Here is a 41,956-nt window from a genome sequence, read left to right as displayed (position 1 = left end):
CGACGACGTGGCCCACCGCCGGTTCAGCCGGGAGGTGACGCGGCTGGCCAGCCGCGGGTACCGGGTGCTCGCCGTTGCCGAACACGCCGCATCGGGCAGCGACGGACTCGACGACGACCGGGTGCGCGGCCTGTGCCTGGTCGGTCTGCTCGCACTGGCGGATCCGGTCCGGCCGACCGCCGTGCACGCGGTCGGGCAGCTGCGGCAGGCGGGCGTGCGGGTGGTCATGATCACCGGCGACCACCCCGGCACCGCGGAGGCCATCGGGACGGAACTCAACGTGGTCAACGGCGATCGGATCATGACCGGCGTGGAACTGGACGCCGTTGCCGACGAGGAACTCGCCCACCAGCTGCCGAACATCGCCGTGTTCGCCAGGGTGAGCCCGGCCCAGAAGGCCCGCATCGTCCGGGTGCTGCGCACCGCGGGCCGGGTCGTCGCCGTCACCGGTGACGGGGCGAACGACGCACCGGCCATCCGGTTGGCCGATGTCGGCATGGCACTGGGCCGCAACGCCACGCCGGCGGCGCGGCACGCCGCGGACGTCGTGATCACCGACGACCGGATCGAGACGATCACGGCCGCCGTCGTCGAGGGCCGCGCGATGTGGGCGTCGGTCCGTGACGCGGTGGCCATTCCGCTCGGGGGCAACCTCAGCGAGATCGCCTTCACCGTCGGCACGGGCCTGATCAGCGCGGCGGAGACGCTCAACGCCCGCCAGCTACTGTTGATCAACGTGCTGACGGACGTGTTGCCCGCCATGGCGATCGCCGTCCGGCCTCCGCCCGGCGCCACCGCTGAGGTGCTGCTCGCGGAGGGGCCGGACGCCTCGCTGGGACCGTCGCTCAACCGCGACATCCGCCGCCGCGCCACCATCACCACGGCGGCCACCAGTGCGGCGTGGCTGCTCGGCCGCTTCACCGGCACCCGCAACCAGGCCAACACGGTGGCGCTGGTCGCGCTGGTGGGCGCGCAACTCGGCCAGACACTCGCGGCCGGCCGCCGGGACCGGCTCGTGCTCGGGGCCACCGTCCTGTCGTTCGCCGGGTTGGCGGCGATCGTGCAGACACCGGGGGTCAGCCACTTCTTCGGCTCTCGCCCCCTGTGGCCGCACGGCTGGGCCATCGCCGTCGGCACGTCGGTGACGGCCACTCTGGTCAGCCGGGCCCGGCGGTCGCCGCGCCCGGCGGACAGGCGCGAGATCGAGGCCGCCGGATAACCTTCTCTTAACCTGCTGGCAAGGTGCGACGCCACGCCAGTACAGCAGGGCATCCTATTCTTCAGACATTTGACCTGACGGATCGGATGTATGAGAGGAAAATTCGATGGCCGACTTCCTTGCTGTTGTCGTCGCGAAGGCGGCAGTGCTTCTCCTTGAGATCATTGCTGTCCGCGTGGCGCAGGTGATCTTCGCGAGGGCCTTCTCGTCGAAGGTTGCGATGGCCGGCTAGCCTTCGCGCCGGCTGGCCATTACATGCCACTGGCCACAATATGCCCGACTGTGTGTTCCGAGCATTCGTGAGCTATGCTGAGTGGATCCCGTCTATTCGGAATTCGGTGTCGTGGTCGCTATGGTGGGATGGCTTCTCGGAATAGTCGTCACCGTGGTCGTGCTCGGTGCGTCGTGGCTGGCGCTGGCCCTGGTGGCCCGGTTTCTGCCACCAGGGCTGGCGAAGGAGATCGCGCGTTTCGTGCCGTGCTGCGTGCTGGCCGCGCTGAGACTGCGGCGGGATCCGCGGGTGCCGCGCAGGGCCAAATACGTGCTGACGTTCGCCGGCCTGTACACGCTCTCAGGGATCAACGTGATCCCGGATTTCGTCCCCGTGATCGGGCTGCTGGACAATGTCATCGTGCTTGTCGTCGCGCTGCGTTATGTCAGCCGCCGGGTTGCGCGCGACGTTCTCTTCGCGGCATGGTCCGGCCACCCGGCGGTGCTCAGCCGGCTCATCGGTGGTCCCCGCGTACAGCGCGACCCGAGTGGTCCCCGCTGGCGTCGGCGCCGCATTCGCGATCGCTGACCGGAATCGACAACGGTCATCTTCTGTTCACGCCAGAACTCGATGTCGTGCCGACCACCTGACGTCGACGAGCCGCCGCCGGGGTCATGACGGTTCGGCCGGGGGGACGCCATCCGGCGTCGCGCCGCGGCGGCGGATCGAGTGCTTCTCGTCCGCGGCCGTCGCCGCGATGTCCCGCGGAATGCGGATCGTGGTGCCGGGCACGGTTATCGCCGCGGACGGTGCGCCGCCGGCGGGGTCCTCCATGAACGGCATGAACTGGTCGGGGAAGCCGGGCATGGTGCAGCCGATGCAGATGCCGCCCACGTTGGGGCAGCCGCCGATGCCGTTGAGCCAGCCGCGCTTGGCCACGTTGCACTTGACCACCTGGCCCCAGCAGCCCAGTTTGACCAGACACTTGGGTGGATCCGTGTTCGTGGGCGTAGTCGTCCTGGTCGTAGTAGCCGGCGCGGTCACAACCCTCGTGCACCGTCGCCTCGAACAACCACCTGGGGCGAAGTGCGTCGTCGAGTGCGATCGCGGGCGCGCGGCCGACGGCGTGGTAGAGCATGTACAGGATGGTCTCGGGACAGGTTGTCGGGCTGAACGGGGCAGCCGGGCACGCATACGATCGGGATGCCCGCCTTGGACTTCCAGCCCCAGCCCAGGTAGTCGGGCACCCCCATGGCGCCGGTCGGGTTGCCGGCCATCGCGTGGATCCCGCCGTATGCCGCGCACGTCCCGACAGCCAGCACGGCCCAGGCCTTGGGCGCCAGCCGGTCCAGCCACTTGTTGGCGGTCATCGGCTGGCCGGTGTCCGGGTTGTTGCCGAAGCCGGTCCAGTAGCCGTCGGACTTGATCGACTCGTCCGGCACGGAACCCTCGACCGCCAGGATGAAGGGTTCCAGCTCGCCGCGGTCGGCACGGTGCCACCACTCGATGACGTTGTCCGGACCCTGGTCCGGACCGCACTGGAAGTCGAGCAGCGGCCAGTGCATGGCAACCTCCGGCAGCCCGGGAAGACCGCCGAGGAGGATCTCCTCGATGCTGGGCTGGGTCGCCGCGGTCAGCGCGACCGAGTCGCCGTCACAGCTCAATCCGCCATTCATCCATAGGAGTGTGTCGTCGCACCAGATTCGGCCGAGTCGTTGCCCGGTTCGCCCATGATCATCAATACGCACCTCCCCGCGGCCGTGTCGTTCACAATTGACAACGTGATATCCTTGGCGGGAGGAAATCTCGACCGAAACTCATCTCCGCCGATCGCGGACTGATGCCGCGTTAGACCCGGCTCGCGACGGCTACAAGCGTACGCCAGAATTAGCGACGGATGGACGGTACTGTCCACGGCATCCGCCAACGGTGACCAGCTGGTGGGACAGAAATGACCAAGGTGATGGGGAAGGTGGTCCGATTGAGTGATCCGACGGGTCGGTCCCGAGAAGAGTGGTGACCACGAAGGTTTTTCGGGCGCGGCCCTCTTCCGTGCCGGAAGTCCGGGACTTCCTCCGTCGGTGTCTCGTGGACGTGGCGCTCGCCGAGGCCGACAGCAGCACGGTGACCAAGACGGTGTTCCAGGCCTGCTCGCGGCGGCCGGCACGACCGGCGCGGTGCAGATCTGCTGCAGGAAGTACTCCAGCCACATCGAGATCGACATGGTCGACGTGGTCGGCGGTCGCCTGTGCGCGCCCGTTGTCCAGGAGCTCGCGGCGCTGCGACCGCCGGCGCAAGCCCTCACGGATTTCGCCGTTTGGCTGGCCGACGCGCTGCGCAGGGAGGGGATTTCCCGGGATGTCGCCGCAGGCCAGTTGGATGTCTCGGTGAAGACGGTGAGTCGCTGGATCGGTGGAGAAACCGAGCCTCGGTTGCGTGAGCTGCGCCGCATTCGTGAGCGGTTCGGAGAGGTTCCGTTCGGTTGAACGAGGCTCAGCCGCTTGCCGCGGCGTGTCCATTGTGCGTCATTGTCGTCGAATGGCCGGCCATATTCGGGCTACGGGATCGCGCGTCGCCGACAATGTGATCCACAAAACGTCGTTGGACAAGCTCAGCAGACGTGGTTCGCCTCCTCGGCGCGCGGGCCCGGCACGGCCAGCTCGATGGTGAACCCGGAGTCGTCGGAGCTGATGTCGAGCCATTCGCAGATCTGGTTGGTCAGCCACAGACCGTCGCCGGTCTGCTCACGCAGCGCCGGCGTGCGGAAACCGACGAACGGGTGGAGGTCGGCGAGGGGCTGGTCGCTGCGCACCGTGCACACCACCCGCCCGGCCGCCAGCCGCACCCACGCCGTCACCCGGGCGATGTCCCGCCTGTGCAGGTACGTCATCGCCTCTCCGACCGCGATGGAGAACATCGTCACGCTGTCCTCCGACGGCAGCAGCTGCGTGGCCTCGTCGAGCACGTGCCGGCGGGTCGCGGTCAGGTCACCGTCGAACCGGGCGCCGTCGGCGTCGCCCCACCAGGACTTCGGCTGCGCCTGCCGCCTCGCGAACTCCTCGGGGGCGACGAACTGTGAGCAGGGCTCGGCCCGGCGGCCGGCAACGACCTCGGGATGAGTGCGGCGGGCATCCTCGATGATCGCGGCATCGACGACCCTGGTGTCGTAGGGACAGATCATTCTGATCGTGGTGTCGGCGAGCACCACGTTCAGGCCCGCCTCCATTCGCTTCCACGCGGCCACCTCGCGCCGGGACCTGCCGACCCAGACCGGCTCGGCGAGAATGCGCACGGCGCCGCCCGGCGCGGTCGGCCGGTGGCGTGCCCAATAGCGCTGGAACGCCGTGGCTCGTTGCGGTGGTCGGCGGCCGAAGTACGCAGATTCGGCGTAGTCGACGTCACTCGCCTGCGTGCCCAGCACGTCCTGTAACAGGTCCAGGTTCGCCGCCGTCGTGGTGACCAGCACCGGTTCGCCCCGGCACAGGCCGTCTCGCACGAACGGGACCGCCATCGACAGGAATTCCGCATCGCTTCCGTAGATGCAGCCCTGGTGCAGAAAGCCTGACTCCATCACACCTCTCCCGTGCGGCGCGCCGCCCACGACCAACCGGTGCCGGGCGCGGTTCGCCGCCGGCACCAGCCGACCATGCGGACCAGCCGAGTGACGGGCTCCCGACGTGGCGGATAACGGTCCCGCGTCTGACGGGAACGCTGTACGACGCGCACTGCAGATTCGACGCGGGGAGGGAGACTATCGCCGGCGACGACGACTCGGCACCACCGCGGAACCGATGGTACTCGATCCGCGATCTGTTGGCAGAATGGGACAAGAGCACTGGCTCCGGCACTGAAAGAGTATGTCCGGTCCGGTTGGACAATGTTGCCGGGGATTGCTCGATTTCTTCCGCAGGCAGGACATTACTGTCCGATGGGCCGGTACGAGGGAACAGTTGTGTCCGTCCATCCGATCGGGTCGTCCGGCGCCGGGGCGTGTCCCGGGGATGATGGCGGTGATCCACGAGACACACCCTGGCTCCTATCCCTCCTCCCGCGCCGCACGGCGCGGAGGAGAACCCGTGACAGCACACCGGCGACGAGCAGGTCGCCTCCCGCGTCCGGGCGACGATGTCACCGAACGGCGCGATCTGATCCGGGATCGCGCGGGACGAGGAACGTGGCCAGGTAGTCGCGCAGCGCGTCGAGGCGGTCCAGTGGTGCGACCAGTCCGACGTGCCCGTCCGGTCGGACGAGCGTGACGTGGTGGACGCTGGTCAGGTGGCGCGCGGAAGACCGGTCCATGGCGGCGATCGGCACGATGTCGATCGCCGCCGCGTAGCCGGCGCACGCCTGCTGGAGCCGTCGGACAATGGCGGGCTCCGCTCGGGCGACAGTCAGCAGCAACGTCCATCGGTCGTATCCCAGCAGCTGGTGCAGTCGTATGGGCTGCTCGCCAGCGCCGCGCGCGACGAAGATGTCGGGGATTCGATCGCCCGCACGGCACAGGCACCCAATGCGTCGGGATTCCTGTCGCGACAGAGGGCTGTCGCGATGGCCCCTGCCGAAGTCGCTCATCAACCACTCCACCCGTCGCTGGAAGCCGGACCACGGCAGGGCGGCGCGGAGGAAGACGTTTCGCAGTCGGTGCAGGGGCTCCGGCAGCAGGATCTCCGTGATGTTGAACTTCATGTCGCGGATCACCGCACGGGCGATGGCTCGTTGCTCGACGTCGTAGGAGTCGAGCAGGGTGTCGCTCGCCTGCCGGTGGTGCACGGCGGCGAGCTTCCAGGCCAGATTGTGCGCGCCGAGCATGCCGATGTTCATCCCGTGCCCGCCGACGGGCGCCCACGCGTGAGCCGCGTCGCCGGCGAGAAACACCCTGCCGCGGCGGAACTCGGTGGCGATTCGGTCGGAGAAGCGAGCCCGGCTCAGCCAGCCGGACTCCGTCGGGCCGAGTCGCAGGTGCGGGATGCCGGCGGCGGTCCCGACCAGGTCGCGCAGTTCATCCAGTGTCGGCGGCTCCGTGCGGTCCGGTTCGGGGTCGTCCCGGATGCAGAAGATCCGATACCCCTGGCCGGGGGTGGGAAAGGCGAGCACCGTGCATCGGGAACCGAGGAAGATGTAGCCGTGGCCCGGCCGGTCGCGCAGCGCCCATGCCGGCACCGCGTTGCCCTGGACCACCTGCATGTTCGTGCGGCGCTTCCCGTCGAAGCCGATGCCCAGCCGGGTCCGGACCGTGCTGCGGCGACCGTCGCAGGCGACCACCCACGCCGCCGGCGCCAGCTGGATGACGCCGTTGGACAGTCGCAGCGTCGTGAGGACGTGGTCGTCTCGCTGGCGCACATCGATTGCCTCGGTCCGCCATTCGACGTCGACGCCGAGTCCGCTCAACTCCTCGGTGAGCAGCAGCTCGATGTCGTGCTGCTCGATCGTCATCGCGTACGGGTAGTCCGAGTCGAACCGCCCGGCCGTGAAGCAGCCAAGCTGTCGCCCGTTGCCGTAGAAGTTCACGCTCCGCATCTCGTAGGCATGTCGCCGGATCGTCTCGCCCACGCCGAGGGCGCCGAGCGCCTCGCCGGCTCGGGGAAAGATAACGTCGGCCCTGGCCTCGTGATTCGGGCCCGCCGCCTGGTCCACGATCCGCACGCGCAGCAGCAGGCGCCGCAAGGCTATCGCCATGGTCAGTCCGACCGGTCCCGCGCCGATCACCAGCACGTCCACGACGTCGTCCATGCCAGACCTCCCCACCACCGGCCGTTCCGGTCAGACCGGAACGACTTCGAGCACGTTCAACATCGAGGGCGGGCCGACGACACGGGCCAGCCTCAGTCCGGCCTCGGCGAGCAGCCAGGCGTGTTCGGCCTCGGTGCGTTCGCGCCCGCCGTAGACGAACAGCATCGCCAGGTCGAGGAACTTGCTGGGATGCGGCGCGTTGCCGGTGGGCACCACCCAGTCGACGAGCAGCAGCCGGCCGTGTGCGTCCATCGCCCGGCGGCAGTTGGCGAGGATGGCGCGGGCGTGCTCATCGGACCAGTTGTGCAGGATTCCCTTCATCAGATACAGATCGGCGCCGGCCGGAACCGTCTCGAGGAAGTCGCCCGCCATGAAGGCACAGCGGTCGGCGAGCCCGGCGGCGGTCACCTGCCTCTCGGCATCGTCGGCGAGGTACGGCTGGTCGTAGATCACGGCGGTCAGTTCGGGATTGGCGCGCAGGACCGCGCTGAGGAAGGTGCCGGCCCCGCCGCCGACGTCGACGATCTGGCGAGCCCTGGAGAAGTCGTAGTAGCCGGCGAGCGCCTCACCGGTCACGCGGCTCTGCTCGGCCATCGCGGCATTGAAGAGCGCGCGGTGCTCGGGATGGTTGCGCAGGTGCTGGAACAGCGGCTCGCCGAAGACGTTCGCGGTGGTGGCGTCGCCCGTCCGGATGCTGTCCGCGGCGTTGGCGTAGATGGTGTTGAGCAACCCCTGGAAGATCACCCAGGAACGCAGCGACTGCGGATGGTCAGCGCGCAACCGCTCGCCCATCGGGGCCAGTCCGAACCAGCCCGGCTCGACCTCGACGAACACCTCGATGCTGGCGAGCGTGCGAAGCAGTCGGTACAGGGCGTCGGAGTTGGCCGGGACCGCGGCGGCGAGATCCGCCACCCCTCGCGGCCCGCCGGCGAGCAGGTCCGCCACCCCGAGCTCGGCGGTGAGCTGCACGGCCCGAGCCGGACCGAACCCCTCGGCCAGCTGGATGAGCCGGTAGGCGTGGTCCTCGCGTTCGTGCGTGTCATGCATCATTACTCCCTCCACAGGTGCCGAGGACTAGGTGCCGTGGGCCGTGGAAGACCATGTCCTCGGCGAATTGAACCGGCTTGTCGGTCAGGCGAAGCCCCGGCAGGCACTCGAAGAGCACGGCGATCGCGATCTCGGCCTCCGCACGCGCCAGCGCGGACCCCAGGCAGTGGTGGACACCGCCGCCGAATCCACAGTGGCGAATCGAACGCCCGCGCGGCCGGACCTCGTCGGGCTCCGAGAAGACCAGCGGATCACGGTTGGCCGAACCGAGCACCAGCACGACGGTGTCGCCCTCCCGGATGTCACGCCCGCGAAGCACGTCGTCCCGGCATGCCGAGCGCGTCACCATCTGGACGGGGCAGTCGTACCGGATCAGTTCGTCCACAGTGGACTTCAGGACTTTCGGATCGGCGCGCAACTCGTCGAGCACACCCGGATTCCTGAGCAGTGCCAGCACCGATTTGCCGATGAGGTTCGTTGTCGTCTCGTGTCCGGCGGTGAGCAGATGCACGCACGTCGCGGTGATCTCGTCCTCCGTCAGCGACCCGCACTCCCCGGCCTTGACCAGCGCCGTGATCACGTCGTCATCGGGATCGTACCGCCTGCGCCGTGCCTCCCACCGGAAGAAGTCGGTGAGCTCGGCCGCCGCGTTCTCCGCTCGCCGGTAGTCGCGGGCCCGCCCGGAACTGGCCTCCTGCAACGACACGGCACGCTCGCGAAGCCAGTTTAGGCTGCCCTGGTGGACACCCAGCAGCTCCGAGATCACCAGTACTGGAAGCGGAGCGGCGAAATCGTCCATCAGGTCGAGAGTGGGCCGCTGCCCGATGTCCGCGATCAGATCGCGCGCGATCTCCGCCATACGGGAACGCATTCCGGCCACGACGCGCGCCGAGAAACTGCCGGCGATCAGGGACCGCAGTTGGCCGTGTCGCGGCGGATCCATGAAAACCAGCCAGTTGCCGATCAGCCGCCACAGGGATTCGCACTCTGGCGGGATGCTGGCCAGCAAGCGGGTGGCGTGGTGTCCGTAGCGCGGGTGCGACAGCACACGTGTGACGTCGTCGTGGCGGAAGACGAACCACCTCGCCCGCCCGTCGGGGCTCGTGCCAGCCCGATGGACCGGGTCGTTCTCCCGGTAGTGGCGGTAGATCGGGTACGGGTTGGCGACGTCCTCGGCCGGCCAACGCAGGGGATCGAAGGGGGGTGGATTTCGCTGTGTCATGGCGCTCACTCGTCATTCATGGTGTGCGGACCGAAGAAGTCGGCCAGGAAGCCCAGCGTTTCGGTCACGTCGGCGGGGACGGCGGAACACGTGCGGGCAGCCGCCGCGAGGTGGCGGAAGCGCAGCGAGAAACCGCGCCGCGCCGCGTCCGGCCGGGACACGTACCCGGGCACGGACTCCAGTTCGAACGACGGCCCCGCGGTTCGTCCCCGTCGCCCGGACGGCATGGTGGTCAGCAGTTCACCCAGCGGCCGCATGATGCAGGTCATGACGTCGATCGCCCGGTTCATCAACCCGGAACGGCGCAGGCTTGCGTCCGGGGACTCGCCGAAGTGCTGGACCATCAACTGGAGCGCCATGAAATAGGCCCGATCGAACAGCCGCATGACCTCCGCGGCGGCGGGGTCGGTGACCAACTCCTTCGCCGCGTCCCCCGCGAGCAGGGTCGGGTTGCGCAGTGCGGGGTACGCCGGGGTCCACGGCGCCGACCGCCCGGGTGGTCCGGCCAGTTGCTCGGCCGTGAGGCACTCGTACATCCGCAGGAAGGTTTCGAAGTGCGACTTCTCCCCGGTGGCGGGGCCGATCCTGGCAAGCACGTTTCCCTCGCCCTGCTCGGTGACGACGTCGACCGCGAACAGGGCGCTTGCGAGGTCGTCGACTTCGAGCTGGTAGTCGGGATGGACGTCGTTGACCGCCCTGCGCAGGAAGAGGTGGTGTTCCCCGCCGCCCCGGCCCTTGTCCGCGAGGAACAGGTCCGGGACGCGGCACAGACCTTTCCGGATGTCGGCGTAGAGCTCGCTCACCGAGCCGTAGCGTTCGTCCACATCGGACTCGGGCGAGGCGGATCCGCGCCGGCCGACCTCGTCGACGAGTCGAGCCGGCTGCTCGATGGCGATGAACCTCGCGACACTGCCGACGCCCAGGGGCTCCAGCGACAGGTCCAGCGGAATCGGCAGCTGGTGGTTGAGCGCGCCGAAGTCGATCAGCGGCACGTGGAACGGCTCCCCGATCGCCATGATGATGTTGTTGACGGCGAGGAAGTGGATCATCTCCTCGCGGGCCACGGTGAGCAGGCTGCCCCGCATGCCGCCGTCGCCCGTCTGGCCACCGTCGCCGCAGGCGAGCCTCAACTGCCCGCGCGACCACTGGCCGCGACGCACGTGCTCCGCGCCGGCCGCGTGCGTCGGTATCGAGAATGCCGCGTAGAGGTACTGCGCCATCACGGCGAGCTCGAGCGTCGCGGCGTCCCGCAGGGCGTGGACGAGCTCACCGCGGGTGGTGATCGCCTTCCTTGCCGGCCCGGCCGTCGCGACGAACGTGGGCACGCTCTCGACCGCGCGGCAGGCACGGAGGAAGCGCAGCAGCAGCCGCGCCTTGGGCGCGGAGATGTCCCGTGTCGGCGGCATGTGGTAGGTCTTCATCCTGGTGCGCGGATCGCACATCTGCCAGATCAGGTCGGCATACGTGCGCGCCATGAACCGGTCCGCGAGGCTGAACACCTCGGAGCTCATGAAGGAGCTCGTCAACTCATAGAACGCGAACACCTCGCGATACACCAGGTCGTACGTCACGTCTTCCTGGGCTATGTCGTCGAGACGCCGGTCATCGGGGAGCACCCGCACGGCCAGTGACCCCGCACCGGCCCAGTAGCCGAGCAGGTCGTCGTTGTCGTAGCAGGCCTTGGCGGATCCTGGCCGGGTCGCGTCGCACGGTGATTCCTCGGCATGGGCCGAGAGCAGCACCCGGGCGGCTCCGGCGCGAGCACCTCGGACCGTCAGCCAGCCGCGGCCCTCGTCGTCGGTGCTGACGACGCAGCTGCCGGAGAAGTCTCCTGGCTCGTCCGCCCGACCGGGACGCAGGCGCATGATCTCGATGTCCCCGGGCAGCGCCTCCGGCGACGTGGCGAAGGGATCCCGGGGAAGTGCCCTGGGGTTGAAGAACTGCCGCACGTGGATCGCCTCGACGGCATGCGGGCGGCCGCGCACGACGGACAGGATCTGCACCTCGACATCGCCTCCGCCGTCCCCGGGGTGGTCGAGGATGAGGCTGGCGTCGTCGGCTTGCACGTTGGTCTCCCGCTCCAGCAGCAGCACCGCACGGGCACCGGACGGGTCCGTGCCCACCACGCACAGCGCGTGCTCGTCGGCCGAGGACGGCGCCTGAGCGGGAACCGTCAGCACGCCGCTGGTGAGCGCGGCGTCGGCGAGGTAAGCCGCGGCCGGCACGCGGGCGAGGAGCTGATGGCCGCTGACGGTGCGCAACTCCCAGTCGCCCATGTCGAGCAGTGGACCGAGCCGGTGGGTGGGACCGGCACCGCTGTCGTCGGCCCGGCCGGTCGCCGGCACCGAATTGATCATGTTCAGCGTGACGTGGTCCGGCGTCACGTCGACGGTCATGTTGCCCAGTCCCGCCCGTCGCGGGATGAGCAGGCGTCCCGCCGGATACGTGCGCGGCTCCGACTTCCGCCACGGCGCGATCGTCCCGCGCAGCGCCCAGTGGCCGGGCGAGTCCGGCTCCTGAGGCGCTGACATGTCGCTGAGAGCGAACTGAACCACCAGGCCGTCGGCCGCGCCGGACGCCACAATGGTGCGCAGGACGGTGACCACCGGCGAGACCGACGCCTCGTCCAGCCATCTCAGCCCGTCGCCGGACTCGACCACGAACTGGTAGAGAGTGGACTGCTTGAGTTGTGACGCCAGGCAGTGGCCGCCGACGTCGAGGACGTGGTCGAAGTTGTGCCATCGCGGCGGATGGATCCCGCGCACCTCGCCGGTGAGCATGTAGCCGACCTCGTGGGAGCGCCCCGCGCGACCGAAGCAGAACTGGCCGACCATCAGGCTGGTGGTCCAGTTCGAGGACGGGTCGACATCGAAGATCCGGGCTCGGTTGACCGTGGTGGCCAGATAGGGGTTGTAGTGACCCCACATGTCGACGCTGCGTCCCACCACCGGGTCCGTGACGTCGACGTCGGCCGGCGCGACCTCGCAGCTGGCGATCCGAGCGTCGATCGAGAAGTGGCCGTTTCCACCGAAGTTCCACCCCTTCGCCGCGCTGAACACGCCGTCGTCGCGGATGTGGCCGGACGCGTCGAAACGCGGTCCGAGGCGGTGCAGGTAGTCGTGGTACTCCCGGGCCGGTCGGTGCACGGGAAACGGTCCGTACTCCGTGAGCGCCTCGTTGGTGGCCATGTCGATCAGGCCGTTGCGTGTCCCGGTGGGCAGCCCCGTCTTCGCCGTGCCCGAGAAGTGCAGGCGCGGTGTGTCGAACACGCTCATCCGGTCATCACCTCCAGACGCGGAACGCCGACGGGCACGAGCCTTCGGGGCTGGTCGAAGTGGATCTCGTGCACTGCCCTGACCGCCGATTCGATCGCTCCCTCGATCCACGCCGTGGTCGACGAGCAGTGCTCCCCGGCGAAGAACAGGCGGCGTTCGGGACTTGTGGCCCGTCGCCGTTCCCGCTCACAGGCGCGGGTGTCCTTTCCCCAGCGGACGCAGGCGGCTCCCTCGCTCCACCAGTGCTGTCCCCAGGTCAGGCTCACGGCGTCCAGGACCATGCCCGGGTGCAGCAGTTCGGGATGCATCTTGCTCAGTTCCTGGAGGACGAGCGCGTGCCGGACGTTGGCGGGCAGGCAGCCGAGCGCGTCGGCGTCGGCGCCGATCGTGTAGCTGGCCAGCAGCGCCGCGCCGCCCGCCGGATCCCCTTCGACGGGGCAGTAGTAGGTCTGTCTCAGGCTGCCGCCGCAGAACGACGCGCCACCGGAGATCCCGTCGCTCTCCCAGAACGGCTCCCGGCAGTGAAAGGCGACCTTCGTGGCCGACCAGTACTTCGCGTCGTGGATCACGGCCATCTTGTCTTCGCTGAGCCCGGTCAACCGCAGCCGGCCCAACACGGAGAACGGGATGGTGCACAGGACGTAGTCGCAGCGCCGGGCGAGGATGTGGTCGCCGTCCCGGACGGCGACCGTGACATGGTCGTCGCACGAGTCGATGCCCACCACCTCCTGGCCGCAGCTGATGGGGCCGCGGATCCGCCCGGCCAGCCGTCGGACGATCTGGTCCATCCCTCCGCCGAGGCGGACGAGATCGGGGCCCGTCTCGCTGAGGATGTCGTCCAGGAACCGGTTGAGACGCCCGTTGTTGCTCATCCGGACCTCCGGGTGGACCGCGAAGAAGGCGTGAATGTCGACCCGATCCCTGTTGTCGCCGCGCAGGAACGGGCTCAGGTCGAACTGATTGATCAGCTCCAGCAGTTCGAGCCTGAAGTCGTCGCGCAGACTGTCGCGGAAGTCGGACGGGGCGATGGCGTCGCCGATCGCCGTCAGCCACGCGCCGAATAGGATGGTGTCGTCGCTGTACCTCCCGTCGGGCAGACTTCGCAAGAAGTCCGTCGTCAGCATTTTCGCGGCATCGCGGACGCGCGTGTGACCGGCGCTGGTCGTGCAGTAGGAATCGGTGTCCGAGAACAGCGTGTTGAAGGTGCGCACCTTGTCGGCCAAGCCGAGCTTGGTGACATACTGCATCGTGCGTCTGTGTTTGACGGGAATGCGCATGGCACCGAGTTCGATGAGTGGCGCGTCCGGCCCCGAATGAAATCGGTGTGTGTAGATCCTGCCGCCGATACGGTTGCTTCCCTCCATGATCTCGACAAGGTGCCCGCGTTTCTCCAGCTCGTACGCCGCCACCAGGCCTGCCACCCCTGCCCCGATGATGGTTACCTTCTTTGTTGTCCCGTCGGCGACACCTGTCACCCCGTGCTGCACGTTCGACACCGCGACCCCCTCGAGGAAACCGGGTTGACAACCGATCAGGTGGATACTCCTCCGCCCGCACGCGAAATGGGGACGCGTCGACTGTTGGAGTGTCTGCGACTCGTGACCTTCGGCAATTAGCGTTCGCGGTAAACTTCGCTCGCTCACGCACACTCTTGTCTGTGGCCACCCCCGTTCAAGCGTCACGTCGCTGAACTCTGTCAGTGTAAAACTCGACCAGCTTCGCCACAATCTCCGCGCGCGAATTGATACTTTTTGGCCACAGTTCGCCACTGTCGCGAATTGGTCGTGATAATGAATTCCGTGTTTGGTGAATCTGAGTGCCTGTTTCCGATCTATAGGGTCTGCGTCAGCCGGCGACTGGTGATGCGGATCATGGCCCAACGGACCATCGCCTCGTGATGGTGAGGAAGTCGTTCGTAGTCACGGACACAGCGGCGGTGGCCGACGATCCACGACAGCGTCCGCTCCACCACCCAACGGCGCGGCAGCACCGTGAAACGGGGCAGGTCCGGACGTTTGACAATCGCCACCACCACTCCGAGGGTGCGACGCGCCCAGTCCACCAACGTGCCGGTGTAGCCACCGTCGGCCCACACCAACCGCAGGCGGTCGCCGACCGTGGTGCGCAGACGCAACAGCAGCGCGCGGGCGGCGACTCGGTCCTGGATCGAGGCCGGGGTCACCAGCACCGCCAGTAGAAAGCCGACGGTGTCGACCACGATGGGCCGCTTGCGGCCGTTGACTTTCTTGCCCGCATCCCACCCCCGCGTGGCCCGTCCGACTGTGGCGGCCGCGCGGACCGACTGCGAGTCGATCACCGCCGCCGACGGCGCCGCCGCCCGGCCCCCGGCCAGCCGGGCGCGGTCCCGCAGTCCGTCAAGGATCCGTTGCGTGGCACCGGCCTTCTCCCAGATCGCGAACCGCTTGTAGACCGTCGGCCAGGGCGGGAAGTCCGCGGGCAGCGCCCGCCATTTGATGCCGTTGTCCACCAGGTACACGATCGCGTCCACGATGACCCGGCGGCAGTGTTTCTCCTGGCGCCCGCCTCGACCCGCAAGCCATGCCGGGTCCGGCAGGAGCGGGTCCAGCAGTGCCCACTGCGCGTCGGTGACATCTGACGGGTAGCGACGCTGACGTCGTGTGGGCTGGTGGGTCTCGGCCAGCTGTTGGCCGGCAGCACGGGGCACCCGCGGTGGCATCGCCCGCGGGCATCGGGCACGATAGCAACGGAACTCCTGGTGGAACGGCGCTTCGACAATGTCCGATCTACCAGGAGTTCCCTTGTCTCGTTACCCAGGCCCGTACCCACGTCAAGCTCGGAAACAGGCACTGAGTGCGCCGTCGGCCGACTGTCGTGTCTACGCGGACTGGCGGTGGGGTCGTTCGTGCCGCAACAACGACGACGTCGGGGCCGTCTCGCCGTCGGGTGACGGGCGGTCCGCGGCGGACCGTCGCGGACACGGACCGGGTGGGGTGCGCCACGCGTGCCGGCGCGCGGGCGGCGAAACCGTCAGCAGGAAAAACAGCAATGCGGGGTCACTTAGAAGGGTGAATTCCCTTCAATGTGCCGGACGGTGTCGCTAACCTCCATGGAGGGTGATCATTGATCCACTCCGGCGCAAGGCTCGTTTGTTCCACTGTGCTCGATCTCGCTCCATCCAGGCTCGATCGTCTAACGGTGCGCACCAGGAAGGCCAATGCCCGAAAATCGAATATTCGCCAACGGATTAAGTCGGCGCGCATTACTGCGTACTGCGGTGTCAATGCCGCTGACCTCGCGCGTTCTCACCACTCAAGGCAGCTTCACCACGGTTGTCGACAGCACCCTGGATCCCGGGACAATCCCGAAGTACGTGACGCGACTAGAGGCGTTGCCCGCGATGCCGATGTGGTCGTCGTACGGCGGCGTCGACTACTACATGATCGGTGTTCGGCAGTTCTCCCAACAGGTTCTGCCCTCCACCATGCCCAAGACCGTTGTCTGGGGCTACGGATCGCCTCGGAATCCCGCGACGTTCCACAGTCCGGCGTTCACCATCGAGGCGCAGGTGGGTCGTCCTGTCCGTGTGATGTGGGCGAACCAGCTCGTCGACGCGAGCGGCCGATTCCTGCCGCACCTGTTCCCGGTCGACCCGACTCTGCACTGGGCGAATCCATCCGGTGGCCGGCAGGGACGGGACTCACGGCCGGTGTTCCCCTCGACCCCCGGTCCCTACACCGGGCCGGTGCCCATCGTGACCCACCTGCACGGTGCGCACGTCACCGAGGAGAGCGACGGCTATCCCGAAGCCTGGTACCTCCCGGTCGCCTGGGACATTCCCGTCGGTTACGCGACGACAGGGTCCTACCACGACCGGTACCGCGCCGTGGCCGCGGACAGGTTCGGCGCCGAGTGGTCGCCGGGCACCGCCGTGTACCAGTACGCCAACGACCAGTCCGCGGGAACGCTGTGGTTCCATGACCACACGCTCGGCATGTCACGGCTGAACGTCCACGCCGGCCTGGCGGGGTACTACCTGCTCAGGGGCGGCGCGCGCGACCTGCCTCCGGGCGTGCTCCCCGGCCCCGCGCCGGGGCGCGGCGACCGTGCCGGAATCCGATACCACGAGATCCCCCTTGTGGTTCAGGACCGTTCCTTCAACCGTGACGGCTCGATCTTCTTCCCCGCGAGCCGGGCGTTCACCGGGGACACCCCGCCGACCGGACCCTTCATCCCGGCAAGCGACGTTCCGCCGATCTGGAACCCGGATTCGTTCGGCAACACGATGGTCGTCAACGGCCGCACCTGGCCGGTCCTGCCCGTCGAACCGCGACGCTACCGGTTCCGGTTGCTCAACGCGTGCAACGCGCGCACCCTGATGCTCAAGATCGTCGCCAATCCGCTGGCCGCCAGGCCCGCGCCGGCGGCGCTGTCGTGGTGGCAGATAGGCGCAGACGGCGGATTCCTGAGCCGTCCGGTGGAAACCGACCAGTTGCTGTGCACGACGGCAGAACGCGTCGATGTCATCGTCGACTTCACCTCTGTGGCGGTCGGAACCGAACTCTTCCTCATCAACGAAGGGCCCGACGGGCCGTTCGTTGGCGGTTCTCCCGGCAAGGGCCTGACCCCGGCCGATCCGGCGACGACGGGGCAGGTGATGAAGTTCGTCGTCACCCCACTGTCCACACGCGACACCAGTGTGCCCCCGGCCCAGTTGTCCCTGCCCCGGCTGCCGCCACTCGGTCCGTCCCGGCGCACGTGGCGGATCTCGCTGACCGAGGGCAACTCCACCTCGGCGCCGAAGGCCGCGGTGTCGTACCGGATCGGCACGGTGGCCGCCGACGGGACGCCCACACCGCTGTCCTGGGCGGACGCTGTCACGGAAACGCCCGCGCTGCGGACCACCGAGACCTGGGAGCTGGCCAACTTCACTGGGGAGGCGCATCCGATCCACCTGCATCAGGTGCAGTTCCGCGTCACCGGCCGCCAACCGCTCGCGGGCGGGTCTCCCGGCCGTGGCCCGGACGGAGGGGAGACCGGGGTCAAGGACACGGTGATCGCCTACCCGAACGAGATCACCAGAATCGACGCGCGGTTCGACATCCCGGGCCGCTACGTCGTGCACTGCCACATACTGGATCACGAGGACAACGAGATGATGCGCCCCATCGAACCGGGAGGCTGATCGGCCGACGAGTGGGCGGGAGGCCCGACAAGGCCGCCGAGATCAGCCGTCGCGCTCACGCGGCCGTGCCACCTGCGCCGCGCTGAGCGCGGCCTGCGTGCGTCGCAGGAGGGGGCACTCGCAGGGCGGGACGGGGATGCCCAGTGTCCCTCGGATCTCGGTGGCCTCGTTCAGCAGGTGGGCGGCACGGGGCCACTCCGACCGGTCGCAGGCGATCGCGGCCAGGGCCTCCAGCACGCTGGCCGTGCGCCACCGGTCGCCCAGCTCCCGGTGCACGGCGAGGCTCCGTTCGAGCAACGGTTCGGCCTCGGCCGACCCGGTGGCGTGGTGGACGAGACCGAGCAGGTTGAGCGCCCAGGCGATGCCTTCCCGGCACCCGGTCCGCTCGGAGATCGCGTGGGCTTCGAGCAACAGCCGACGCGCCAGCTTGCTGTCGCTGCGGTAGTGTGCCACGGCGCCCAGGTTCTTGAGCGCGCTGGACGTCGACTCGGCGTCGCCCAGCTTCCGGGAATGTCGCAGGCTCTCGTACGCCCACCGCTCGGCCGAGACGAGATCGCCCCGCAGCCAAGCCGTGAAGGCACACAAGTGCAGGGCGAGCGCGATGCCGTGCTCGTCGTCAAGGGCCTGGAAGTTCCGCAGGGCCGACTGGTGGTAGTCGAGCGCGCGCGGGTAGTCGCCCTGTTCCCGGCAGATCGAGCCGAGCAGCGAGCGAACGAACGCGAGGCCCCGCTGGTCGCCGCCCGACTCGTACAGGATCAGGCTCTGCTCGGCCAGCAGCACGGCGGGGTCGTAGTCACACTGGAGGAACGTGACGGCCGCCGCGCCGGCGAACGCCTTGGCGCGCAACGTCGCAGGCGCCCGTCCGTCGCGCTCCAGCGCTGCCGTCAGCCAGTCGCGGCAGTCCTGGTAGTGGCCCCGCAGCCGGCAGTAGCGGATCAGCGCGCTGGTCAACCGCAGCGCCAGGGTCGGGTCGGACTGCGTGAGGGTCCATGTCACCGCGGCGCGAAGGTTCTCGTGCTCGGCGGCGAGCCGCTTCAGCCATTGCACCGCGCCCGCGCCGCACAGTTGCCCCTCCGCCCGCTCGGCCAGCCTCAAGTGGTACTCGGCATGCAGACGCCGAGCCTGCGCGCGTTCCTCACGAGTGATCTGCTCGGCCGCGAAGTGACGGATCGTGTCCAGCAGCCGATAGCGCGCGGTGTCGGGTTCCTTGGTGACCAACGACTTCTCGACCAGCCTGCCCAACAGGTCCACCGCGTCGTCGTGCGGCCACAGCGCCTCCACGGCGGGAAGTTCGAAACTCCCGGCGAACACCGCCAGGCTCCGGAACAGGGCCTGTTCGTCGGGCGTGAGCAGGTCGTAACTCCACTTGATGGTCGCGTGCAGGGCTCGATGCTGCGGGCGGGCGCCGTGGCCGCCGGAGCACAGCGCGAGGAACCGGTCGCGCAGGTGCTCGGCGATCTGGGACACCGGGAGCGCCGCCGTGCGTGCCGCCGCCAGTTCGATGGCCAGTGGCAGGCCGTCCAGACTCGCGCAGATCGTGACCAGCGCCTGTGCCGTGGCGGCGTCCTTCTCGATGTGGGCGCCGGCCTCCTGAGCCCGGTCGACGAACAGGTGGATCGCGTCGTAGGAGGCCAGATCTTCGTAGGAATACGTGGCGTCGGGATCAGGCGTGGGCAGGGGCCGCAGGGTGTAGACCGATTCGCCGGGCACGTGCAGTGGCTCGCGGCTGGTGGCCAGTACGTGCAGCGCCGGGCAGGCGGACAGCAGTGCGCGGACGAGTTGCGCGCAGGCCTTGACGAGGTGTTCGCAGTTGTCCAGGACCAACAGCATCGTCCGATCGCGGACATGGTCGACCAGAGTGTCGAGCACACTGCGACCCGCGCGTTCGGGCAGGCGGAATGCATCGGCGACGGACTGCGGCACGAGGGCGGGTTCGTTCAGTGGCGTCAGGTCCACGAAGCCGAGCCCGCCTGTCTCGTACCCGGAGGCCACGGCGATGGCCAACCGCGTCTTGCCGCATCCGCCCGGACCGGTCAGCGTGACCAGGCGCCGCTGGTCCAGCAGCCACCGTGTTCTCGCCATGTCCGCCGCCCGATCGACGAGTCGGGTCAGGGGCACTGGTAGGGGGCGCCTGAAACGGTCGGCGAGCGACGGATCGGCGACCGGCACGATCGGCGTCGCCGACAGGTCCAGCGTGGGGTCCGCGGCCAGGACGGCGACTTCCAACCGGCGCAGCTGCCTGCCCGGCTCGATACCGAGTTCGTCAACCAGGGCGGTGCGCGCACGGTGGAAGGCGGCAAGCGCGTCGGCCTGCCGCCCGGATCGGTACAGGGCGAGGATCAGCAGCTCCCACAGGCGTTCCCGAAACGGGTGCTGGGTGACCAGCGACTCCAGTTCGCCGACGGCGGTGATGTGTTCGCCGAGCGCGAGCCGGGCACTGATCAGGTCCTCCGAGGCGGCGAGCCGGATCTCGCCGAGCCGGACAGCCGCGGCGCGGGCCCATTCGCCCTGTCGGCAATCGGTCAGCGGCTCGCCGCGCCACAGCGTGAGTCCTGCTCGGAGCAGACGCGATGACAGCTCGCTCTGCCCCATGGCCACTGCGCTGCGCCCCGCCGCGGCCAGGTTCTCGAACCGGGTGGCGTCCACCTCGTCCGGTTCGGCCAGCAGCACGTAGCCAGGATCCCGGGTCGCGATGACATCGGTGACGCCTGCCTGCCGCAGTTGGTGGCGGAGCCGGGCCATGTGGCTGTGCAGGGTCTTGACCGCGGTCGGCGGTGGAGCCTGTGGCCACAGGGCCTTGATGAGCGCGTCCTGGGAAATCGTGGTCCCGGGTTGCAGCGCGAGCCGGGCGACGAGGGTGCGCTGTCCCCTTCCACGCAAGTCGACCTGGCCGTCGGGTCCGGCCACTTCCACCGGTCCCAGGATGCGTATGTCTAACCCCTCGGACATCAGCCCACCCCGTCTTGGCCGCCAGACGCACTGGCTCAGATTCGGACAAGTTGGCCGCCAGACGCACTGGCTCAGATTCGGACAAGTTGGCCGCCAGACGCACTGGCTCAGATTCGGACAAGTTACCGGAGCCGGCTCGGGGTAAGGAAAGGCTGCATACAGGGCCAGACGGCGACGCTGACGACATTCGGCCAGCGCGCGCCGCTGCACGCCAGGGTTGCGCCGGCCACAACCGCGGTGCAACCCGAACGCAAGTGGTGGGCGCTGTGGTTTGTGCTGTGACGGAATCCGCTGACATGGCGGCCGATCGCCTTACGGCGGTCCTTGCCGAGACACTGGCCGATGTCCTGCGCGTCGACCAGGTGCCGGTCGACGGCCACTTCTTCGACGACCTGGGCGCCAACTCGTTGGTCATGGCGCACTTCTGCGCCCTGGTCAGGAAAAGGGCCGACCTGCCGTCGGTGTCGATGAAGGACGTCTACCGCAACCCGACGATCGGTGGACTCGCTTCGGCACTCGGCGGGGCGACGCGTTCGGCCGTCGAGCCGTCCGCCGTCGAGCCGACCGAGCACAGGGGGCACGGGAGCACGCCGCGGTACCTGCTCTGCGGCGTGCTGCAATTCCTGATTTTCCTGGGCTATTCCTCTGTCGCCGCGGTGGCGACCACGCAGGGCTACGGGTGGGTCGGCGCCAGCTCCGGTGTGGTCGACATCTACGTGCGGTCGGTCCTGTTCGGCGGCGCCGGCTTCGTCGGCATGTGTGTCTTCCCCATTGTGGCGAAGTGGCTCGTCGTCGGTCGGTGGAAAGCCGGCGAGTTCCCCGTCTGGGGCCTCGCCTACGTGCGTTTCTGGGTGGTCAAGGCACTGCTGCACGCCAACCCGATGATCTTCTTCGTGGGCAGCCCGCTGTACGTGCTGTACCTGCGGGCACTCGGTGCGCGGATCGGCAAGGGCGTCACCATCCTGTCCCGCAACGTTCCCGTCTGCACCGACCTGCTGGCGGTCGGCGCCGGCTCGGTGATCCGCAAGGACTCGTTCGTCCAGTGCTACCGGGCGCACGCCGGACATATCCAGACCGGCCCGGTCACCCTCGGCCGGGACGTCCTCGTCGGCGAGAAGACCGTGCTCGACATCAACACCTCGATGGGCGACGGAGCGCAGCTCGGCCACACCTCGGCGTTGCACAGCGGCCAGTCGGTGCCGGCCGGCCAGCGGTGGCACGGTTCCCCGGCGCAGCGCACGGAGCTGAACTACCTGAGGGTTGCTCCGGCGAGCTGCGGCACGGCGCGCAGGGTCGGCTTTGGCCTCGTCAGTCTGCTTCAGACGTTGCTGCTGTACGTGCCGCTGGTCGTCGGGGGCGGGCAGGTGGTGGCCCAGGAGGTGCCGGCGCTGGACGCGGTGCTCGCCCAGGGCACCGAGGCGATCGCGTCGGCGGATCTGTGGACCGATGCGTTGATCCTGTCACTCGCGCTGTTCCTCGGTTTTGTCGTCGCCGGCTTCGTCGCCGCGTTCGGCGTCGCGCGCCTGCTGAACCTGATGCTCAAGCCGGACAAGGTCTATCCGCTCTACGGCCTGCACTACTCCACCCACCGGGCGATCGCGCGCCTGACCACCATGAAGTCCTTCGCCTGGTTCTTCGGCGACAGCTCCTACATCGTCAACTATCTGCGCGGCCTGGGGTACGACCTGTCCACGGTCGAGCAGACCGGCTCGAACTTCGGCACGGACGTGCGCCACGACAACCCGTACCTGAGTGCCGTCGGCCGCGGCACGATGGTCGCCGACGGGCTGTCGATCATCAACGCCGACTTCTCCAGCACGTCCTTCCGCGTGTCCCGGGCGGTGATCGGGCCGCACAATTTCCTCGGCAACCACATTGCCTACCCGGCGGGCGGACGTACCGGCGACAACTGCCTGCTGGCCACGAAGGTGATGGTCCCGCTGGACGGCGAGGTCCGCGCGGGCGTCGGGCTGCTCGGCTCGCCGTCCTTCGAGATCCCGCGGTCCGTGGACCGCGACGGCCGGTTCGACCAGCTGCGCGCCGGCGACGAGTTGCGGCGGCGTCTCGCCGCGAAGAACCGATACAACATCGGCACGATGGCGATCTTCCTGTTCCTGAGGTGGCTGCACGTGTACCTGCTCACGGTGCTCGGCCTCGCGTCCGTCGACCTGGCCGACGAGCTCGACGGCCTGGCCATCGCCATGATCCCTCTGCTCGGCCTCGTGATCACGACCGGCTACTTCGTGTTCGTCGAGCGCGTCACCGCGCGGTTCCGGCCGCTGCGGCCGCGGTTGTGCTCCATCTACGACCCGTACTTCTGGTGGCACGAGCGCCTCTGGAAGGTACCCGACCACTACCTCAACGTCTTCAACGGCACCCCGTTCAAGAACGCCGTGTGGCGGCTGCTCGGCGCTCGCTTCGGCAGCAGGGTCTTCGACGACGGCTGCTACCTGACGGAGCGGACGCTGACGAACATCGGCGACGACTGCACGCTCAACGCGGGAAGCAAGATCCAATGCCACTCGCAGGAGGACGGCACCTTCAAGTCCGACCACAGCACGATCGGCGCCGGCTGCACCCTCGGCGTCGGGGCGCTCGTCCACTACGGCGTGACGATGGGCGAGGGTGCGGTGCTCGCCGCCGACTCCTTCCTCATGAAGGGCGAGGAGATCCCGCCCCGCGGACGGTGGGGCGGAAACCCGGCCACGCCGGACGCGAGCGGTGTGGCGACGGTGACGGTGACGGAAGGAAAAGTCAATGGCAACGCCAACGGAGTCCGGCCGGGAGTTCTGGCGCGGCGTGCTTCTCGCCGGCGGCTCCACCACGATCCCACGGTGGACGCGCACGGCGGTGACGGGTGTCGCCGAGCATGACTCGACGATCCCCGACGACGTCACGACCGCGCTGAGCCGGCTGGCGGACGAGCTGGCGGTGCCGGCGAGTTCGGTGCAGCTGGCGGCCCATGCCAAGGTGCTCGCCGCGCTGTGCGGCGAGCGGGAGATCGTGACCGGCTACGTCGCGGAGCGCGGCGGTCCGCCGTTGCCCTGCCGGCTGGCGATCGAACGGGACACATGGCGGACACTGCTGCGCGACGTTCGGCGCACCGAGTCGGAACTGCTGGCGCACAAAGACTTTCCGGTCGAGGAGTGCGGACGTGAGCTGGGCGTGACCGAGCAGGCGTTCGAGGTCGTGTTCGATCCGACCGGCGACGGCGATCTCACCGGCCGGACCGCGCTGCGGGTGGGCGTCGTGCGCCAGGCCGGACGAGTGGTGCTGCGGCTGCGGTATCGGACCGATGTCCTCGACGCCGCCTGCGCCGCCAGGATCGCCGGCTACCACCGCACCGCGCTCGCGCTGCTCGCCGCCGATCCGGATGCCGAGCACGGGCCGCAGAGTCTGCTGTCCGCCGAGGAGTTCCGCTGGCAACTCGACGAACTCGCCGGCCCGCGCCGGGAACTGCCGGACCGTCGGTTCCATGAGCTGTTCGAGCGGCGGGTACGGATGCACCCGGAAGCCGTCGCCGTCGTGCACGGCGATCGGCGACTGACCTATCGGGAGCTCAATGCCAGGGCCAACCGGCTGGCGCGAGCCCTGCTGGCGCGCGGGCTGCGCCGCGAAGGCGCCGTCGCGGTGATGACCGAGCGTAACCTGGACTGGACGGCCGCCGTCATCGCGGTCTTCAAGGCCGGCGGCGTGTACCTGCCGATCGAACCGCACCTGCCGGCCGACCGCGTCACGGCCATGCTCCGCCGTGCCGGCTGCGGGCTCGTGCTGACCGAACTCGGCAGCACCCGTTCGCTCGACCGCGACCTCGACATGCTGTCCCGGACCGAGTTGATCTTCATCGACGCGGTCTACGGACAGCCGTACGCCGATGGCGATCTCGGTGTCGGCGTCGCGCCGGAGCAGCTCGCCTACATCTATTTCACCTCCGGCTCCACCGGCGAGCCCAAGGGCGCGATGTGCGAGCACGCGGGCATGCTCAACCACCTCTATGCCAAGATCGACGACCTGGGAATCGCCGCGGGCCACGTGGTCGCCCAGACCGCGCCCCAGTGCTTCGACATCTCGCTGTGGCAGCTGCTGTCCGCGCTGCTGGTCGGCGGGCGGACCCTCCTGGTCGGGCAGGAGACGATCCTGGACGTCGAGCGGTTCGTGGACACGATCGTGCGCGGTCGGGTCGCCGTGGTGCAGGTCGTGCCGTCCTACCTCCACGTCGTGCTGGCCTGGCTGGAGCACAACCCGTGCCGGCTGCCGGACCTGCGGTTCGTGTCGGTCACCGGCGAGGAGCTGCGCAAGGACCTCACGCGGCGCTGGTTCGCCGCCCAACCGGGGATCAGGCTGGTCAACGCGTACGGGCTGACCGAGACCTCGGACGACACCCACCACGAGGTGATGGCCGCGCCGCCGGACCGGGACCGGGTTCCGCTCGGTCGGTGCGTCAACAACGTGCGCGCGTACGTGGTCGACGAGCACCTGTCGCCGGTGCCGCTCGGCGCCCCCGGCGCGATCGTGTTCTCCGGGGTCTGCGTCGGCCGGGGCTACGTCAACGATCCGGAGAGCACCCGGTCGGCCTTCATGGCGGATCCAAACCGGGAGGGCGAACGCCTCTTCTGGAGCGGCGACTACGGCTGCTGGCTGCCCGACGGCAAGCTGGAGTTCATCGGCCGCCGTGACCATCAGGTCAAGATCCGTGGCTTCCGGGTCGAGATCGGCGAGATCGAGGGAGTCCTGTCGCGGGTGCCCGGTGTCCGTGCCGGTGTGGTGGTCGTCGTCCGACGGGCCGGCCTGAGCGACCATCTGGTGGCCTACTATCACGGCCCCGCACCGGTGGCTGTCGACGTGCTGCGGGGCCGGCTGGCGGAATCGCTGCCCGGGCACATGGTTCCCGGCGCGTTCGGATGGCTGGAGAATCTGCCACTGACCGCCAACGGCAAGATCGATCGAAAGACGTTGGCGATGCGCGCCGCGGAGCGTGCCGCCGCCGAGCCGGATCGCGACGCGCCGAGCACGCCGACCGAGCGGCGGCTGGCGGTCGCGTGGGCGAAGGTGCTCGGCATGCGGGCGGACCGGATCAACCGGCACGACCACTTCTTCGACCGGGGCGGCACGTCGCTGGCGGCGGTGCAGTTGGTGATCAGCCTTGACCGCGCGGTGTCCCTGGGTGACGTCACCCGCAACCCGGTGCTCGCCGACCTGGCCGAGCTGTTGGCTTCCACATGACTACCGATCCCCAACCCGGAGAGGGTGAGGCCCCATGAGTACCAGCCCCCAGCCCGCCGCCAACCCAGGAGAGCGCGAGGCCCCGCCGATGCCTGGACCGTCGCCGGATTTCGGTCGCCGCCACCCACCGCACCGCGCCACCCGAGCCGACGCGGCGATCGAAATCCGGACAGGGAAGGCATCGGCCCCCAAGGGGCCGAGCCGCGACGCCGAAGGCGGCGCCAACAACACAGTCGACCTGCGACCGGGCACACCGCCGATGCTGTGGGCCGACGACGCCGGCGACGCGCTGCAGTGGACGGCCGAGCATCGGGGCGGACTGCGCGCCGTGGTCACCGAGTACGGCTCACTACTGGTCCGTGGTCTCGGGCTCCAGGACGTGGAAGACGCCGCCGCCGTCTTCCGGCGGCTGGCGACCAGCCTGATGACCGAGAGGGAGACGTTCGCCCCCCGGCGGGTCCACGTCGACGGCGTGTACTCCTCGTCACCGTGGCCGTCGGGCGAGCCGATGTGCATGCATCACGAGCTGAGCTACGCGGTGGAGTTCCCCGGGCTGATGCTGTTCGCATGCCTGTGCGCCCCGACCGCCGGCGGGGCGACGACGGTCGCCGACTCGGCGGCCGTGCTCGACACGCTGCCCACCGAGTTGGTGGGACGGTTCGAGCGGGAGGGCTGGTTGCTCGTGCGCAACTACAGCGGCGAGATCGGGGCATCGGTCGCGGAGGCGTTCGGCACCGACGACCGGGCTGCTGTCGAGAACTACTGCCGGGCCAACGCGATCGAGTACGAGTGGCGGCCCGACGGCGGGCTGCGCACCCGGCAGCGCCGCCGTGCCGTGGTGCGCCATCCGGTGACCGGCCGGCGTTGCTGGTTCAACCAGATCGCGTTCCTCAACGAGTGGACGATGGTCCCCGAGGTGCGCGAATACCTCGTGGACGTCTACGGCGCCGACGGGCTGCCGTTCACCACCCGCTTCGGCGACGGCGACCCGGTCGACGCCGGGATCGTGCGGCTGCTCGACGATGCCTACGAGGCCACCACGCTGTGTGAGCCATGGCGGGCCGGCGACCTCCTGCTCGTGGACAACGTCCGCACCGCGCACGGCAGGCAACCCTTCGAGGGACCGCGGAACGTGCTGGTCGCGATGGCCGACCCGATGCGCACGCCCGAGGTGAGCAACGGATGACCAGGATCCAGCCCGCCGCGACGAACTTCCCGATGTCCGAGCCCGCCATCACGCCGACGTTCGCCGTGATCTCCGGCGCCCAGGTGCAGCACGTGCTGCGGGGGCGCGAGAACCAGGTCGTGGAGGTGATCGACGACGCCTACCGGCTGCACTGCTTCGGCGGCTCGGTGAACCCGCTGCCCTGTTTCCTGCGCCTGCCCGACCGACCGTCCTCTCGGATCAGCGCGCTGCCCGCGTCGATCAGCGGCCAGATGCGGGTGGACGGCCTGAAGTGGATCTCCAGCTTCCCCGGCAACGTGGCAGCCGACATCCCTCGGGCGTCGGCCGTGCTGATCCTCAACAACCACGACACCGGCTACCCGTTCGCCTGCATGGAAGGCTCGATCATCAGCGCCACCAGGACGGCGGCGTTGGCGGCGCTGGCGGCCGAGTGGCTCGGCTGCGCCCGGCTGCGCCCGACCCGGATCGGGTTCTTCGGGGCGGGGCTGATCGCCCGCTACATCCACACCTATCTGATCGGCACCGGCTGGTCGTTCGACGAAACCGGCGTGTACGACCTGTCCGCGGACAGCGTGGCCGGCTTTCGCGGCTACCTCGAGCGGTCGGGCGCCGCCGGCCGGATCACCGGGCACGACAGCGCCGAGCAGTTGATCCGAGCCAGCGACCTGGTGGTCTTCGCCACCGTCGCCACCACGCCGCACATCAGCGACCTTTCCTGGTTCGAGCACAATCCGTTGGTGCTGCACATGTCCCTGCGCGATCTCGCGCCGGAGGTCGTGCTCGCCTCGGTCAACATCGTCGACGACGTCGAGCACTGCCTGACGGCCAACACCTCGATGTCGCTGGCCGAGCGCGTGGCGGGCAACCGGGAATTCCTGTGCGGCACGCTGGACGACGTGATGGACGGACGGGTGGCTCTGCCGATGGACAGGCCGCTGGTGTTCTCGCCGTTCGGCCTCGGCGTGCTCGACCTGGCGCTGGGCAAGTACGTCTACGACGAGGTGGCGCGCAACGGCGAACTGCGCCTCGTCGACGACTTCTTCCACGAACTGCGCCGGTACGGATGACCGACCGGGCACTTCGCCCCAGTTCGCCACGCAGATGAGGAGGCTATCGTGGGGGTCGTTTCCGTTCCCCAGGACTTCAACGAGGAGGAGCTGTTCGTCGACGTCCGGCCGATCCTCGGGCGTCCGCTCTTCCTGAAATGCGAGGGGTTCAACTTCGCGGGCTCGATCAAGCTGAAGGCCGCGACGGCGATGGTGCGGGCCGCGGAGCGGGACGGCGTGCTGACGCCACGGTCCGTGCTGGTCGAGTCGTCGTCCGGGAACCTGGGCGTGGCGCTCAGCGTGATCGCGGCCACCGCGGCATACCGGTTCCTGTGCGTGACCGACTCCCGCTGCAATCTGTCGGCCAGGCGGCTGATGGAGGCATTGGGCAGCCAGGTGCACGTCATCACCAAGCCCAAGCCCGGCGGCGACTTCCTCGGCGCGCGGATCGACCACGTCCGCGCGCTGTGTGCCTCCGACGACCGGTACGTGTGGCTCGACCAGTACACGAACCCGGAGAACTGGCGGGCGCACTGCCGCACGACGGCGCCGGCGATCGCCCGCCAGTTCCCGCGACTGGACGTGCTGTTCGTCGGCGCGGGCACCACCGGAACCCTGATGGGCTGTGCGCGGTACTTCCGGGCGTGGCACCGAAGAGTGCGCGTCGTCGCGGTGGACAGCGTCGGTTCGGCCATCTTCGGCGGTGCGCCGGGCAGACGGATGATTCCGGGACTCGGCGCGAGCGTCCGTCCGCCGCTGCTCGATGAGTTCTATGTGGACGAAGTGGTGCGGGCCGACGAGGCTGACGCCATCCGGGCCTGCCATCGGCTCGCCAGCAGCGGATTCCTGTTCGGCGGTTCGACCGGCTCGGTGGTCAGCGGCGCGATGGACTGGCTGTCCCGGCACGACACACGGGGACTCACCGCGGTGGCGATCGCCCCGGACCTCGGTGAGCGCTATCTCGACACCGTGTACCAGAGCAACTGGCTGCACGACCTCTACGGCCCGGCCGTGCTCGGCTCCGACGCGCTGACGGGCGTTCAGTGAGCCGGCCGGCGCTCGTTGACCCAGGCGGCGACCTGCGCGCGGGAGGTGAAGCCGAGCTTGGTGAGGATGTGTTCGACGTGGCCCTCGGCGGTGCGTAGGGCGATGACGAGGCGGCCGGCGATGTCCTTGTTGGACAGTCCGTCGGCGATGAGCTCGGCCACCTGGAACTCGCGTTTGGTCAGCGGTGTCTGCAGCGGTGCGACCTGGGGCTTGGTGGTGTCCTCGGTGCTCCGCATCGTGTCACCCAGCGCGTAGGCGACCGCCTCGTCGAGCGTGAGTTCGGTACCCCGGCGGAAGCCGGCCTCGTACCCCGCGTCCCCGAGCGCGCTGCGAGTGAGCTCCGTGCAGGTCTGGTGGGGAGCGTTGAAATACTTCGATCCGAACAGGGGAAGGCCGACCGACGACCAGATGGTGCGGGCGGCGCCCTGCAACACCGCGGCTCGGGGTGCCGTGTCCGTCAACGCCTCCAGCAGCGCGAGCAGTTCGATGGGCAGCACGATGCCCACGAGGTCGCGGAAGGTGTAGTTGATGCGGACGCACTCCCGTGCGTGACGGATCGCCTGACTCAGGTCGCCCTTGGTGCACGCCGCGAAGGCCAGCACATACAGCGAGTAGGAGTAGGCCCACCGCTCGCCGTGCGCCAGGCAGACGCGCTGTATCTGCAGGCAGACCTCGACCGCCTTGTCGAGGTCGCCGCGGAAGGCGGAGACCATGGCCAGCTCGACCCGAGCCATGATCACATTGCTGTTCAGCTCGCCGAACGCGGCGTAGCGCCGGACCGCCTCCTCGAACAGCGCCTGGGCGCGAACGTGTTGACCGGTCAACAATGCGACGCAGCCGAGTCGGTGCACCGCGTAGGCCGTCGGCAGGTCGCTGTCCAGCACGTCCGCCATCGCCCGGCACTCGTGCAGCATCGTCGTCGCGGCGGCGAAGTCGCCCTGCAGGATGCACAGGTAGCCGTTGACCCACAGCGCCTTGGCCCGTGCGTGGCTCGGCTCGGTGTTCTGGGCCAGCGCGCGGTCCAGCCAGCGGCGGCCCTCGGCGAGGAAGCCACAGCCGACCCAGTAGAACCACAGCGTGCCGGCCAGCTCCAGTCCGACCTGGGACTGGCCCGGTGCGGTGAGGCAGAACTCCAGCGCGGCGCGAAGGTTGGCGTGTTCCGCCCACGTGCGTCGAAACGTCCGCTCCTGGTCCTGACCGAACCAGTCCCGCTCGCACGACTGGGCCACCCGGAGGTACCAGTCGCGGTGCCGACGGCGCAACGTCATTGGCTCGTCGTCCTCGGCCAGCCGGTCCGCGCCGAACTGCCGCAACGTGTCCAACATTCGGTAGCGCACGCCCTCCGGGCCGCGCTCGTAGGTCAGCACCGACTTCTCGACCAGTCCCGTCGCCACGTCGAGAACCTCGCCGGGGCAGATGCTGTCGCCGGAACAGATCATTTCCGCCGCCCGCAGGTCGAAGCTCCCGGCGAAGACGGATGCCCTGGCCCACAACAGTCGCTCCTGACGGGTGCACAGGTCGTAGCTCCACTCGACGGTCGCGAGCAGGGCCCGGTGCCGGGGCGACCCGCCCCAGCGCCGGGTGATCAGCAGTTGGTAGCGGTCGTGCAGGCGGTCCAGGATCTGGTGGAGCCCCAGCACGCGAACCCGTACCGCCGCCAGTTCGATCGCCAACGGGATCCCGTCGAGCCGGTGGCACAGCGTCGCGACCTGAGTCCAGTTGGCCGAGGTGAGCTCGAAGTCCGGTGCCGCGGCCGACGCCCGGGTCGCGAACAGCGTCACGGCGGGATACCGGTTGCGCGCGTTCGGCGGCAACGGGTGTTCGGGGTTTGGTGTCTGCAGCGGCGGGATGGGCAGGATGTGTTCCCCGCGAGCCCGCAGCGGCTGCCGGCTGGTCACCAGCACGCGCAGTCCCGGCGCGGCGTCCAGCACTGTCTCGACGAGGAGGGCGCACGCGTCCACCAGGTGCTCGCAGCCGTCCAACACCAGCAACAGTCGTCGATCGCGCAGGTGGTCGGCGAGGACCGCGGACACCTCGTGCCCAGTGTCGTCATATGCGTTCAGCGTCTCTGCCACCGTGTGCGCCACCAGGTCGCGATCGTCGAGCCCGGAGAGCTGGACGAGCCACGCCCCGTCGGTGAAGGACCGCCGCAGCTCGCGGGCGACGCGCAGGGCGACCCTGGTCTTGCCGACGCCGCCCATCCCGGTGAGCGTGACCAGCGGGCATTGCGACACCAACTGCTTGGCGTCGGAGATCTCCCGCTGGCGGCCGACGAAGCTGGTGACCTCAGCCGGAATGTTGCCCATCCGCCGCCGCGTCGATGAGCCCGCTGGTTCCGTCACGTTGCCCGCCAAAGAATCTACTGGATGATCGCCAGCGTCGACGGGTCAGCTTCCGACGTCGATGGTCCACTGGGTCGCCGTCCGCTGCGCGCTGCCTGGTCACCTCCGGTGAAACCACGGCCGTACGGTAGGGGCCAAGTCATGGCACGTCAACGGGCGTACCTAGCCTAATTTGAGTCCTTTGGCGACCGATTCATGTCAATGGCGCGAAGGTGCCGACGACGCTGAGCGGCACACGGGGCCGGAGAACGGACCGGCGGGCTTTCGCGCAACCTTGTTGTGGGGCGCCGGCGCACTCCACCGCCGGCGGCCCGAAGCCGCGGCGAGGTGGCCACCGGTATGGCCTCTTGGAGGCCGCTGCCAACCAGTGGAATCTGGGACTCGTCGGACAAGTGCGAGCCGTCGGGAGTGCGCACCCGATGTCTCGCACGGAAAGGAGGTGTTCGGCTGACAACGACGCGGTGCGTCTCGGAGATCCGACCAAGTACACGAGCATAGCTCGGAGATACTGCGGGGCCAGCTGCATGGCCCCCTTCTGCGGGTCGGCCACCGGCAACAGACTGTGGACGTGGATCTTCATCGTGGCGAGGCCGCGCGTCGTTGCACGACTTCGGCTTGCCGGGCAGAGCACCGGGTTCGGCGTCTGGGCAGGGTGGCCGGGTGAGCGACATGGCTGTCGTCGGTTTGGCGTGCAGATTTCCGGGCGCGGCCGATGTGGGGCAGTACTGGCGAATGATTCTCAGGGCGGAACGGCAGTTCGACGCGATTCCGCCCGATCGCTGGCGACACGAGACATTCCACGATCCACACGATCGCCGCTCTCCGCACACGGCCTACACCGACCAGGTCGCCTTCCTCGATGACGTCGAGCGGTTCGCGACCGTGCACTACAACATCCCGCCCCGGCGGGCCGTCGCGATGGACCCGCAGCACAGGTTGTTCATCGATCTCGCGCGGGAGTCGTTGCAGGACGCGGGATGGGAGCGCCGCCCTTTCGACCGGGCGCACACCGGCGTGTTCATCGGCCTGAACCAGTCCGACTACCAGGCTCTGGCGGCGACGCGACTGCACGCGATGCTGCTCGCCGACGGGTCGCTGCATGGCGGGCAGGACGACGAAGCGCTGCTCGCCGCCGTCCAGGACGCGGCGCAGGGGGCGCTCGCACCGCTCCAGGCGTTCTCGCTGCCCGGCACGTTGCCGAACATGGCGGCGTGCGCGGTCAGCTCGGTCTTCGACCTCGGCGGTCCCGCGTTCGCCGTCGACTCGGCGTGCTCGTCGGCAATGGTCGCGCTCCATGAGGCCATGCACCATCTGCGGGCCGGCACCTGCACGGTCGCGCTGGTCGGTGGAGTCTTCCTCAACCTCACGCCCGACGCTCTGGTCGGCTTGTGCCGCGTCGGGGCTGTGTCGGCGCGCGGGGTGTGCCGTCCCTTCGACCAGCGCGCCGACGGAATGGTGCTCGGCGAGGGCGGCGCCGTCGCGGTGCTGCGGCCGTTGGCGGACGCGGTGCGCGACGGCGACCGGGTGTACGCGGTGATCAAGGGGGTCGGCACGTCGAACGACGGCGCGACCGACGGTCCCGTGACACCTCGGGTCGAGGGACAGTTGGCGGCGTTCCGGGCCGCTTACCGCGACGCCGGCGTCAGCGCGAACACGGTCGAGTTCGTCGAGGCGCACGGCACGGGCACCGCCGTGGGCGACCGAGTGGAGCTCGAGGCGCTGCGCGCGTTGCGGACGGAGGATTCCGAGCGCGCCGCGGCGGAGTGCCAGGTGTCCTCGGTCAAGGCGTTGATCGGGCACACGATGGCGGCGGCCGGCGCCGCCGGGCTGGTGAAGGCCGTGCTGGCGGTGCACAACGCCACGATCCCGCCGCAGCCGGAGACGACGCCCGACGCCGCACTGTTGGACGGTGCGAGGCTCGCGATCGCCGAGCGGGCGCTGCCGTGGCGCAGCGTGCCGCAACACCCGCGACGGGCCGCGGTCAGCTCGTTCGGTTTCGGCGGCACCAACGTCCATGTCGTGCTGGAGGAGGCGCCGCGGCGGCGCACCGCGCGCGCCGACCGACCGGTGCCGTTCCTGCTCACCGCCGACTCGCTGGACTTGCTCGCCGAGCATGTGACGGCGGTGCGCGAACAGATCGTGGCCGACCCCGGACTGACGCCGTCCTCTGTCGCGTACACCCTGGCGACTCGCGCGCCGCTGCCCGCCCGCGTGGCCTTCATTGCGACCAGCCGCAGCGAGTTGATCGATCTGCTCGGCGCCGCCGCGGCGGCGCTGCGTGCGGGCGAGGTCGGCGATCTCGGCAGGGGCATTCACGCCGCGGCGACGCCGCTCGCCGAGCAGGACCGGCAGGTGGCGTTCCTCTACCCGGGGCAGGGCGCACAGCGGGTCGGCATGCTCAGCCAGCTCTACCACGGATTCCGCAGCTTCCGCGGCGAGATCGAGCGGTTGGACGACCGCGTCCACGCCTCGACCGGGACGTCGTTCGCATCCCTGGTCTGGGGGTGGGAATCCGCCCCCGAGATCGCGGAGACGGCTCTCACCGACACCCGCCGCTGTCAGCCGGCCCTCGGCGCGTTGGGCATCGCGACGACCACGTTGCTCGCCGAGTTCGGCATCAGCCCCGACATCACGGTGGGCCACAGCGTCGGCGAGTTCCCCGCCGCGGTCGCCGCCGGGCTGCTCGACCCGGTCGACGCCATCGACTTCCTGGTGCACCGGGCGGAGGCGATTGCCAACGGCGGTAGCCGGGGGGCCGGCGGGATGGTCGCCGTGCAGAGCAGCGAGGAACGGTTCGACGAGCTCACCGCCGGGATCGAGGGGATGTGGCCCGGCTGCTTCAACCATCCGGAGCAGGTGGTCGCCAGCGGCTCGGTGGGCGCGCTGGCGATGCTCACCGAGCGCTGCGCGCGGGCGGGAGTGTCGACAGTGCCGCTGCGCGTCTCGCACGCGTTCCACTCGCCGCTGGTGGCCGACGCCGACGACCTGGTCGCCGAGCAGGTCGCCGAGCTGCCGCTGCGCTCCGGCAGGGTGCTCGTTTCCACGATCAGCGGTCGGGTCTGCACGGATCCGGACGAGTTGCGCGGCTGGTGGCAACGATCCGCGTCATCGCCGGTGCGGTTCGCGGCGGCCAGCCAGGCCGCGGCCGGCGCCGGCGCCCGCGTCTTCGTCCAGGTCTTCGGCGGGAACGGGCTACTCGCCATGGCCCAGCGGTCGATCGCGGACACCACCGGCTGCCACTTCGTCGCCCTGGAGACCGAACCGGATGACGGCCGAGCCTTCCTGTCCGGGCTTGTCCGGCTGGCCGTGCTGGGGCTGCCGGTGGACCTGCTGCCGCTGTTCGGCGACAACGAACGCGACCTGGCCACGCTGCCGCCCTCACCGCTGGCCACCCAGCCGTACTCGATCCGAACCGCGCCGCGCCACCGACCGCCGCGCGGGCGCGTCCGGCCGGTCGCCTCGCCGGGCGGAGCCCTCACCACCACCATCGATCCACCGGAGAACCCCGTGAACGACCTGGTCAACCTCCTCAACGAGGTGCTCGCCGTGCTCCGCACCCTCACCACGGTCGAGCACGCGAACGCCTTGGCACCCGCACGGGACTCACCACCCGTCCGGGACCAGGTGCTCGCCGCGATCGCCGAGATCAGCGTGTACCCGCCGGACCACCTGCGGGGCGGGCAGTCGCTCGGCCGTGATCTCGGGTTCGACTCGATCATGATCGCCGACCTCGGCGCCGTCATCCGCAAGCTGTGGCCCGACCTGTCGCTGGACGGCGAGCGGCTGTCGGCCGACGTCACCATCGACGATCTCGTGCGTCTGGTCGACACGCAGCGCGAACCTCGTGAGCCCGACCTGCCGCGGATCATCGACGCGAAGGCCGAGCCGGTCGACGAGGCGCCGGAGCCGCCGCTGGAGCACATCGACCCGGTCGCGTTCCCCGAGATCGTCGAGTTCGGGGAGCGGGTCCAGCTCGTGGATCGCCTGGGGCTGCGCAACCCGTACTTCGTGACGCACGACGGGATCAACGCCAGCCGCACCCGTGTCGCCGGCACCGAGCTGATCTGCTTCTCCAGCTACAACTACCTCGGGCTGTCCGGGCATCCGACCGTCACCGCGGCTGCGAAGGACGCGGTCGACCGGTACGGGACGTCGGTCTCGGCGGCTCGGATGCTGTCCGGCGATCGACCGCCGCACGCGGAGCTGGACGCCGCCCTCGCCGACCTGCTGGGCACCGAGGCCGCGCTCACGCTGGTGAGTGGCCACGCCACGAACGTCACGGTGATCGGGCATCTGCTCGGGCCCGACGATCTCGTCGTGCATGACGCGCTGATCCACGACAGCGTGCTCCAGGGCTGCCGGCTGTCCGGTGCCACCCGCCGGCCCTTCCCCCACGGCGACCTGGCCGCACTGGACGAGTTACTCAGCCACGCGCGCAGGAAGTTCCGTCGGGTGCTCATCGTCGTCGAGGGCATCTACAGCATGGACGGCGACATCGCCGACCTGCCGGAGCTCATCCAGATCAAGAAGCGGCACGCCGCGATGCTGATGGTCGACGAGGCGCACAGCATCGGCGTGCTGGGCGTCGGTGGCGGGGGAGTCGGCGAACACTTCGGCGTGGACCGCGCCGGCGTCGACATCTGGATGGGCACGCTGTCCAAGGCGTTCGCGAGCTGCGGCGGATACGTGGCCGGCAGCCGCGCGCTCATCGACTACTTCCGGTACACCCTGCCGGGTTTCGTGTACAGCGTGGGCATGACACCGGCGAACGCGGCCGCCGCGCTCGCCGCGGTGCGACAGCTGCGTGCCGAGCCCGACCGGCTGGCCGTGCTGCGGCAGCGCTCGGAGTTGTTCGCCCTGCTCGCGTCGGATGCCGGCATCAACATCGGAGCCAGCAAGGACACTCCGGTGATCCCGTGCATCGTCGGCGCCTCCATGCGCAGCCTCGTGCTTGCCAACGCGCTGTACGACCGCGGCGTCAGCGTGTGCCCGATCGTCCACCCGGCCGTCGAGGAGCAGCAGGCCCGGCTGCGGTTCTTCGTGACGGCGGAGCACACCTCCGAGGAAATCGCCTACACCGTGGGCGTGCTGGCCGACGAGCTCGCCCGGCTCGGCTGAGCGAGCGGCCACCGCCTTCTCCCGACAACGTTCGTGCGCCGGCCGACGCACGAACGTTGTCCCGCATCGGACTCGTTCGGCGCGCCGCCGTCGGAACGAGCCGCGTTCTGGTCCCGTTCTTCGACACAACAGGTGAATAATGTGGTCAATCGCATGAACAAGACGATTCCTCGGCCCGCGACGACGTCCGCGGGCGGGAACAGGGTGCTGCGCCTGATTCTGCACCGACCGTGGGCGGTCATCGCGGCTGCGGTCCTGCTCACCGTGATCGCCGGTGTGCTCGGCGTGGGCGCCGTCGCACACCTCAAGGTGGGTGGGTACGACGTCGAGCAGTCCGAGTCGATCCGCGGCAGGGAGCTGCTGGCCGCGAAGTTCCCCAACAGCAACCCGAATCTCGTGGTGCTCGTGGACAAGCCCGGCGGCCGTGCCGACGATCCCGACGTGACGGCGGCCGGCCGATCACTGACCCGGCGGTTCGCGCTGGCCGCCGGGGTGATCCTCATCGGGTCCTATTGGGACACACCGGTCACCGAGCTGCGCGCCAAGGACGGCGAATCCGGGATGATCCTGCTGCGGGTGATCGGAAATGACGACCAGATGGCGAAGCGGGTCGAGCAACTGCACGACACACTGGGCGCCACCGAGGGCGTCCGGGTGCGCTTCGGCGGCCTGTTACAGGCGAACAACGACATGGACGCTCAGGCCAAGGCCGATCTCGCCACGTCGGAGACGGTGGTGATCCCGCTGACGCTCGGGTTGCTGCTGTTGGTGTTCGGCACCGTCGTCGCGGCCGGTGTTCCGTTGCTGATCGGCGTCTTCGCCATCGTCGGCACGCTGGGGATGTTGCGCGTGTTGAGCTTGCTCACCGACGTCTCGGTGTTCTCGGTCAACCTGGCCACCGCTCTCGGGCTCGGCCTGGCGGTCGACTACAGCCTGCTGTTCGTCTCGCGCTACCGCGACGAGCGCCGCAGGCGGCCCGACATCGCGGCCGCGCTCACCGTGACCATGCGCACCGCCGGCCGGACGATCCTGTTCAGTGCCGCGACGGTGGCCGTCGCGTTGTCCTGTCTGCTGGTGTTCGACCAGTACCTGTTGCGCTCGTTCGCCTACGCCGGCGTCGCCGTGGTCGGTGTGACGGTGCTCGGCGCCACGGTCGTGGTGCCGGCGCTGCTGGTGCTTCTCGGCGACCGCATCGAGAAGTGGCCGCTGCCCGGGCGTCGAATCCGGAGCGGACACGCGGTGGGCCGGTGGGGCCGCCTGGCCGCGGTCGTGCTGCGCTATCCCGTCGCGTCCGCCATGCCGGTGATCATGTTCTTGCTGGTGCTCGGTGCTCCGCTGCTCCACGCCCGGTTCGGTCTCGCCGACGAGCGGGTACTGCCTGCGCGGGCGGAGAGCAGGCAGGTCGCCGATCAGTTGCGCGAGCAGTTCCCGGCGACCAGCGACGGTTCCCTGTCCGTCGTGGCGGGGCAGTGGGGGGCGAGCCGCGACACGACCTACGAGCTGGCCGACTACGCGCAGCGGCTGTCCGGGGTTGCGGGGGTCCGCCGGGTGGACAGCGCCGCTGGTTCCTTCGCCCACGGCGCGCCGGTCGCGCGACTGGGCGCGGGCGGCACGCGGTTCCAGGTCGCGGACGCGACGTGGTTGTCGGTGATCACCGACGCCGAACCGTACTCGGTACGTGGGGCCGAGCTCGCCCGCGCCGTCCGAGCGCTGCCGGTGCCCGCCGGACGCACGGTGCTGGTGACCGGGCAGTCCGCCCAACTCGTCGACGTCACGGCGTCGGTCACCGACCGAGTGCTGCTCGCGTTCGCGCTGATCGCGCTGACATCGCTGTTCCTGCTCTTCCTGCTCACCGGCAGCGTCGTGCTGCCCTTGCAGGCACTGGTGCTGAACCTGCTGACGCTTGTCTCCGTGTTCGGTGCGATGGTGTGGGTGTTCCAGGACGGCCACCTGGAGACGCTGCTGGGGTTCACCCCGACCACGCAGTCCGTGGTGTTCCCGATCCTGGTCTTCTGCATCACCTTCGGGCTCTCGATGGACTACGAGGTGTTCGTGCTGGCCAGGATCACCGAGCAGCACAATGCCGGGTTGGCTCTGGGGCCCGCCGTGATCCAGGGGGTGTCCCACAGCGCGCGGGTGATCAGCGCGGCCGCGGCGGTGTTGTGCGTGTCGTTCCTCGGACTGCTGACGTCGAGCGTGTCGTTCATCCAGTTCATGGGACTGGGCGCCGGCATGGCCGTCCTGCTGGACGCGTACCTCGTGCGGCCGATCCTGGTGCCGGCCTTCATCGGACTGACGGGCCGGTGGACCTGGTGGGCGCCCGCGCCGCTGCGTGCGCTGCACCGCAGGTACGGGCTGAGCGAGAGCGGCCGGCCCTAAGCCGGCCAGCGACGACGGGGCCTACCGAGACGTCAAGTCTCGGTAGGCCCCTTGTTCGTGACAGCTTGTCGCTCGACCGCCGGTTCGGCCGGTCACCGCGCCGTGGCGGAGAAGGCTGTCAGATTCCGTTTCAGAAGAGCGTCACCGGGCTGGGCAGCCCCGGGGTCCGCGGTGCGATGTGGAAGTCGACGGCGTTGTTGTCGGTGTTGGTGAACCGCACGAGGGCCAGCGGCTGGTCGCTGGTCAGAGGGGTGGCCGGCGCCCTCATCACGAACGGCGACGACGCGATGGTGGCCATCGAGTCGACCGTGGCGTTGGACGGGGACAGCAGCGCGACGCCGACCCGGTCAGTGAGCGGGAGGGTGCCGGTGAAGTACTGGTCGACGACCGGGCCGCTGTAGCCCTGCGGGTTGGCGATCACGTACACCCGGCCCGGCTGCAGGATGGTGCCCTGGGGGATCGTGGCCACCTCGAAGATCTGGGACGGGCTGGGCGCGACCGCAATCTTGAATCCGCTCAGGTCCTGCGGGACCTGGCTGAGGTTCTTGATCTGGACGTACTGGTCGGCCGAGCCGTTGGGGCCGCGGGTGGCGAGCTGGTCGATCACGAAGGTGAAGGACTTCTGCACGCTCGCCACCGACTGCGGCGCTGCGGACGCGGTCGCGGCGCCGGTGATCAGCGAGAGCGCAGCGATACCCGCTGCTACGAGGGCCACGAGGGAACGCCTCATGAGTGTTGTCTCCTTCTTGGAATAGTAGTAAAGCGCTTGGTTTTGTCGGGAGGGCTGCCCAATCCGGTGGGTCGCGGTAAGCGTCGCGAATTCCCCTCCCGAACGATGTGCTGCCCCGCAGGGTTCGGAGGCTGTTTTCTGTGCAATGTGGCGTTGATGCGTCTGAAACCTGGCGAACCCTGCCGCAAAGCTTGCCGGGGGAAGGGCGTGCTGGAAAGAGGCCAACTATTTGGCCCCCGGTGCGCGGAATGTGTTGCGGTCGTGGTCGACGTTTATGGTGACCTCGTTCGAGGTCTGGCGCGGTATTGCTCCCGGTTCGGCGCTTCCACGGCCGGCCATGGGAAGCACGTCTGTAACCGATTTCACCGCCCGAAACCTCCTGGAGAAGGTCGCCGCGTATTCGAGGCGCTCCAACGAAAGCCCGAGGACCTCGCTGAGCCAGCGCAACCAGTGTCGGGTGGGGATGCGCTTGCCGCGTTCCCACCTGGACACCTCGGAGCGGGTCACGGTGTCCTGGCCCGACACCTCGGCCAGGGTCATGGCGAGGCCCGTCTGGCTCAGGCCGCGCTCCATCCTGGCGTGCTTGATCAGTTCGGAAATCAACTCAGGTATTGGCCGATCCTCCACTTCCGGTCTCCTGTCGCGATGATCCGATTATGTGCTCGCGGTGCGAGGCCGGGGATCGTGCTCGTGACTTCTTCCATGTGCCGTCGACACGCGGCATGTGCGAATTCTGGTATTCCGCACGAGGATGCGCCGTCCGGAGCATTCGTCATTCGCGGACAAACGGCCTCGGCGAACGCTGTGTCAAGGTAGCGCGCGTGATGACGATTTTCGCCTGCCGGCCGTGTGATGAGAGGAGCTAGCCCGGTTGCTCATGATCCCTAGACTGATCGAGCGATCATGGGACTATTGTCCGCGGCCGGCGCGCGGACGCCAGACTAGGCGCTGTGCGGACGTTCGCCAAGAACCCGGCCGACACGGGACAACGGGAGAGCTCACTTCTGAAATGGCCGCGGGCGTCAGGTCCTGGCCGCCGGCTGCGCCCAGACGCGCTCCGACGGCGTGTACCGCATCGTCGCGGGAGCGGACGGCGGCAGCTGCTCCAGCCCGAGCAGCCAGGCGATTCCGTGCTCGACCCGCGGTGCGGCGTAGCCGTCCCCGAACGGGTTGGCGGCGCCGGCGCCGCGCTCGGCGGGCTCGTCGAGGAAGCGCGAGGCCAGGTCCACGATCACCTGCGGGTCGGAGCCCACCAGCCGGGAGTCGCCGGTCTCCAGCGCCTCCAGCCGCTCGGTCAGGTCCCGCAGCACCAGCACGGGCACCCCGATGGTCGGCGCTTCCTCCTGCACGCCACCAGAATCGGACAGCACCAGTCGTGCGGTCGTGAGCAGCCGGCAGAACTCGTCGTAGGGCAGTGGCGCGGTGAAGTGCACTCGTTCGGCACCGAACAACCCGGTCATGAGCTGCTTGCGCACGGCGTCGTTGGGGTGGATCGGCAACACGATCTCCACGTCCTGGTGGCGCTCCAGCAGCGTGCGCAGCGCGCTCATGATCCGCGACAGCGGAGCGCCCAGGGACTCGGTGCGGTGCACGGTCACCAACACCAGCCGGGTCTGCCCGCTGCGCGCCCGCCATTCCACGGCCGCCAGGCGCGGATCGTGGTAGTTGACCGGCCGGCCGGCGACCCGCGTCAGCGCGTCCACGACGGTGTTGCCCACCACCAGCACGCCGGCGCCGGTGATGCCCTCCGCGTGCAGGTTGGCGGCGGCGCCCGCCGTCGGGGCCAGGTGCAGCGAACTGATGCGGTCGACCAGGCGTCGGGTGGCCTCCTCCGGGAACGGCGCGCGCAGATCGTGGGTGCGCAGGCCGGCTTCCAGATGGACGACGGGAATCCCGCGCCAGAATGCCGCGAGCGCGCCGGCCAGCGCGGTCGTGGTGTCGCCTTGGACCACGACCGTCGCTGGCCGGCGACGGGCGAAGTGCTCGTCCAGCAGCCGGGTGAGCGAGCCGAGCAATTCGGGTCGACCACCGCGTGGTTCGATCGGCAGCCGGATGTCCGGCCGCATCC

General features: G+C 69.2%; 24 protein-coding genes and 1 pseudogene (1 of these 25 cut by a window edge). 12 read left to right on the top strand and 13 right to left on the bottom strand.

Going from position 1 to position 41,956, the window contains the following annotated elements; translation table 11 throughout:
• From KUTG_RS61475 to KUTG_RS20390, 3 genes are all read left to right on the top strand, one after another.
• The coding region (locus KUTG_RS61475; RefSeq protein WP_198047242.1) for an HAD-IC family P-type ATPase at nucleotides 1-1,219 on the top strand (1,219 nt) is incomplete at its 5' end.
• Nucleotides 1,220-1,325: 106 nt separating this feature from the next.
• Nucleotides 1,326-1,451 carry a hypothetical protein gene (locus KUTG_RS65255; RefSeq protein WP_255360888.1) on the top strand — a complete coding sequence of 42 codons (126 nt, stop codon included), beginning with the start codon at nucleotides 1,326-1,328 and terminating at the stop codon, nucleotides 1,449-1,451.
• Nucleotides 1,452-1,532: 81 nt separating this feature from the next.
• Nucleotides 1,533-2,018, top strand: a complete 486-nt coding sequence (locus KUTG_RS20390; protein ID WP_232240875.1) for a YkvA family protein — start codon at nucleotides 1,533-1,535, stop codon at nucleotides 2,016-2,018.
• An 84-nt stretch (nucleotides 2,019-2,102) separates the two neighbouring features.
• On the opposite strand, the pseudogene KUTG_RS20385 reads toward KUTG_RS20390, so the two are convergent.
• Nucleotides 2,103-3,106: pseudogene (locus tag KUTG_RS20385) on the bottom strand (hydrogenase expression protein HypE).
• Between the two features lie 501 nt (nucleotides 3,107-3,607).
• On the opposite strand from KUTG_RS20385, the gene KUTG_RS20380 reads away from it, so the two are divergent.
• Nucleotides 3,608-3,916 carry a helix-turn-helix domain-containing protein gene (locus KUTG_RS20380; RefSeq protein ID WP_052395062.1) on the top strand — a complete coding sequence of 103 codons (309 nt, stop codon included), beginning with the start codon at nucleotides 3,608-3,610 and terminating at the stop codon, nucleotides 3,914-3,916.
• A 125-nt stretch (nucleotides 3,917-4,041) separates the two neighbouring features.
• Here KUTG_RS20380 and KUTG_RS20375 read toward each other — a convergent pair whose 3' ends face one another.
• From KUTG_RS20375 to KUTG_RS20345, 7 genes are all read right to left on the bottom strand, one after another.
• The gene (locus KUTG_RS20375; RefSeq protein ID WP_052395060.1) at nucleotides 4,042-5,001 is read right to left on the bottom strand and encodes an MEDS domain-containing protein; all 960 of its coding nucleotides are present in this window, start codon (nucleotides 4,999-5,001) and stop codon (nucleotides 4,042-4,044) included.
• A gap of 557 nt (nucleotides 5,002-5,558) precedes the next feature.
• Nucleotides 5,559-7,160 (bottom strand): FAD-dependent monooxygenase, encoded by a 1,602-nt coding sequence (locus tag KUTG_RS20370; protein WP_052395059.1) that lies wholly within the window; start codon nucleotides 7,158-7,160, stop codon nucleotides 5,559-5,561.
• 30 nt (nucleotides 7,161-7,190) lie between these two features.
• Nucleotides 7,191-8,207: a methyltransferase gene (locus tag KUTG_RS20365; RefSeq protein ID WP_063753737.1), complete on the bottom strand. Its 1,017-nt coding sequence runs from the start codon at nucleotides 8,205-8,207 to the stop codon at nucleotides 7,191-7,193.
• The gene (locus KUTG_RS20360) at nucleotides 8,200-9,429 is read right to left on the bottom strand and encodes a cytochrome P450 (RefSeq protein ID WP_063753736.1); all 1,230 of its coding nucleotides are present in this window, start codon (nucleotides 9,427-9,429) and stop codon (nucleotides 8,200-8,202) included. The genes KUTG_RS20365 and KUTG_RS20360 overlap by 8 nt, the downstream gene beginning before the upstream one ends.
• Before the next feature lie 5 nt (nucleotides 9,430-9,434).
• Nucleotides 9,435-12,704 carry a ferritin-like domain-containing protein gene (locus tag KUTG_RS20355; RefSeq protein WP_043718828.1) on the bottom strand — a complete coding sequence of 1,090 codons (3,270 nt, stop codon included), beginning with the start codon at nucleotides 12,702-12,704 and terminating at the stop codon, nucleotides 9,435-9,437.
• Nucleotides 12,701-14,431 carry a flavin monoamine oxidase family protein gene (locus tag KUTG_RS20350; RefSeq protein ID WP_198047241.1) on the bottom strand — a complete coding sequence of 577 codons (1,731 nt, stop codon included), beginning with the start codon at nucleotides 14,429-14,431 and terminating at the stop codon, nucleotides 12,701-12,703. Before KUTG_RS20350 ends, KUTG_RS20355 begins: the two co-directional genes overlap by 4 nt.
• A gap of 104 nt (nucleotides 14,432-14,535) precedes the next feature.
• Nucleotides 14,536-15,402 carry an IS5 family transposase gene (locus KUTG_RS20345; RefSeq protein ID WP_232240874.1) on the bottom strand — a complete coding sequence of 289 codons (867 nt, stop codon included), beginning with the start codon at nucleotides 15,400-15,402 and terminating at the stop codon, nucleotides 14,536-14,538.
• 564 nt (nucleotides 15,403-15,966) lie between these two features.
• Here KUTG_RS20345 and KUTG_RS20340 point away from each other — a divergent pair.
• Nucleotides 15,967-17,868: a multicopper oxidase family protein gene (locus KUTG_RS20340; RefSeq protein ID WP_052395053.1), complete on the top strand. Its 1,902-nt coding sequence runs from the start codon at nucleotides 15,967-15,969 to the stop codon at nucleotides 17,866-17,868.
• A 42-nt stretch (nucleotides 17,869-17,910) separates the two neighbouring features.
• Here KUTG_RS20340 and KUTG_RS20335 read toward each other — a convergent pair whose 3' ends face one another.
• Nucleotides 17,911-20,817, bottom strand: coding sequence for an AfsR/SARP family transcriptional regulator (locus KUTG_RS20335; RefSeq protein ID WP_084579570.1), 2,907 nt, complete (start codon nucleotides 20,815-20,817; stop codon nucleotides 17,911-17,913).
• A 278-nt stretch (nucleotides 20,818-21,095) separates the two neighbouring features.
• Here KUTG_RS20335 and KUTG_RS20330 point away from each other — a divergent pair, with 278 nt between their 5' ends.
• The 5 genes from KUTG_RS20330 (at nucleotide 21,096) to sbnA (ending at nucleotide 29,319) form a co-directional block, all read left to right on the top strand.
• A complete protein-coding gene (locus KUTG_RS20330; protein WP_232240873.1) occupies nucleotides 21,096-23,690 on the top strand; it encodes a Pls/PosA family non-ribosomal peptide synthetase in 2,595 nt (864 codons plus the stop codon).
• Complete coding sequence (locus tag KUTG_RS20325) at nucleotides 23,575-26,040, top strand: non-ribosomal peptide synthetase (protein WP_084579568.1); 2,466 nt, start codon at nucleotides 23,575-23,577, stop codon at nucleotides 26,038-26,040. Before KUTG_RS20330 ends, KUTG_RS20325 begins: the two co-directional genes overlap by 116 nt.
• A gap of 259 nt (nucleotides 26,041-26,299) precedes the next feature.
• A complete protein-coding gene (locus tag KUTG_RS20320; protein WP_232241466.1) occupies nucleotides 26,300-27,226 on the top strand; it encodes a TauD/TfdA family dioxygenase in 927 nt (308 codons plus the stop codon).
• On the top strand, nucleotides 27,223-28,293 hold the full coding sequence (gene sbnB / locus KUTG_RS20315) for a 2,3-diaminopropionate biosynthesis protein SbnB (RefSeq protein ID WP_198047240.1): 1,071 nt from the start codon (nucleotides 27,223-27,225) through the stop codon (nucleotides 28,291-28,293). The genes KUTG_RS20320 and sbnB overlap by 4 nt, the downstream gene beginning before the upstream one ends.
• A gap of 48 nt (nucleotides 28,294-28,341) precedes the next feature.
• Nucleotides 28,342-29,319: a 2,3-diaminopropionate biosynthesis protein SbnA gene (sbnA, locus tag KUTG_RS20310; RefSeq protein WP_043718825.1), complete on the top strand. Its 978-nt coding sequence runs from the start codon at nucleotides 28,342-28,344 to the stop codon at nucleotides 29,317-29,319.
• Here the strand turns inward: sbnA and KUTG_RS20305 are convergent.
• Nucleotides 29,313-31,625: an ATP-binding protein gene (locus tag KUTG_RS20305; protein WP_043718824.1), complete on the bottom strand. Its 2,313-nt coding sequence runs from the start codon at nucleotides 31,623-31,625 to the stop codon at nucleotides 29,313-29,315. The genes sbnA and KUTG_RS20305 overlap by 7 nt on opposite strands.
• A 705-nt stretch (nucleotides 31,626-32,330) precedes the next feature.
• On the opposite strand from KUTG_RS20305, the gene KUTG_RS20300 reads away from it, so the two are divergent.
• Together KUTG_RS20300 and KUTG_RS20295 are read left to right on the top strand one after the other, a co-directional pair.
• Nucleotides 32,331-36,779 (top strand): type I polyketide synthase, encoded by a 4,449-nt coding sequence (locus KUTG_RS20300; protein ID WP_052396632.1) that lies wholly within the window; start codon nucleotides 32,331-32,333, stop codon nucleotides 36,777-36,779.
• A gap of 153 nt (nucleotides 36,780-36,932) precedes the next feature.
• Nucleotides 36,933-39,158 carry an MMPL family transporter gene (locus KUTG_RS20295; protein ID WP_052395049.1) on the top strand — a complete coding sequence of 742 codons (2,226 nt, stop codon included), beginning with the start codon at nucleotides 36,933-36,935 and terminating at the stop codon, nucleotides 39,156-39,158.
• A gap of 130 nt (nucleotides 39,159-39,288) precedes the next feature.
• Here KUTG_RS20295 and KUTG_RS20290 read toward each other — a convergent pair whose 3' ends face one another.
• From KUTG_RS20290 to wecB, 3 genes are all read right to left on the bottom strand, one after another.
• Nucleotides 39,289-39,888 carry a lamin tail domain-containing protein gene (locus KUTG_RS20290; RefSeq protein WP_084579564.1) on the bottom strand — a complete coding sequence of 200 codons (600 nt, stop codon included), beginning with the start codon at nucleotides 39,886-39,888 and terminating at the stop codon, nucleotides 39,289-39,291.
• A gap of 225 nt (nucleotides 39,889-40,113) precedes the next feature.
• Nucleotides 40,114-40,491 (bottom strand): helix-turn-helix transcriptional regulator, encoded by a 378-nt coding sequence (locus KUTG_RS55365; RefSeq protein WP_232240872.1) that lies wholly within the window; start codon nucleotides 40,489-40,491, stop codon nucleotides 40,114-40,116.
• Between the two features lie 419 nt (nucleotides 40,492-40,910).
• Nucleotides 40,911-41,956 carry the 3' portion of a non-hydrolyzing UDP-N-acetylglucosamine 2-epimerase gene (gene wecB, locus KUTG_RS20280; RefSeq protein WP_084579562.1) on the bottom strand. 232 nt of this gene lie beyond the right edge of the window, so only the last 1,046 of its 1,278 coding nucleotides appear in the window; the start codon falls outside the window, past its right edge — the gene reads right to left on this strand; its stop codon occupies nucleotides 40,911-40,913.

The sequence above is a fragment of the Kutzneria sp. 744 genome (assembly GCF_000568255.1).
Lineage (GTDB): Bacteria > Actinomycetota > Actinomycetes > Mycobacteriales > Pseudonocardiaceae > Kutzneria.
Note: the sequence above shows the minus strand (reverse complement) of the source record. Positions and strands in the feature narration are given on the sequence as shown.

Coding starts and splice junctions, on each gene's coding strand:
- KUTG_RS65255 (WP_255360888.1), top strand. CDS start 1,326: ATGGCCGACTTCCTTGCTGTTGTCGTCGCGAAGGCGGCAGTGCTTCTC.
- KUTG_RS20375 (WP_052395060.1), bottom strand. CDS start 5,001: ATGGAGTCAGGCTTTCTGCACCAGGGCTGCATCTACGGAAGCGATGCG.
- KUTG_RS20370 (WP_052395059.1), bottom strand. CDS start 7,160: ATGGACGACGTCGTGGACGTGCTGGTGATCGGCGCGGGACCGGTCGGA.
- KUTG_RS20365 (WP_063753737.1), bottom strand. CDS start 8,207: ATGCATGACACGCACGAACGCGAGGACCACGCCTACCGGCTCATCCAG.
- KUTG_RS20360 (WP_063753736.1), bottom strand. CDS start 9,429: ATGACACAGCGAAATCCACCCCCCTTCGATCCCCTGCGTTGGCCGGCC.
- KUTG_RS20355 (WP_043718828.1), bottom strand. CDS start 12,704: ATGAGCGTGTTCGACACACCGCGCCTGCACTTCTCGGGCACGGCGAAG.
- KUTG_RS20345 (WP_232240874.1), bottom strand. CDS start 15,402: ATGCCACCGCGGGTGCCCCGTGCTGCCGGCCAACAGCTGGCCGAGACC.
- KUTG_RS20340 (WP_052395053.1), top strand. CDS start 15,967: ATGCCGCTGACCTCGCGCGTTCTCACCACTCAAGGCAGCTTCACCACG.
- KUTG_RS20335 (WP_084579570.1), bottom strand. CDS start 20,817: ATGTCCGAGGGGTTAGACATACGCATCCTGGGACCGGTGGAAGTGGCC.
- KUTG_RS20325 (WP_084579568.1), top strand. CDS start 23,575: ATGGCAACGCCAACGGAGTCCGGCCGGGAGTTCTGGCGCGGCGTGCTT.
- KUTG_RS20320 (WP_232241466.1), top strand. CDS start 26,300: ATGCTGTGGGCCGACGACGCCGGCGACGCGCTGCAGTGGACGGCCGAG.
- sbnB (WP_198047240.1), top strand. CDS start 27,223: ATGACCAGGATCCAGCCCGCCGCGACGAACTTCCCGATGTCCGAGCCC.
- KUTG_RS20305 (WP_043718824.1), bottom strand. CDS start 31,625: ATGGGCAACATTCCGGCTGAGGTCACCAGCTTCGTCGGCCGCCAGCGG.
- KUTG_RS20300 (WP_052396632.1), top strand. CDS start 32,331: ATGGCTGTCGTCGGTTTGGCGTGCAGATTTCCGGGCGCGGCCGATGTG.
- KUTG_RS20295 (WP_052395049.1), top strand. CDS start 36,933: ATGAACAAGACGATTCCTCGGCCCGCGACGACGTCCGCGGGCGGGAAC.
- KUTG_RS20290 (WP_084579564.1), bottom strand. CDS start 39,888: ATGAGGCGTTCCCTCGTGGCCCTCGTAGCAGCGGGTATCGCTGCGCTC.